This window comes from Streptomyces sp. NPDC048389, assembly GCF_040706335.1.
GTDB lineage: Bacteria > Actinomycetota > Actinomycetes > Streptomycetales > Streptomycetaceae > Streptomyces.
Genome location: NZ_JBEZKP010000040.1, coordinates 1 through 57,671, shown reverse-complemented (window position 1 = coordinate 57,671; position 57,671 = coordinate 1). Strand labels below are relative to the sequence as shown.

The following is a 57,671-nucleotide window of genomic DNA, read 5'->3' as shown; positions in this document are numbered from 1 at the left end:
GACCACACGGGAATCGGCCGAATGGGAGAACCGCGACCGGTACGTCGTGCGGCTCGCGGCCTTCGCACGCAACCGGGACGAATGGCTCGGCAGCTGGCTCGCCGCCTCCCCCCGCGACGCGGACGCCCTCGTCGTCAAGGCCGAGCTCGCGGTCCGCGCGGCCTGGGAGTCGCCCGCCCGCGCCGAAGTGCTGCGAGAGCTGGCCCCGCTGATCAACGCTGCGGCCGAGGCCGAGCCGGGCGACCCCGTGCCCTGGCGGATCGCGCTCGACCACGCACGCGGCACCCACGCCGCGCACACGGTGTTCGAGTCGCTGTGGGAGCAGGCGGTGCGCCGCTCGTCGCACCACTACGGGTGCCATGTGGCGGCACTGAAGTACCTTTCCGCCCAGTGGTACGGCTCGCACCGCGAGTCCTTCGACTTCGCGGAGAAGGCCGCGGAGGACGCCCTGCCCGGCTCACTGGTACAGGCGCTGCCGCTGCGGGCGGCGTGCGCCCAGTTGCTCGGTGGGTCGGCCCGGACGTCCGTGCAGGACGACCGGATCGACGCGGCGGCGGACCTCGGGCTCATGCTGTCCCGCGAGTACGCTTCCGGCGACCCGTGGCCCGCCGAGGTACGGAACCTGCTCGCGTACGTGCTGATGGCGCGGGGGCGCTGGGAGGAGGCGCTGACGCAGTTCCGGCTGATCGGCCCGTACGCGACGTCCTTCCCGTGGTCGTGGGTCACCGATGATCCGCTGGACCGGTTCCTCAGGACACGGGACGGCGCACGGGCGGAGGTCGCGGCGGCGACGCGGCTTCCTCCACGGCCGGCGCGGGCGCCGCACCGGGCGCGGCGGCCGGACCACGGGGGGAGAGGACCGGCCACGGCGACGGGGCGGTAGGCGGGGTGCACCGCCGGGCGCGGTCGGACGCCCCTGCCGGCGCCGGGCGCGGGGTGAGCGAACGGCCCGGCCGTCCGGCCATTACCCTTGACCGCTGTGACCACCGCTCGCCTGCCGCTCTTCCCGCTGAACTCGGTTCTGTTCCCCGGCCTCGTGCTGCCGCTGAACGTTTTCGAGGAGCGTTATCGCGCCATGATGCGCGAGCTGCTGAAGACGGACGAGGAAGAACCGCGGCGCTTCGCCGTGGTCGCCATCCGGGACGGGCGCGAGGTCGCACCCGCCGCGCCCGGCATGCCCGACCAGACGGCCGTCATGGAACGCGGCCCCTCCGCCGGCTTCGGTCCCGACCCGGCCCAGGCCTTCCACCGGGTGGGCTGCATCGCCGACGCGGCGACCATCCGTGAGCGCGGCGACGGCAGCTTCGAGGTGCTCGCCACCGGCACGACCCGCGTCAAGCTGCTGTCCGTCGACGCGAGCGGCCCGTTCCTGACGGCGGAGCTGGAAGAACTCCCCGAGGAACAGGGCGACGGCGCGAGGACTTTGGCGGAAGGCGTGCTGCGGGCCTTCCGCGGCTACCAGAAGCGGCTGGCGGGAGCGCGGGAACGGTCCCTGTCGACGGGCGCGGACCTGCCCGACGACCCGTCGGTCGTCTCCTACCTCGTCGCCGCGGCCGCGGTGCTCGACACCCCCGCCAAGCAGCGCCTGCTCCAGGCTCCGGACACGGCGACGCGGCTGCGCGAGGAGCTGACGCTGCTGCGGGCGGAGACGGCCGTGCTGCGACATCTGCCGTCGCTGCCGGCCGTGGACCTGACATGGCGGCCGACGAGCCCCAACTGACGCGAGGAGCTCCTGCCTTGGCGAAGAACGCGACGAAGAAGGCGAAGAAGCAGCCGGGCGGAACGCCCGCGACGGTCGCCCTGACGGCGGCGGGGACGGCGTTCACCCTGCACGCCTACGACCACGACCCGTCGTCCCCCTCCTACGGTGAGGAGGCCGCGGAGGCACTCGGTGTCTCCCCCGACCGGGTCTTCAAGACCCTCGTCGCTGACGTCGACGGCGCTCTGACGGTCGCGGTCGTCCCCGTCGCGGGCCAGCTCGATCTCAAGGCCCTGGCGGCGGCGGTCGGCGGCAAGCGGGCGGCGATGGCCGACCCCGCGGCGGCGGAGCGGACCACCGGCTACGTCCGCGGCGGCATCTCCCCGCTGGGGCAGCGCAAGCGGCTGCCGACGGTCGTCGACGTGTCGGCGTCGGGGCACGAGACGGTGTGCGTGTCGGCGGGGCGCCGCGGCCTGGAGGTCGAGCTGTCCCCCGCGGACCTGGTCTCCCTGACGTCGGCGACACTCTCCCCCATCGCCCGCGGGTAGCCTCGAACGCCGGCGGGGCTTTGAAGGAGCCCGTCCGGCGGTTGAGGACACCGCGCGAAGCGCGGTACGGGTCCGGGCGGAGCCCGGTACGGGAAGGGCGCGGGCAGGGGACAAGCACCGCGCAGCCAACACGCAGCCCACCGCCGGACCCACACCGCGCCCGCCCATGCGGGGAAACGTCACTGCGTCGGCGGCGCCTCCGGCCAGTCGGAGTCCGGCTCCGGGTCCCGGGGCCCGAACAGCGCCGTCAGCCCCAGATGCACCAGCATCGCCGTCACCGGCCACGCCAGCAGCACCCCCTTCGCCCGCAGCTCCAGATACGCGTAGAAGGTGACCCCCTCGCCGACCTCCCGCGCGTGCGCCACCACATCCCGTGGCGGGCCGAACCACACACCGATGCCCCAGCCCAGCAGAGAGGCGAGCAGCCCGCCGACCGCCAGGGCGACGACCAGCGCGATACCGCCGTTCCTGCGGAAGAGGAAGACCGCCGCCGCGCTCAGCGCGCCGAGACCGACCGCCAGCAGCAGGAACGTGCTGTCCGCCCCGATCGCCTCCTCGCCCTCCGTGTCCTTGAGGAAGACGCCCTCCGCGGTGGAGACCAGCGGCACCCGCGGCGCCAGCCACAGCCACAGCAGACCGAGGGCCACGCCCGCGAGCGTCACGGCCACCAGGACCAGCGCGGAGTCCCTCAGGTCCCTGCGGAGTTCCGCGGCCGCCGCGGCCTCGTCCTCCGCGGTCCGTCGCGCGTACATCGAGGACGGCCCCAGGCCGGCGGGCGGCGCCTGCCAGGGGTTGTTCTGCGAGGAGGGCTCGTGGGGCTGGTGCGGCGGCGTCAGAGGTGCGGTCACCCCGCCATCGTGCCAGGCCCGCCCCGGCGGCGCCTCATCGGACCGCAGCCCGCCGGTAGGCCCACGTCGCGACCGCCAGCGAGACGACCCCGACCACCGCGCAGACCGCGAGATCGAAGCCGACGGCGGCCCAGTCGGGGTGCGCGTCGAAGGTCCGGGCCATGGCCTCGACCCCGTAGGTGGACGGCAGCAGATCACGGAGGTACGGGACGGGCCCGGGCAGCCGGTCGGCGGGCAGGACACCGAGAAGCAGCGCCGCCGACATGCCCAGCTGCCCCAGCAGCGTGGCCAGCTCCTGGCGCGGTGCCAGCAGCCCCAGGGCCGCGCCGAGACCGGCGAGGGCCGCACCGGACAGCGGGATCACCGCGGCCAGCACCCACAGATGCGTGAGCGGCAGCTGGAAGAGCATGCTGCCCGCGACCGCCGTCACCACCGTGCCCGGCACGGTGAAGGAGGCGTACGCGGCCGCCGCGCCGAGAACCACGGCGGCGGGTGGCACGGGGAGCGTCGCGTAGTGGTCGAGGCCGCCGCCGGCGCGCAGCTGCCCGAAGTACTGGGCGAGCAGGTTGAGCGCGACGAACGCGACGACGAGCACGCTCGCTCCCGCGACGACCGCGCGCGCCTCCGTTCCGCCGTCGACGACGCCCCGCATCAGCACCATGATCCCGACGGACTGGAAGGTCGCCACGAACAGCAGCGGGATACGGGCGACCCGCGCCCGCGACAGCTGCGCCCGGTACACGGCGGCCAGCGCCGGCAGCAGCCGCGCCCGGGGGGCGAGCTCCGCGGGCGTTTCCTCCGCCGCCACCGCCGATCGCGCGGCCACCGCCCGGGCGGATCCCGCGGACACGATGCTCACGCCTTGACCAGCCCCTTCGTCGTGTTCCCTCCGAGTGCCAAGTACACGTCCTCCAGGCTCGGCGTGGCCAGTGTGAAGTCGTCGAGCGCCGCGAAGGCCGCTCCGCCGGTCACCGCGGCGACGGCCGCCCGCGCCTCCTCCGGCCCGAGTCTGAGGACCCAGCGCCGCCCGGACTCCTGCGCGAAGCCGCGGAGCGCGGCGACCTCGGGTACGTCGAGCGGGGCGCGGTCGCGCCACACCAGCTCGACGCGCACCTCGCCGGCGACGCTCTCCTTCAGCCCGGACGGGCTGTCGCAGGCGATGACCCGGCCGCGCTCGAGGACGGCGACCCGGTCGAGGACGGTCTCCGCCTCGATGACGTTGTGGGTGACGAGCAGCACGGTCGCGCCGTGGTCGGCACGGCGCCGGTCGACGGCGGCCCAGACGGCGCGCCGTGCGACGGGGTCCATCCCGGTGGTGGGCTCGTCGAGCACCAGCACGGACCGCTTCCCCACGAGGGTCGCGGCGAAGCAGGCGAGCCGTCGCTGGCCGCCGGACAGCTTCTTGAGGGGGCGGCCCGCGAGGCCGGTGAGGCCCAGCTCCTCGAGGACGGCGTCCCGCGCGGCGCGCGCGTCACGTGCGGTCAGTCCTCGCAGCCGCCCGGTGGTCTCCGCGGCGAGCGCGACGGTCAGCTCGTCGAGCGCGGTGGACTCCTGACCGAGGTAGCCGACGAGCCGGGCGGCGCGCTCCGGGTGGCGTACGAGGTCGTGGCCGAGGACGCGGACGCTGCCCGAGTCGGGGCGCATCAGCCCGGTGAGCTGCCGGACCAGGGTCGACTTGCCCGCCCCGTTGGGTCCGAGCAGGCCGAAGATCTCGCCACGCCGCACGTCGAGGCTGATCCCGTCGGTGGCACGCACCTCGGGTGTCCCGGGCGTGCCCCTCCTGCCGCGCGCGGCGGGGTACGTCTTGACCAGGTCCCGCACCACGCACACCGTACTCACGAGGTACGAGCATAGTGGCCGTCCAAGCCGGCCCCCGCACGGCCACCCGGTCCATGGAGTCCAGCTCATAGGGACCTGGGCCGCCGCTTCCCACGCAGTACATGAGACACGTGTGAGACGGCAGTGGGATTCCGCCGCGTGGAGACGGCCCTGCCAGGGTTTCCGGACCACCGTCGGACGGGCGCACAGGTCGATCGGACGACCGGCGCGACTGCTGCCGCTCCGGATCGGTCAGAGGACGGCGCGCCAGCCTCCGCGAGCAAGCCGTGTCTCCCCGTCCGGGGTGATCAGGACATGGGCGCCTCGTAGCGGGAGTTCGCCGTGCTGGAGCCAGTACGACCGGATGCGGTCGAGGACGTCCCACAGTCCTTGCGGGCCGCTCTGGTGCACGAGCGGCGGCTGCCCTCCGTGGCTGGTGGCCCGGGCCCATGAGCCGTCCGGGTGCGCGAGCCACGTCGTGCACTCGTCAGCGTCGGCCTCGTACCCGTAGACGGTGCCGGGGGCGTCGATGTCGAGCATCGAGGCCACATCCCACGCCTCCTGGATGTCCAGGACCGGGTACTCGCCCTGCGTGACCGCCCCACCCGCACCGTTCCGGGCGGCCTCGAGCAGCCCGGCCGGGAGCGTGTCGGCGTAGTCGTCGCCTGCTCGGGCCTGCATGAAACCGGCACGGTCCCACTCGACCTGCCCCACCGCGGAGCCGTCGTCCTGCTTCTCGGCGGTGACGATGAGCGTCGTGCCGCTGAGGGTGGTGACCAGACGGCCGCCGGGCACCAGGGCCTCGAGCCAGCCGGCGGGCACGGGACGTACTCCGACGGTGGCCACGATGCGGTCGTACATGCCGGGCAGGGGGCCGGTCGCGTCGAGGGCCTCGAGCCTCGGTCGAAGGCCGATCTCGTCCAGGCGGTACGCGGCAGCGTCCACGAGGTAGGGGTCGACGTCCATGCTCGTGACGGATTCTTCGCCCAGGCGCAGCGTGGCCAGGGCGGTTCCGTAGCCGGAGCCGGTCCCGACGTCGAGGAGGTGATTCCCGTCGGCGATGCGGGCGTGCTGGAACATGCGCACGATCAGGCTCGGCAGGGTCGCGGACGATGTGGGGCTGCCCTGCGGTTGGTCGCCGCGGGCGGCCAGCTCTGCGTGGAGAGGGCCGACGCGGGTGATGACCGACCGGTCGGCGTAGGCCGCGGCGGCCCACCGGTCGTGGTCGGTGGGCCCGTCGTGGAGCTGCCAGCCGTCGTCGGCGCGCTGCCACCAGCGGGGCACGAACCTGTGACGCGGCACGGCGGCGACCAGCGGTCGCCAGCGGGACGCGGCATGTGTGACGCCGTCGGCCAGGGCAGCGGCGTGAGGCTTCCAGTGCACGTGTCCTCCTCAAGTACTTGGGGTTGCAGGCGGGGGTCCTGGCCGGATTGCAGTCGCTCGAGTCGTCCGGCGTGCAGGCGGCGCCTGCGTCGGGGATCCGCGAACGGGCCTGGACGAACTGCTCGCTGCGGACGATGTCGGCCAGGCATTTGTGGCGGACGTTCCCGGTCGGCAGGAAGCGGGACAGGACGCAGCCGTACACGTCGCCGTCCGGGGAGACGGCGAGACGGTTGTGGAAGCAGCGGCCGCACAGTTCGCTCACGTTCGGGATGGTGTCGGAGCCGGCGGCCGCGCGTCCGACCCCGCGGGCGCGGTCGATGCGGATGTCCGTGATGCCGAGCGAGCGGAGTTCCGCTTCGGCCTGGTCGACGCGCTGCCCGTCGTCGACGTGGACGATGCCGACGCGCAGGCGGATGCCGCGCCCAAGGGCCTCCACGATGTTGCGGCGGGTCCTGGCGTGGCTGCCGCGGCCACGGGTGATCCGGTCGTGCTCCTACGGCCGGTCGCTGTAGTAGCTGGTGGCCAGCCGCACGCCGTACTGCTCGAACGCCGCCCACATCGCGGGCCGGACGTGGGTCAGGTTGGAGTCGACGACCCGCTGCCAGTCGGCGAGGGTCATCGCTCCGTGGGAGACCTTCGGCCCGGACAGGGTGCAGCAGTGCGAGCACTCGAGCCGGCAGTTGCCGGTGAGTTCGCATTCGACCGAGAGGATCCCTGCGGCCGCGGCCTCGAGCGGCGCGGGACGGACGGCTGTGGTCATGGGTGTTGAGCTCCTTTCAGATGGGTTGGTGAGGTGAAGAAGCCCGCCCCGGTCACAGTCCTGGGGGGACTGGACCGGGGGGCCGACGGTCCCGCTGCGGACACGGTCCTGACCGGAACCGGTCCGAGCGGGGAGCTCGCCCCGGCCGGGGTTTCCGGTCCACCGGCCGGGGCGAGCGTCTGGGGGTGCGACCCTTGACCCGATTCGGTCGCCATGGGTGTGGAGCAGTGACTCAGTGAGCCGGCGGGTTGAGCGTCTCGTAGTGGTCGCAGAGCGACTGGACGGACATCGCGAGCTTCCGGGCCCGGCGGTAGGCGGCGTCGGGGCCGAAGCCGGGCGTGGTGTTCAGCCGGCGCCACGCCTCGTCCGCCCCGACCTCCGCGATCTGGGCGGTGACGTCACCGGCCGGCTGCGAGCGGACCAGGGCCCGCAGCTCCGGGACCATGAGCCGCACGTGGCCGCGCAGGGCCTCGGTGATGTCGTCGAGATCCTCGAGCGGGGACGATTCGGTCACGCCGTACGCGTACAGACGGCGCACCGTCTCGCGCATCGTGGCGATGTCAACCGGCCGTGGATCCCGGCCGGTTGTCGCGGCGGGTGTCTGTGGCGTTGTACGTTGCTGCATGTCGACGCTCCTCGTAAGCGTTGGCCATGCCCCGGGACCGTTCGAGCGGTCGCCGGGGTACTGCCGTATCCGGCCTCCTTGCCGGTGGCTGATGACATGCTGCGCCCATGGGAAGGCCCCGACTATCACGGCATGTTGATAGTCGGGGCCAGAGATTGGCAGTCAGTCAGACTCCCAGCCAGGAACCGTACGAGAGGAAGCTGTCGGGCAGTTGGCGCTTCGCCGCCTCCAGCCCTGCGTACGTTTCGCGGACAGTCTGGTGGTACCTCGCCTGCTGGGGTGCCGCCTTGCGAGCGCGCAGCAGATTCGCGAACGCCGTATCCAGCTGGCCCGTCCACATCTGCGCGCGAGCGACCTCCGCGTAGTGGTGGGATCGCCTGGACGCGGGCCAGTCCTTGGGGATGGTCAGCCCGTGACCTGCCCTGGCGGCGTCGTCGTACTGATCGAGCTCTGCCAGCACGCTGACCCTGTGGACCTTGACATTGGTCGGCCCGAAGGCGAGCCAGTGCACGTCAACCGCTTCGCCGGTGACGCCTGCGAACCTCTCCGCCTCTGCGAGGTGGCCCTCGGCGCGGGCCTTGTCCTGCGCACGGCCGGACATCACCGCGGCGCCCAGGTGCAGCTGCCCGGTGAGGACGTCCCGCCGACGGCCGCCGTCCGCCTGCTCGAGGATGTTCAGCCCCATGCGGATGAGACGGTCCCCCGTCCGGTACTGCCCGGCGCGCAGATACGTGAGCGCCCGCATATAGCGATACATGCCTCCGACCACCGCGTCCGACCCGCGCTGCGCCGCCCACTCCATTCGGGACAGGGCGATCGTGGCGAGGTCGGAGAAGCCGAGCTTGGAGGCAACGTCGTAGGCCGTCCGGTACGTGCTGGCCAGGAGCAACCATCCCTCGGTGGTGCCCGCGGTGTGGGCCGCCGTGGTCGCCTCAACGATCAGAGCCGGAAGCTGGCCGGCGGTCTGCTTGATCTCTCCGGCTCGTACGGCGACCAGCATTGCTTCGGCGTCGTCGTGGAGCAGCCGGTACGGACGCGGCTTCACGTCGGGATCCGACCCGAGGTCGTAGACGTCCAGGGACTCGCGGATGGGCTGTATCAGAACATCCAGTTCGTCAGCGCGCAGCTCGGTCACGTACGGCTGGCCGGTGATCGTGGCGACCTCGACTCGCAGCGCCCGGGCCAACTTGGCGATCAGGTGCGGACTGGCCGGGATGACGCCCTGTTCCGTCTTCGTGAGCGTGCTGTACGGGACCTGCGACAGGTCGGCGAGAGCACGCTGCGTGAGATGCCGCTCAAGGCGCAACCTCTTGATGCGCGCGCCGGTGCGGTCATGTGGCAGAGCATGCATACGGACTCCGTTCTGACTCGACACCAGAACCGTACCGCCGCCCGCAGGACCGGTACACGCAGATGACCCCGCCGCACGAGCGGTGGGACCATCTGCATGTGGGTGGGCGCACGCCGAATGTTCCCTCCCGACGTGAACGGGAGTTCGGACTCCTCTCGACAGGCCGACGAAGTTCAGATCACGACCTTTTTGGGCTCATGGTCAGTACCGCCGTGTCGTTTCCGGCCATGAGACGCGTCATGTTCGACACAAACGCGATCGCCCCAGCGGCTTCGACACCTCGTGCTCATGGAACCTCAAAGCGGGCCGTATCGACGGCGAGCAGCTCGAGATCCTGTACACCCACATCACGATCGACGACCTCGTGGCCATCTGCACCTCCGGCGGTGGGTCCCGGGACTCGAGGGCATCCCGTCCACGAGAAGGGCGACGTCGCGGGCAGTCATGTCGACCCGACGCTCCACGGGCTGATCAGTTGAGGTCGAGTCGTTCACGACACCCCCTACAGGGCGAGGCCGCGAAGCCGGACGCGGCGCTCGAGGGCGCTCGTCCTCGCTGCGAGCCTGGCCGTCTCCTTCTCTGCTGCGGACAGTCGCCGCTCGGTGTGGTCGGACCGCTCCACGAGCACGTCGAGCTTGCGTGCAGCTTGGTGAACCCCGCGCATGCGCTCCGAGGCTACGGAGTCCGTCCGCCCCGGATGCCCTCGGGCCCCGGGTGCTCGCTCGTCGGGCCGTGCTCGGCGGCGGTCCGTACGTCGATCTCGCGCCAGAATCCCGCCCGGATCGCGTACCGGTCGTGCTCGTCGATCTGGTCGTCCTTGTGCGCGAGGAGACCGAAACGGGCGGCGTAGCGGAGCAGTTCGCCGTCGATGCGGTGCGGGATGCGCGGGTACAGGGTGGACAGTTTCTGGACATGTCCGTTCTCCGGCAGCCGCTCCATCCAGCGCCGCGCGAAGACCTGGCCGACCTCGAACGGGTCGCCGCCGACGGTGGTGATGTCCTCCTCGCGGTCGGCCCAGCGCTGTTCGGCGCTGGTGAGCTGGGCCAGGGTCGGCAGGGACGCGGTCTCCGGCGGCTCACCGACCGTTCCGCCGCCGGGCCGCTCGATCCACCCCTTGTCGGAGGACCAGCGCAGGGTGGCGTTCGACGGGTGGGCCGCGGTGGGCGCGGTGGGCGGGGCGGGCTGCTGGCCGGGGGCGCGCAGTCCGGCGAGGTCCTTGGGGGTGGGCACGCCCTTGGCGGGGGCGGGCGCGGGCTCCGTGCCGTTGTCCGTGGGGGTGGCCGTGCGGGCGCCGTTGCGCAGGGCGTCCTCGGCGCGCTCGGCGGCCGCGGCGAGGGCGGACTCCGGCAGGGGCGCCGACAGGATGGCCGCGATCTCGGGCCGGGGCACCGGCGGAGGCGGGCAGACGCCGGCGAGTTCCTTGGCCCGTACGGCGCGGGTGATCCACACCCGGTCGAGCACCCGGCGCTCGTCGGCCTCCGCGACGAGGTCCTCGGACTGGTTGTAGTCGCCGTCCGCGGCCTGCACGGCCCACAGGTGCACGGCGACGCCGTGCTCCTTGGCCGACATCAGTCCGGGCAGCAGATCACCGTCGCCGGTCACCAGCACCACGTCGGAGCAGGCACGGTTCCTGGCCAGTTCGGTGAGTTCCGCGTGCATCGCCGCGTCGACGCCCTTCTGCGCCCAGCGGCCGTCGCTGCGGGTCAGAGCACCGAGCCGGACGGTCACCCGGGGCATCACGCGCAGCCGCCGGTGCTCGGGCTGGGGCACGCGGTCGGGAGCGCCGTCGAACCAGTAGATACGGAGCAGGGGCCGCTCGGTGTCGGCTTCCGCGAGTTCGCGCAGGCCCTGGATGAGGGCGGCGTGGTCGACGGTGATCCGCGATCGGGCGGGTTCGCCGGCGAGCAGGCTGGCGGCAGCGCCCAGCAGATAGCCGGCGTCCACCAGGACGACGCAGCGGTCCACGCGTACCACCCTCTTTCGCGAGCTCAACGGTGCTTCGGATCGGGGATTGTTCCGGCTTTCCTTCGAGTCTGCCCGACCCCGGGAGGGTTAACGGCCGGAACTCGATCATCGGCGTGGCGGATCGCGCCCCCGCCCCCGGTATCGAGGGGTGATTACGGTCCGCGATGATCCAAAATGCGCTGGATATATGCTTATGTGAGTCTGGTCGCGGCCCACCTCAGGGCAGGCCCTCGACCCCACAGGAGGCATCCCATGGCCAAGAACAAGAAGCAGGAACGCAGTCAGAACAAGTCATCTGCCGCGGAGCGCGGCACCGAGCAGGCCCGCAGCTCCTCGATGGAAGCGCAGGCCGAGCAGCGTTCGCAGTCGGTCACTCCGTCCGACGTGGCCCACAAGGGCCGTCAGAAGCGCTTCGGCCACAACTGACCGGACTGCCTTGACGCATGACGCGTAACGCCAGAAGGGGCGCTCCCGTGACGACGGGAGCGCCCCTTCTGCGGGCGGGACGGTACGCGGTCCGCGCCGAAAGCTATGGGGATCACAGGGCGCCCCGCCAAGCTACTTTGAGTGATACCTCAAGGTCACCGTTTCGCGCGTCCGGGAGCCGCTTCGGAGATAGGGTGGAGCCTTCCCCTCGATCTACCCCGGAGGTGCTGCCCGGTGGCCGACAGCTTTGTTCACCTGCACAATCACACCGAATACTCGATGCTCGACGGCGCTCAGCGCCTCAAGCCGATGTTCGCGGAGGTCGAGCGCCAGGGCATGCCTGCCATCGCCATGAGCGACCACGGCAACATGTTCGGCGCCTACGAGTTCCAGCAGGTGGCCAAGGGCTTCGGGAGCGTCAAGCCGATCATCGGGATCGAGGCGTACGTCGCTCCGTCCTCGCGCCGGAATCGGAAGCAGGAGTTCTGGGGCCCCGGCGGGCAGCGGGCCATGTCCGACGATGGCGAAGGCTCGAAGGACGTCTCCGGCGGCGGCCGGTTCACGCACATGACGATGTGGGCACAGAACGTCGAGGGACTGCGGAACCTGTTCTATCTGTCGACCGAGGCGAGCTACACGGGTCAGTTCCCGGCCGGCAAGCCACGTATGGACATGGAGCTGATTTCCGAGCACTCCCGCGGGATCATCGCCACGACCGGCTGTCCGTCCGGCGCCATTCAGACGCGGCTGCGTCTGAACCAGTACGACGAGGCCCGGGAGGTCGCGTCCGCCTATCAGGACATCTTCGGGAAGGAGAACTACTTCCTGGAACTGATGGACCACGGCCTGAGCATCGAGCGGGACGTACGCGACGGGCTGCTGCGGCTGGCCAAGGATCTCAGCATCCCGCTGCTGGCCACGAATGACGCCCACTACGTGCTGGAAGAGCACGCCGACGCGCACGACAACCTGCTGTGCATCGGAGTCGGCAAGAACAAGGACGACCCGGGCCGCTTCAGGTTCCAGGGCAGCGGCTACTACCTCAAGACCGCGGAGCAGATGCGGGAGCTGTTCCGTGAGCTGCCGGAGGCCTGCGACAACACCCTATTGATCGCCGAGCGCATCGAGTCCTATGACGAGGTCTTCGATGAGGTCGACGAGATGCCGCAGTTCCCGGACGTGCCCGAGGGTGAGACCCAGGAGTCCTGGCTTCGGCGTGAGGTCATCAAGGGCCTGGAGATGCGCTACGGCTCCCCCATCCCGGACCCGGTGATGGAGCGGTTCGAGACCGAGATGAAGGTCATCGGTCCGATGGGCTTCTCCTCGTACTTCCTCGTCGTCGCTGACATTTGTAAGTACGCCCGCGACAACAAGATCCCGGTCGGGCCGGGCCGTGGGTCGGCGACCGGTTCCATCGTCGCCTACGCCACTCGCATCACGGAGCTGTGCCCGCTGGAGCACGGTCTGCTGTTCGAGCGGTTCCTCAACCCTGAGCGCATCAACCCGCCAGATGTCGACCTTGACTTCGACGACCGCAAGCGCGACCAGATGGTCCGCTACGTCACGGAGAAGTACGGCGATGAGTACACCGCCATGGTGAACACATTCGGCAAGCTCAAGGCCAAGAACGCGATCAAGGACACCTCGCGGCTCCTCGGCTACCCCTTCGCGCATGGCGAGCGCATCACCAAGGCCCTGCCGCCGGACGTGATGGGCAAGTCCATCCCGATCAGCGGCATCTTCGACCCCGAGCATCCTCGCTACGGGGAGGCCGGAGAGATCCGGGCCCTGTACGAGAACGAGCCGGACGTGCGGAAGGTCGTCGACGGCGCGCGGGGCGTCGAGGGCCTGATCCGCAACACTGGCGTGCACGCCGCCGCGGTCATCCTGTCCAAGACCAAACTCACCGACCGCATCCCGCTGCACATGCGGGCCCGCGACGGCGTCAAGATCACCGGCTTCGACTACCCGTCCTGTGAGGCCATGGGCCTGGTCAAGATGGACTTCCTGGGTCTGCGGAACCTGGGCGTCATCGACCAGGCCATCCAGAACGCGCGGGAGAACCGCGGCGTCGACCTGTCGACCGAGACGATCCCGCTCGACGACGCGAAGACCTACCAGCTCCTCGCCCGCGGCGACACCTTCGGTGTCTTCCAGCTCGACGGCGCCGGCATGCGCACCCTGCTCAAGCAGATGGAACCGAGCCGGTTCGAGGACATCGCGGCCGCACTCGCCCTGTACCGGCCCGGCCCGATGGCGGCGAACGCGCACACCAACTACGCGCATCGCAAGACGGGCCGCCAGGAGATCGCCCCGATCCACCCGGAGCTTCAAGATGCTCTGGAACCGATCCTGGGCAACACGTTCCATCTGCTGATCTACCAAGAGCAAATCATGGCCATCGCCCGGCAGCTTGCTGGGTACACCCTTGGCGGCGCCGACCTGCTGCGCCGCGCGATGGGTAAGAAAAAGCCCGAGGTGCTGGCCGCCGAGTGGGAGAAGTTCCACGGCGGCATGAGGGACAACGGATACTCCGAGGAGTCCATCAAGGCCTTGTGGGACGTGATGCTCCCGTTCTCGGGCTACGCGTTCAACAAGTCCCACACGGCCGGCTACGGCCTCGTCTCGTTCTGGACGGCCTACCTCAAGGCCAATTACCCGGCCGAGTACATGGCCGCGCTGCTGACCTCAGTCGGAGACGACAAGGACAAGGCCGCCATCTACCTTGCCGACGCCCGCAAGCAGGGTGTCACAGTGCTCCAGCCGGACGTGAACGAGTCCGTCGCAGAGTTCACCGCCGTCGGCGAAGACGTGCGATTCGGCCTACAGTCCGTGCGCAATGTCGGCGAAGGTGTCATCGAGTCCATCGTCCAGACCCGCAAGTCCAAGGGGAAGTTCACGTCCTTCGCCGACTTCCTCGACAAGGCGGAGATCGGTGCACTGAATAAGAGGGCCGTGGAGTCCCTGGTCAAGGCGGGCGCGTTCGACTCCCTCGGTCACAGCCGCAAGGGTCTCTCGGCCGCTCACGAGCCGGCGATCGACGCGATCATTCCGGTGAAGAAGGCCGAAGCCTACGGCCAGGACGACCTGTTCGCCGGACTGGGCGGCGACGCCGAAGACGACACCCCGGCTTTCGGCCTCGATTTCCCCATCGGCGAAGACGAGTGGCCGCGCAAGCAACTCCTCGCCACCGAGCGCGAGATGCTGGGTCTGTACGTCTCAGCTCACCCGCTCGACGGCACGGAGCACATCCTCACCCGCAACCGCGACACCACCATCACGGACATCCTGGTCTCCGGGCAGGAAGGCCCTGCCAAGATCGCGGGCCTGATCACCAACGTCGACCGGAAGGTGACCAAGCAAGGCAACGCCTGGGCAGCGATTACGCTCGCCGACCGAGATGCGTCGATCGAGGTGTGCTTCTTCCCCGCCACCTACCAGCTCGTGGGGCACGCGCTCATCCCGGACTCAGTTGTCTCCGTCAGCGGCCGTGTCCAGGACCGGGACGGCACGATGAACATCATCGGCAGCGAGGTGCAGGAGCTGGACGTATCGTCCGCTGAGCACGGCGGGAGGCCCCCCGTTCAGCTGCATCTGCGCTCCCACAAGATCAACGAGCCGACCGTGAAGGAGCTCAAGCGCATTCTCAGCGCGCACAAGGGCGAGAGCCCCGTTCGGCTGCGGGTACAGACCCCCGACAAGACCGTGGTGTACGAGCTGGGTTTCCTCGTCGACCCCGCGTCCGTCGCCTCCGACGTCAAGGGGACCTTCGGTGCGGATGCCTGGATCGGTGTGGTGTGAGCAGCCAGGAGGAGCACGGCCTCCGGCTCGCAGCAGGTCGACACAGCTTGACACCGAGTGCGAACACTCGCGCGCGGCACATGTAGACGGCAGCGCGCCGACGGGGCAGCCCGTCGGCGCGCCTCGCGAGTCTGGTCACTCCTCACCAGTGATGCACGCGAGAGCCTGGCTAATCGCCGAGATCTGGTCACTGGGGAAGTGCAGCAGTGCGTCCTCAGCAAGATCCGTTGTGCCCGTCTCGTGGACGAGGGGGACGTTCATGCGCCAGCTCGCCGCCTTCCAGCGCTGCTCGATGAACTCGGTGAGCGCGGGCACGCGCGCCAGCATGTCGACGAGCCGTATGGCGTCGGTACGCGGCATCTTCAGCAGCGCCCAGCCGTAGTGGTAGGCGATGAAGTCATCACCACGATACGGGCCCGTGATGCCTTTCTGGTCGCGCACCGCAATGGTCGCTTGGCCGACGTTCTGACAGCACGCGGTGGTCGCCAGTCCCATCTGCCACAAGCGTTCGATGAGAGGGACCATCGCGATGTCGATATCGACCTGCCGGCCGTCTGGCGCGGTGAGTGTCTTGTGCGGATGGACGGGTGGATCGTCGGTCAAGGGATTCCCTTCTCCGAGCGGGGTGAGGGCGGTCCGGGGGCTGCCGCAGAGGACGGCCCCCGAACCTGTGTGACGGCCCGTTAGAACGGGTTGTCGTTGCCGCAACCGAGCATCACGTCGGTGCCTGCGATCGCGTCCAGGTCCTCGACGACCTCGATCTCGTCGTCTGTGGCCTGCGTGTTGATCTCAACGGTGGCGCTCATGGCGTTGTCACCTCCTTCGGTGCGTGTTGGCAGTAGGACCCCAGAGGAGCGCCGGCCTGGCGGTAGCGCTGGGCGAGGGGCATACAGGTGCCGCACTGCTCGCTGAGCCGGCAGCCACTGCACCCTCCTTGCCTCAGCAGGGCCCTGTCGGCGATTCCTCCGAGCTGAGAGAGCCCGGCGAGTCCCTCCGTGAGAAGGGGGATCTGTTTGTCGCGGGCAACCTTGCAGATGCTGGCCATACCGAGCGGGTCCACATGCAGGGAGGTATGGCCGGCGTCGCAGCCGGTGAAGACACCGCGCCGGCTTCCTCGGGTGAGGGCCTGCGTGGACAGCGTCTCGCCGCTGCCGAAGTAGGTGGGCGTCATGTGGTCGTACTCACGGGTCCGGACACCGTAGGACTTCGCGAGGGCGTACATGGCGTCGATCTCGTGCTCGTTGTCGCGGGTCACGATGACGCTGAACTCGACGGGCAGGTCGACTTCGAGGGCGGCTTCGACGCCGCGACGGAAGGACTTCCAGGCACCACGGCGCTGAGTGAGCCGGTCGTAGCTCGCCTCCGTCGCGCCGTACAGGCTGAGGGTGAGCCGGTAGGGGCGGCGTTCTGTGAGAAGGCTCAGGATGAGCGGATTGTGCAGCCGGGAGCCGTTGGTGAGGACTTCGATCATCATGCCGAGCTCGTAGGCCAGGGAGTACACGGCGGGGAACTGGCGATCGATGGTGGGCTCGCCCCCAGTGATCTGAAGCCACAGAACGCCGGCGTCGCGCAGCAGGTGAAGAACTCTCTCGCGATCGGCCCACGCCATTCCGGCGTCTTCCTTCAGGCCGAGGTAGCAGTGGGGGCATTCCCAGTTACACGCCATGTTGACCTCGTAGGAGGCGCGCCCGTATTCGTACGGCGGTTCATCGCGTACGAGGAGCGCCGTGCCGGCGTTCTGGTCCTGGAGATCGAGACCCCACTGACGATGCACAGGCCCGCACAGCCACGCCGGGACTCGGGCGCCGTCTGCCGCGGCTTGGTGAAGCTCGATGTAGCGGTGCCCCGGCACCTTGAGGCCCTTGGAGTCGCCAGGGCATAAGACAAGGTAGTCGCCAAGGAACGGAGACACGATCAGCCGATGCACGTGATTCCCCTTCAAGTCGGAGTATGGGAAGGATGGGCGGCCCCAGGACGACTGGATGCCCGTAGCTCCTGCGGACCACTGGGACGCTCATCCGCGAGAGCCACGCGGATCGAAGGAAGGCCGGTCACGGCGAGACACCCAAGAGAACGGCAAGTGCTTCGTTCGGTGACAGGTCCGGCTGGACCCCGTTGAGGGCCATGGCCAGGTGATCGGGGCACACCCGTTTGCCGGTACTGAAACGGCGCAGCCAGTGCCGGCCCAGGGGGGACCCTCATGACTCATCGGAGGAAAGGGCATCCGCCAAGGCGCAGTCATACACTGCCCATAGGGATTGCCCCAACGCCGGCTGGTCCGGGGCGGAACGACCCAGTACATCCACGGTCGGCCTTCCTCGGCGATGACGGGCCCGCAGCCACCCGGCCGTTGGTCCATGATGCTGAGCAACCGCGCACCGTCTTCGCCGGCCGCAGTGATCACCACGTCGTAGTGCTTTCCCAACGGTCTGATCGTCGGCAGGAGTGCCACGGCTCGGAACCTGCGCACGAGCTCGGCCAGCTCGCTCCAGTCCTCTGCCGTCTGCGGCATAGACGTCACGATGCTTTCTCCTCGTCCGGAATCGTCACGGTGCACCAGGTGCAGCAGCCGTCGTCGCTGACCCCCCATCGGTCCGCCACGGCAGCCACGATCCACATGCCCCGGCCACTCTCTTCTTCGGCCCCGGCCTGGCGCGGGCATGGCGGCTTGGGCGAGCCGTCGTCCACTTCGATGCGGATGTGGGCGGTCAGCCGTCGGCAGCGAACACCGATCGTTGGCCCTGCGCCGTAGCGAAACGCGTTCGTGACCAGCTCGGTCAGGACGAGTGACACGTCGCCTTCCATATCGGCGAGGCGCCACTTCGCAAGGTGTTCAGCGGCGATGCGGCGAAGCAGAGCCGGCCAGCGGCGCTGTTCCTCCGACAGGCCTACGCAGTCCTCGGAATCGCGCTCGATACATACATCCCATCCGGTGAGCGAGCCGTCCTGGCCGGCCTCCGCGGCCTCACCGCATCGGACAGCCTCGTCCGGCTCGCTCTGTGCGGTGAAAGTCATGAGCCACGCCTCCGCGATCAGGGCGCACGCAGGCGAACCATCTCCACCCTGGGGGCTGGTTCGGAACAACACGTCCGCTTCAGGCTGGTTCAACTACCGTTGCGCATGTGAGAGTTACTGTGCAAGCGCACCGACAAGAGCAACAGAATTGGCACATGCCCAATCACTAACAGGGCTTGTTCCAGAGGTGGCAGTGGGTGGCACACTCGGGTGCACGACCCACGCCGGTACCGGTCACAGTGCTTGTTGAGCACCAACAGAGACAGGGAGAGGACGGGCAGGTGGCAGCGAAGCGCGGAGCGACGTTCCGGCGCAGAGAGCTTGGCAAGGAGCTGCGAAAGCTCCGTGAGAAGAGAGACCTGACGCTCCAGGAAGTCGCCAAGGAGCTGGGGTTCTCGCACACCAAGCTGGCGCGTGTGGAAATAGGCGAGAACGACCTTCCTCGTGTGGGTGACCTTGAAGCGCTCATCGACTTCCTGGACCCGGTCCTCCCGCGGGAGGACCGGGAGACTCTGCTCCAACTGCACCGTGAGTCCCTGAGCAAGGAGCCGTGGACGCCGTACAAGGCGTTCATGCCGTCGAAGATGCCGACGTACCGCGGCTTGGAGCAGGACGCCACAACGATGCGGGCCTTTCAGCCCAACTTCGCCTTCGGCCTGCTTCAGACCGAGGCCTACGCACGGGCCCTGTACCAGATCGCCAAGCCTGTGGATGAAACCACGACCGAGTACATCGACCAGAACGTCCGGCTCCGACTTGAGCGGAAGGAGCTGATCACCCGCTCCAATGACCCTCTGGAACTACGCGTCATCATGGACGAGACGGCAGTCAGGCGCATGGTCGGCGGCCCGGAGGTCATGGATGAGCAGTTCGAGGAGATCGTCGCGCTCGGCGAACTCGAGAACGTGACCATCCAGGTCCTGCCGCATGATGTCGTGACGTACCGCTCGGAGGGCAACTTCGCGATTCTCGACTTCTCCGAAGCCCTCGACCCAGTCGTGCAGGTCGACATGTGGAACACGATCAGCGTCACGGACGAGCGGCGGGAGGTACAGAGGAACATCCGCCGCTTCGACGCCATGCGTGACAGCGCCCTGCCGCCGGCTCGTACAGCCGGGTTCCTGCAACAACTAGCACGAGAATGGAAGTAGCCATCAATACAAACATCATGGCCCCTGATGTGGCCGAAGAGTCCGCCTGGTTCAAGTCCTCTTACAGCAACGACTCCGGCGGGTCGTGCGTCGAGATTGCGGATCTCACCGCTCAGGTCGGCATCCGCGACTCAAAGGACAAGCAGGGCCCCGCCCTCGTCGTCCCGGCTGGCGCCTGGACCTCCTTCGTGGCCTACGCGTCGGCATGATCGACGGCTTAGCCGCCCCATCATGCGGGGTGGTACCTCCCCAGGAATATTGGGGAGGTACCACCCCGCGCTTCGTTCGCTCTGCCCCAAGGCTCTGACAGCCACCCGCCACCTCCGGCCCGGCCCCGACCAGGGGCCCGCACGGAAGGAAATGACGTCCGGCTCGTTCTCGTCCATGGCCCGGATCCCGCCGCCTCGCTTTTGCGCCCGTGTGAGGGCCGTGATGCCATTGTCCCTCGCAACGCCCAGATCGTCTTGTGGGTTTGACGTGCTCCTCGGTCTAGCCTCGCGCTTTCATGAAGTGAGCTGTCCGACGGGTGATCAGGCAAGCGAAAAGTGCCTCTGACCAGCAAGAATAAGGATTGTCGAGGTCCTTGTTCCTGCCACCGTCGGAGGCACTTCCCAGGTGAAGAAGCGTATCGGGTCCTATCCACGCGTCCGCGTCGAGGGCGGTGGCCACGGGATGGTGTCCCAGGCCGGAGCCGTGGTGCTGGTCGAGGCCGTCCGCAAGGCTGGGCTGGACCAGGCGATATCGACGGCGCTTGCGCCGTGGCGACGGCCGCGGGCGGTGCACGATCCGGGGAAGATACTGCTGGACGTGGCCCTCGCGGTCGCGCTGGGCGGGGACTGCCTCGCGGATGTCGGGATGCTGCGGGCCGAGCCGGCCGTGTTCGGGCCGGTGGCCTCCGACCCGACCGTCTCCCGCCTCGTCGATACCCTTGCCGCGGCTGGGCCGAAGGCCCTTCACGCGATACGGGCCGCGCGGGCCGAAGCCCGCGAGCACGTCTGGAACGTGGCCAAGAACGCGGCCCCGGACGCCGCGGGGCAGGTGATCGTGGACCTGGACGGGGTGCTCGTGCTGGCCCACTCCGAGAAGCAGGACGCCACCGCGACATGGAAGAAGACCTTCGGACACCATCCTCTGATGGCGTTCGTCGATCACGGAAGCGACGGGAGCGGGGAACCGGTGGCCGGCCTGCTCAGGCCAGGCAACGCAGGCAGCAACACCGCCGCCGACCACATCACAACCGCACAACTCGCCCTGGCCCAACTGCCGAAGAAGTACCGGCGCGGACGCCGGACGCTGATCCGTACCGACTCCGCAGGCGGCACCCACGAGTTCGTCGCCTGGCTCGCTCAGCGGGGCAGGTGGCTCTCGTACTCGGTCGGCATGACCATCACCGAGCAGATTCACCAGGCCGTGTTCGCAGAGCCGACCAACTGAAGGACATCGCCAGCAGGTTGGAATCAGCTCATTTCTCCGGGCGGATCATTTCACGGACGTGAAAGTGAGAGATTCCCTTCCGTTTCCCACCGTTTGAGGGTTTCTTGAGCTTGCCGCAGCCAGCCGGTACGTGAATCCCCATTCCGAAGTGACCTGCGTCACTTTCGATTGCGGGTGCATGTCCCGCGGTATTAAGAATGCTGTGTGCACGTCATGTGAGCGCAGACCAGCCAAAGTGACGCGCCTTCGGCTCCCTGACCAGGAGCCGTCTCGCAATATTTCATCGAAACGGGGGGCCGATGAGCCGCGCCATAATGCGTACGGGAATTCCTTTCATTGTCGCCGGAGCAGTACTGCTTTCCGGGGTTGGCGCGGGCGCCGCCGCGGAGGTCGAGGAGCCTCGTCCTGCCGAGGGCGCCGAAATCGTCCTGGACGACGGACGTGTCGTGGGCGCCGGCGACACGATCACCTTCGCCTTCGAGGGTGACGAGGAATCCGAAGCCCTGCCCAAGCCGGGGAAGGGGGAGGCGACCGTGATGGCCTGCCCCGAGGTGAACAACAAGCCAACGTACACCGTCAAGGGGTCGCCGTACTTCATGCCCGACAAGGGCAAGCCCCAGTCGACCTGGCTGCTGCCTCGTCAGACAGTGTCCTGGACCGTGACCGGCACCCACACCTTCACCTGGGACATCGGGGCGAGTGCCGAAGCGGAGGCGGGGGCCATCCTCGCCAAGGCCAAAGTCAGCGTCGATACCAAGATCAGCAACTCGTGGACGTGGACCGGCACTCAGACCGTCACCGACACGAACACCACCTCGAAGGGGTATCGGGCCGTGCTGGGACAGGTCGGCTGGAAGCTGACAGCGGTCAAGACGTGGATCGCTCCGCCCTGTAATGTCAAGAAGAAGACCCTCGTCGTCCTGGCTCCGCGGAAGGGCGACTTGTCGATCGGACGGCAGAACTCATGAGGCACGGGCGGGGATCGGACCGGAGAGTGTGGCTGATTCTGCCGGTTGCCGCCCTGCTCCTTGTGGTGGCGTGCAGTTCGGATGAGGGGGACGGTTCGCCCGCCCTGAGCAAGAGCCCGACGGGGTCCGCACCGGCCGCCACGGCCATTTCCGGCGACGGTGAGGCAAAGGCCGTCCTGGACAAGGCATTCACCACCAGGGAGTCCCTCGGGAGCGGGTCCGGCCGGTTGGCGCCGCAATTCGGCAACACGCATCCCGGTGCCCCCGATGAGGTGCTGAGCGTGACTTTCGCGTTCACTTGCACGGGCGGCGCCAAAGTGAGGCTGAAGGTTGCGGCGGGAGGCGAACAGGGCCAGTCGGCTGCCGGTTCCCAGACGTGTGACGGGTCTATCTTCCAGCGGAGCGTGGACGTGTCCGAAGGTCGCGCTCTCAGTTTCGAGGCGAACGTTACCGGTTCGGAGAACGGCGGCTTTGCCTATGCCTATTATGCCGAGAAGAAGCAACTTCCGCCCGGCTCGTAATACGTGCACGCGAAGCCTTGCGCCGGGTAGGGCCCGGTCGCCTGTCCCGGAGCAGTCCTGATCCGACGACAAGCGACCGGGCCCGGCCCGTCCGGAGGCGGACGTGCCGTCGGCGGCCGTTAGCTAACCTCGCCGTCCCGGTTGAGGTGCGGCTGAGGGTTTGGGTAGAAACGCAAAAGTGCCTTCCTGAGCTGGGACGATGGACCTTGTCTAGGGGTTCTGTCGTCGCCAGAGGAAGGCACTTTCTGCGTGAAGGATATCGGTTCGCGGCCCCGGCTTGTGGTGTCCACTGACGGATCGGGGGTGGTCGGGCACGCCGGAGCACGTTTGCTGGCGGACCTCGCCGAAGCGACCGGGCTGACGGCGGCGTATTCCACCGTGCTCCGGCCGCTTCGGCCGCGCGGCACCGGCCATGACCCAGGCCGGATCGCCACCGATCTCGCAGTGATGCTCGCCGACTGCGGCGAGGCGATCGCGGATCTGGCCGTTCTGCGGGACCAGCGCGAGGTGTTCGGCCCGGTGGCCTCCACGCCGACGGCTTGGCGGCTGCCGGCCGCCGTCGACGAACGCATACTGGACCGCCTGCGGTCGGCCCGCGCCGCAGCCCGGGAGGTGGCCTGGCTGCAGGCCGCCGAGACCCGCACCGCGATACCCGCAGTGAAGGCCGGCGGACGCGAACTGCCCGGCCTGGTCCTGGACCTCGACGCCACGCTGGTCACCTGCCACTCCGAGAAAGACCAGGCCGCACCCACCTACAAAGGCGGCTTCGGGTTCCACCCCCTGCTGTGTTTCCTGGCCAACACCGGCGAGGCGATGTCCGGGCTGCTGCGGCCTGGCAACGCCGGAGCCAACACCGCCGCCGATCACATCACCGTGCTCGACCAGGCCCTCGCGCAGATCCCCGACGCCCACCGGCACGGCACCGACATCCTGGTCCGCACCGACAGCGCGGGCAGCGCGAAGGCGTTCCTCACACATCTCCGCGCCTTGCGCGACAACGGCCTTCACCTGCGTTTCTCGGTCGGATACGCGGTCACCGCACCCGTCCGCCGCGCGATCCGCGCCCTGCCCGAACAGGTCTGGCATCCCGCTCTGGACGCCGACGGGACCCTGCGTGAGTCCGCCGAGGTCGCCGAGCTGACCGGCATGGTCGACCTGAACGGCTACCCGGCCGGCACCCGCATCATCGTGCGCCGCGAACGCCCGCACCCCGGCGCCCAGCTCTCCTTGTTCGACAGTGACGAGGGCCTGCGGCACCAGGTCTTCCTCACCGACACCCCGTACTCCGGCGGCGGCTCGGCCCAGTTCCTGGAGGTCCGCCACCGTGGACACGCCACCGTCGAGGACCACATCCGGTGCGGCAAGACCACCGGCTTCGGCCGCTTCCCCTCCCGCCTGTTCTCCGTCAACGCCGCCTGGCTCGAACTCAGCCTCGCGGCCATCGACCTTCTGGCCTGGACCCGCGTCCTGCTGCTGGACGGCGAACTCGCGGCTGCCGAACCCAAGAAACTCCGCTACCGAATCCTGCACGTCGCTGCCCGGATCACCCGCGGCGGCCGTCGCCTCCACCTGCGGATCGCAGCAACCTGGCCCTGGCGACACCAACTCGCCGCCGCCTTCCACCGCCTGGCCGCACTACCCCGCCCCGCCAACTGACCAGCCGCCCCGGCCACCTACGACAAGAAAGACCTTGGAGAACCCGACCAACGCGCCGGGTCCCCACCATGCCCACCGCCCGATACCGCCTCGATCGACCCCACAGCGTCACCTCGTCACCCCAAGCGAAACAGCGAGGCTAGCGGCCGAAGATTCCCGCCACCGTCTGGTGACCGTCTGCGGGGCTTCCTGCTTCAACGCGCTGCGCCGGGACTGTCGTCCTGGTCTTACCTGCGCTCGGCGAGGCGTTTAGCCTGTCCGCCCGTCCGGCCGCCAGGATGTTCTTGGATGCATTGTCGTCGCGGTCGTGGACAGCCCCACACTCCTTGCACATCCATTCGCGGACATGCAGGGGCTTGGGCCCGTCGTTGGCGCCGCAGGCGGAGCACACCTGGGAGGTCGGCTCGAAGCGGCCGATCTTGCCGAAGTGTCGGCCGTGCTTGGCCGCCTTGTACTCCAGGATGTTCACGAATGTGGACCATCCGGCGTCGTGCACGGACTTCGCCAGCCGGGTGCGACCGAGGACGGACACCGCGAGGTCCTCCACATACACCGCTTGATTGTCGCCGATGATGCGTGCCTTGTGGTGCCAGTCCCGACGCCGATCGGCCACTCGGGCATGCTGCCGCGCGACCTTGATGCGGGCCTTGGCCCGGTTCTTCGATCCCTTGGCCGTGCGGGAAAGGTCCTTCTGCAACCGCTTGAGCTTCTTCTCGGCGCGGCGCAGGAACTTCGGGGAGGAGATCTTCGTGCCGTCGGACAGGACGGCGAATATGGACAGGCCGAGGTCGATGCCGACTTCCGTGTCCGACGAGGGGAGGATGTCCGGCTCGGTCTCGACGACGAAACTCATGAAGTAGCGGCCGGACGAGTCCAACGTGACGGTCAGGGAAGTGGGCGCGGTCGGCAGGGGTCGCGACCACTTCACCTTGATGGTGCCGACCTTGGCCACATACACGGTGCCGTCGTCGTGAAGACGGAAGGCATTGGCGTTCAGCCGAATCGACTGCCGAGTGTCCTTCTTCGACTTGTACCGGGGCGGGGAGACCTTCGGCCCCTTGCGCCGGCCCTTGACCGTGTCAAAAAAGTGCTTGTAAGCGGTGTCCAGGTCCCGCAAGGACTGTTGCAGCACGACCGCCGAGACATCTGCCAGCCAGGCGCGTTACTCCGTTCGCTTGGCCTGGGTGATACGAAGGCGGGAGAGTTCGGCCGACGTCACATACGGCAGCCCGGCGGAATGCGCTTCCTTCCGGTCGCGCAGGCAGTCGTTCCACACCACGCGAGCACAGCCGAACGCGCGGGCCGGCGCGGTGCGCTGAGGGACATCCGGATACACACGGTAGTTGTAGCAGAGCTGCATGCAATCAACCGTATGTGGTCTCGGGGGTCCGAGGGTCGGGATTCGGCTCACCGGCCAGATGATTTCGGCTATGCGCCTTCAATTGGTCTTCAGGTGACCAGACACCGGCACGGGGTGTTCACCGGCGAGACAGTGACACTGCGAGGGCACTCCCACGTACCTTCGTACGTTGCACGGGGCGGAGACGCCGTCCCGTCCGCCATGCACCAGGAGGCACCCCGAGATGCCGGTCCCCCAGCCCACCGCCGAGGAGCGCGCCGAGGAGATCCTCGCCGTCTTCGACACCGCCTTCGGCGAGCTCCTGGCCGCCGATCCGGCCGCCTTCCGGGTCAAGTTCCGCAAGATGGCGGCGTCGGCGTTCGCCTTCTACCGGGGCACGGCCTGCCTCTTCTACAAGGACCTCGAGCGGGAGCAGCACGCCGGCCCCTACCTGGACGAGCGGACGGGCCGGGTGTGGATCCACGGCGATCTCCACGCGGAGAACTTCGGCACGTACATGGACGCGGGCGGCCGGCTGGTCTTCAACGTCAACGACTTCGACGAGGCATACGTGGGCCCGTTCACCTGGGACCTCAAGCGGCTGGCCGCCTCTCTCGCCCTGATCGGCTACACCAAGGCGCTCAGTGACGAGCGGATCACCGAGCTGGTGCGGATCTGCGCGGCCGCCTACCGCGAGCGCATCCACGCGCTGGCGACCGGCGCCAAGGACGACGACGTGCCGCCCTTCACCCTGGACACGGCGGACGGACCGCTGCTCGGGGCGCTGCGTATGGCGCGCTCGCTGACCCGGTTCTCGCTGCTGGACTCGATGACGGAGATCCGCGACTTCGAGCGCCGGTTCGCCTCCGGCGGCGGCGCGATCGACCTGGACGCGGCCACCCGGTACAAGGTGCTGGCCGCCTTCGACGGCTATCTGGAGACGCTGCCGGAATCCAGCCTGGCCCGCCCGGACTCGTACCGGGTCAAGGACGTCGTGGGCCGGCGGGGTATCGGCATCGGCTCGGCCGGCCTGCCGTCGTACAACATCCTTCTGGAGGGCAACAGCGACGCTCTGGAGAACGACGTCGTGATCTACATGAAGCAGGCGCAGACCCCCGCGGTCTCCCGGCACATCTCCGACCCGCGGGTGCGCGGCTACTTCCAGCACGAGGGACACCGCACGGTGATCTCGCAGCGCGCCCTCCAGGACCACGCCGACCCGTGGCTCGGCTGGACCGAGCTGAACGGCTCCGGTCAGCTGGTCGCCGAGGTCTCCCCGTACGCGGTGGATCTGGACTGGTCCGACATCGACGAGCTGGACGAGATCGCGGCCGTCGTCGCCGACCTCGGCCGGGCCACGGCGACCATGCACGCCGCCGCCGACGACGAGAACGGCCACTCGCTGGTGCCGTTCTCCACCGAGCGGGCCATCGACGCGGCGATCGCCGCCGACGAGACGGGCTTCGGCGAACTGCTCGTGGAGTTCGCGCACGGCTACGGGGCCAGGGCGCGGGCGGACCACCAGATCTTCGTGGACCTGTTCCGCAACGGCCGGATCCCGGGCCTGTAGGGCCTCGGGTCTCGGCCTGCACCCCTTTAAGAGGCTCTTAAGAAACACCTGGCACACTCGATGGCGATGGACATGTCCGGGACGCGGCTCAGGGGGCTGCGGGCAGCGATCTTCACGGCACTGGTCGTGACGCTGTCCGCCGCCTCCCATGTGCTGCTGTCCGGGGCCCCGCTGCCGCTGACCACCGTCGCCGCCCTCACCGCCGCCGTGTTCGCCGTGGCCTTCGCGCTGTCGGGCAAGGAACGCGGGTTCTGGCGCATCGCCGGGCTGCTGATCCCGCTGGAGCTGGCCGCGGACACGGTCTTCACCACGGGCCAGCACGTCTGCTACGGCCCCTCCGGCGGTCCGGTCTCCGGTTCGCTGCGCGCGGTCGGTCTCGACGTACTCTGCGGCGGTGGCGAGGTCGGCGCGGCGCTGCCGGGTACGGCGCTGCCCGCCGACGATCAGGGGCTCGCCGCCGTGCTGCGCACCGCCGACCCGGCTCAGCCCTGGCTGCTGCTGGCCGCTCATGTCGGTGTCGGTCTGCTCGCCGCGGCCTGGCTGTGGCGCGGCGAGTCCGCGGTGGCCCGGCTGCTGCGGGCGGTGGGCGCGTTCGCCTTCCGGCCGATGCTGCTGGCCGTCGCCGCCACGCACGCCCCCGGCCCCGGGCGCCGCGCGCCGCGCCCGCAGCCGTACGCGCCCCGCCCCGCGCGTACCCGGCCGCCGGTGCACTCCGTGGGACGGAGGGGACCACCGCGTTCCGTCGCGCTCTGCGCCTGAACCGGAATCCCCTTCCCTCGCACATCCCTTATGTGCGCCCCACACGGAGTGAATGATCATGAGCAAGCGCAACAGCCAGGCGAACAAGGCGGCGGCCCGCGAGCGGCTGCGCCAGGAGCGCGAACGCCAGGCGAAGAAGGACAAGATCCGCCGGCAGCTGACGGTCGCGGGTTCGGCTGTCGTCGTGCTGGCCATCGCCGGCGGCATAGGTTACGGCGTCATGCAGGCCAACAAGCCCACCGAGTGGGAGGCGGCCAAGGACAAGGCTCTGGTGAAGCCCGCCAACTCCGGCAAGGACGGGACGACCATCAGCCTCGGCAAGGGCAAGACCGTCGATGTCTACGAGGACCTGCGGTGCCCGGCGTGCGCGGCGTTCGAGCAGACCAGCGGCGAGAAACTGAAGAAGGCCGCCGAGGACGGAAAGCTCACGCTCCGGGTGCACCTCGGCGCCATCATCGACGGCAACATGGGTGGCAGCGGCTCCAAGAACGCCATCAGCGCGCTCGGCGCAGCCCTGAACGTCAGCCCGGAGGCGTTCGCCGACTACCACGGGCTCCTGTACTCCGCGAAGCACCACCCCGCCGAGACCGAGGACAAGTTCGCCGACGACTCGTATCTCCTCGACGTCGCGAACAACGTCGAGGCCCTGAAGGGCAACGAGAAGTTCAGCGAGGCCGTCGACAAGGGCACCTACGACAAGTGGGCGCTGACGATGATCGACGAGTTCAACGATGCGGGGGTCAAGGGCACCCCGACCATCCGCATCGACGGCAAGGACGTCGACCAGAGCGCCCTTCCCGCGGAGCTGCAGAAGCTCGGGGTCGAGTAGCGGCCGGCTGCAACTGAGCGGCTTTCGTGGCGGGGCACCGTGCGGGCGGTGCCCCGCCCGGGGCGTTCACGGGCGGCTCCGGGCCCCTCGGGTCCCGCCTGACCGCTCAGCGCGCGGCTACGGAGCAGTTGCCCGGCTGCCGGTCGACAGGCGGCCGGGCAGTGCCCGGCCACCGGTCGGCAGGCGGTCGGCGGGGCCGGCTCCGGTGGACCGTGCGGAAAGGGCGGGCGAACTTTCTCCGTTCGCCCGCCCTTTCGACGTACTGATCAGTAGTGTGATCGGCCGTGACCAGTCGATCTTCCTCAACTCCCAGTCGCCGCACGGTCGTCAAGGCCGCTGCCGCCACCGCCGTCGCCGCACCCGTCCTCGCGGCCGCCGCCTCCCCCGCCGCAGCCGCGGACCGGGCTCCCGCCTTCCTCCACGGCATCGCGTCCGGTGACCCGCTGCCCGACGGTGTCCTGCTGTGGACCCGTGTCACTCCGAGCCCCGAGGCGCTGCCGGGCTCCGGTCTCGGCGCCGGGACGGAGGTGGTCTGGGAGGTCGCCGAGGACAAGGACTTCGCCCGGACGGTGGCCCGCGGCACCACCACCTCGACGGCCGCCGCCGACCACACCGTGAAGGTCGACGTCCGCGGGCTGCGCCCGGCCACTTCCTACTGGTACCGCTTCACCGCGGGCCCCACCGTCTCGCCGGCCGGGCGCACCCGCACCGCACCCGCCGTCGACGCGGCCACGCCCGGTGTGCGGTTCGGCGTGGTGTCCTGCGCCAACTGGGAGGCCGGCTGGTTCTCCGCGTACCGCCACCTGGCCGCGCGGGGCGACCTCGACGCCGTCCTGCATCTCGGCGACTACATATACGAGTACGCCACCGGCGGCTATCCGGCCGAGCAGTACGGCGTACGGCAGCACGAGCCGAGACACGAGATCGTGACGCTCGCCGACTACCGGCTGCGGCACGCCACCTACAAGACCGACCCGGACCTGCGGGCGCTGCACGCCGCGCACCCGCTGATCGCGATATGGGACGACCACGAGCTGGCCAACGACGCGTGGGCGGGCGGCGCGGAGAACCACACGCCCGGCACCGAGGGCGAGTGGGCGGCCCGCGTCGCGGCGGCCAAGCAGGCGTACTTCGAGTGGATGCCGGTCCGCGCGTCCACGGAGGGCACGGTCTACCGCCGGCTGCGCTTCGGCAAGCTGGCCGATCTGCATCTGCTGGATCTGCGGTCGTTCCGCTCGCAGCAGTCGAGCGTCGGCAGCGGCGACGTGGACGATCCGGAGCGCACGCTCACCGGCAGGGCCCAACTGGACTGGCTGAAGGCGGGACTCGCGGCCTCCGACGCCTCCTGGAAGCTGGTCGGGACCTCGGTGATGATCTCGCCGGTCGCCTTCGGTTCCCTTCCCGCGTATCTGCTGGAGCCGATAGCCGAGCTGATGGGGCTCCCCAAGGAGGGGCTGGCGGTCAACGTCGACCAGTGGGACGGCTACACGGACGATCGCAAGGAGCTGCTGACGCATCTGACGCAGCGCGGCATCCGCAACACCGTCTTCCTCACCGGCGACATCCACATGTCGTGGGCGAACGACGTCCCGGTCAGGGCGGCGACCTACCCCCTCTCCCGCCCGGCGGCGACGGAGTTCGTGGTGACCTCGGTGAGCTCCGACAACCTGGACGACCTCCTCCATGTCGCCCCGGGCACCGTCTCCCTGGTCGCGTCGGCCGCGGTACGTGCCGCCAACCGGCATGTGAAGTGGGTGGACATGGACGCCCACGGCTACGGCGTCCTGGACGTGACCGCCGAGCGCTCCCAGATGGACTACTACACGATCTCCGACCGGACGCGGCAGGACGCGACGTCGTCGTGGTCGCGGTCCTACCGGACCCTCAGCGGAACGCAGAGGGTCGAGCGAGTGAACCAGCCCGTGCGCTAGGACCATTTTCGGCCATACGGTGGCATGTCAGTAGAAGATCACACGGCTACGACGGGTGGCGTGTTCCGCACCAATGCGGACACGTCACCCGTCGTCGTCACTGGATTCGTTGTGTGCGGACCTCAGCCCCCGGACACGGCCAAAGTCTCTCTCCCCGATGTCTCCCATCACGTGTGGACGATTGGGCTTGAACGATCCTCATCGAGATCTGACATGCACCCGCAATCTCCCCGCGGTGGCCAAGAAGGGCCCAACCTTCCGCGAGACGACGCGATGCGCGCGTTCGTCCGCATATCTCCCCGACCGCACCACCGTGCAATCGGTACGGCGATCATGGCCGGAACCCTGGCCCTCGCCCCGTTCCCCGCCCCCGGCGGCGTCACCTCCCCCAAGCCGCTGCCCCGGCCACCGCCCGGCCGGCTCAGAGCGTCTCGAGGAACCCGAGGGCCGCACGCCACGTCTGCTCGGCAGACGGCTCGTCATAGTCCGGCAGATCCGGGTCGGTGAACAGGTGCCCGGCCCCGGGATACCGGTGGACCTCCACATCGGCGCCCGCCCGCTGCATCTGCAGGTACCAGGTGTTCAGCCAGTCCTCGGTCTCGAAGGGATCGGGGCTGGCCACATGCAGCTGTACGGGCAGGCCGTCCACGCTCGCTCCCTCCGCGATGTCGGAGGTCCCGTGCAGAAGCAGCAGCCCCCGCGCCTTCTCGTCCCCGAGCGCCAGGTTCTGCGCGAGCGCCCCGCCGAGCGAGAACCCCGCGTACACCAGCCCCTGGTCGGAGTAGGGGGCGGCAGCTTGGATCGCCCGCCGCAGCAGCTCCTCCGTACCGATGCGCTCCTTGAGCTCCCGTCCCTCCTCGACCGATTCGGCGGTTTGTCCTTCGAACAGGTCGGGCACGCGAACCTCGTGCCCGGCGGCACGCAGCCGTTCCGCGGCCGCGTGGACCGCCGGGCGCCGACCGAAGGCCGAGTGGAAAAGGATGATGTCCATCCGGATATCCTGCCAGCCACCTTCGCCACCGGGAGTCAGGGAGACATGGAGAACGTACTGCGGCCGCTGGCCGTCATCGGCGGAGCCGTTGTGCTGGCACTGGCGCTCGGCTGGGCAGTCGACCGGCTGCTGCGCCGCATCGATGAACGCCACCCGGAGACGCCGCTCTGGGGCATGCTCCGCAGATGCCGTCTGCCGTTCCAGATCGTGCTTCTCGGGGCAGTGCTGCGAGGGGTGTACGACGAGACGCGCTGGTCGCTCGTCGAACGGCACGAAGCGGGCATCGGCCATGTGCTGTCGCTGGTCCTGATCGGCGCGAGCGCCTGGCTGGTGACGCGGATCGTCTCCGCCGTCGTCGAGTCGTCGTACACCCGCTACGCCGCCTCCAACCAGGACGCCGCGCGGGTCCGCCGGGTACGGACCCAGATCACGCTGATCATGCGCATCGTGACGGCGATCGTCGGGGTGGTGGCGGTCGCGGCGATGCTGCTGACGTTCCCGGCCATGGAGAAGTTCGGCGCCTCGATGCTGGCCTCCGCGGGCATCATCGGCATCGTGGCCGGTGTCGCCGCCCAGTCCACTCTCGGCAATCTCTTCGCCGGCTTCCAGATCGCCTTCGGCGACATGGTGCGGATCGGCGACACCGTGGTCGTCGACGGCGAGTGGGGTGTGATCGAGGAGGTCACACTCACGTTCCTCGCGGTGCGGACCTGGGACGAGCGCCGCATCACCATGCCTGTGTCGTACTTCACCAGCAAGCCGTTCGAGAACTGGTCGCGCGGCGGCGCCCAGATGACCGGCACGGTCTTCTTCCAACTGGACCACTCGGCGCCGATCGCCCTGATGCGCGAGCAGCTCCAGGAGATCCTGCACGACTGCAAGTCCTGGGACGGCAGGGACTGGAGCCTGGCCGTGACGGACACCACGCCCAGCACGATCGAGGTGCGGGCGGTCATGACCGCGAAGGACGCCAACGACATCTGGACGGCGCGGTGCGCGGTGCGTGAGCAGATGATCACCTGGCTGAGCGAGAAGCACCCCTATGCACTGCCGCGGATCTCGACGGCCGCGGCGTCGCTGCCGCCTGCGGGCCAGTGGCCGAAGCAGGCGGCACCGCCGCGGGCGGAGGAGATCCACAGCAACAACGCGGGCGACTACGTCCCGGACGTGGACGAGACCCTCCGGACCCGCCGCGGCTGACCTGCCTGCGTCGGGGGATCCGCCCCCGGCGGCCCCCCGCGCCTCGACCGCCGGGGGCCCGCACCTCCGCCCTTCTCGTCGGGGCTCCGCCCCGAGCCCTGCGCCTCGATCGCCGGCGGGGCTCGAATTGCCCGGCACACCGGCCCGGCCGGCGTGTGCAGCCACCGCGCGGAGCGCGGCCCGCCGGCAGGCACGGGCGAAGCGCGTCTCCGGACCCGGGCGGAGCCCGGCTCGCCCCGGCACGGGATCGGGGGCGAAGCCCGGCCGACCGGCCCCAGCGGGCACAGGATCCGGGGCGCAGCCCCGAAATGCGCCGCGCGCAACGCGCTACCGGACCCGGGCGGAGCCCGGTTTCGGGAAGGGGCGGGGAGGGTAACAGCCCGCCGCAGGCGACCGGGGCGACCGGGGCGACCGGGGCGACCGGGGCGACCGGGGCGACCGGGGCGACCGGGGCGACCGGGGCGACCGGGGCGACCGGGGCGACCAGGGCGACCAGGGCGACCAGGGCGACCAGGGCGACCAGGGCGACCAGGGCGACCAGGTTGCGGTCAGGACGCCGCGAGCACCCGCCGCATCGCCAGATGCGGAATGCCGGCGTCCAAGAACTCCGCCCCGTACGCCTCGTACCCCAGCCGCTCGTAGAAGCCCAGCGCATGTGTCTGCGCGTGCAGCTCGACCACCGCGAGACCCCGCCGGCGTGCCGCGTCCTCGAGCGCCCGGACCAGTGCCGCGCCCACTCCGAGCCCGCGCGCCGCCCCTCTCACCGCGAGTCGGCCGAGCGCGCCGACCGTGAGGTCGCCGCCGGTCTTCCCGATCGCCGACGCTCCGTGCAGCAGTCGGCCGGTGCCGAGCGCGAGACCGTCGGCGCCCACCGCGAGGACATGGACCGTGTCCGCGTCCTTGGCGTCGTAGACGTCGTACTCGATGTCCTCCGGCACCTGCTGCTCCGCGACGAAGACGTCCTTGCGGACCGCGAAGCACGCCTCCCGGTCGGCGGCACCGGCCGCGACCCGCACGGTGTACGCCACCGGTCGCACCGTCATGCGCTCTCCGCCTCGATCCGGTCCAGCGCCTGCTGGAGGTCGTCCGGGTAGGTGCTCTCGAACTCCACCCACCGGCCGTCCGACGGGTGCTCGAAACCGAGACGGACCGCGTGCAGCCACTGCCGGGTCAGGCCGAGCCGCTTGGCGATCGTCGGGTCCGCACCGTAGGTCAGATCCCCTACACAGGGGTGGCGGTGCGCCGACATGTGCACCCGGATCTGATGGGTACGGCCGGTCTCCAGCTTGATGTCGAGCAGCGACGCGGCGCGGAACGCCTCGATCAGGTCGTAGTGCGTCACCGACGGCTTGCCCTCCGCCGTGACCGCCCACTTGTAGTCGAGGCTCGGGTGGCGGCCGATGGGCGCGTCGATGGTGCCGCTCATCGGGTCGGGATGGCCCTGCACCAACGCGTGGTAGCGCTTGTCGACCACCCGGTCACGGAACTGCTGCTTCAGCAGGGTGTACGCACGCTCCGACTTGGCGACGACCATCAGCCCGGACGTGCCGACGTCCAGACGGTGCACGATGCCCTGGCGCTCGGAGGCGCCCGACGTGGAGATGCGGTACCCGGCGGCGGCGAGTCCGCCGATGACGGTGGTACCGGTCCAGCCCGGGCTCGGATGCGCGGCCACGCCGACCGGCTTGGCGATCACCACGATGTCGTCGTCGTCGTGGACGATCTCCATACCCTCGACCGGCTCCGCCACGATCTGCACCGGCGCGGGTGCCTGCGGCATCTCGACTTCGAGCCAGGCACCGCCGTGCACCCGCTCCGACTTGCCGACCACCGAGCCGTCGACCTGCACCTTTCCGGCAGCGGCCAACTCGGCCGCCTTCGTGCGGGAAAACCCGAACATCCGGGAGATGGCGGCGTCCACGCGCTCGCCCTCCAGGCCGTCGGGTACGGGCAGGGTGCGGACCTCGGGAATCGTACTCACCCGTCGAGTATGCCTTGTCAGTCCTTGTGGACTGTCCCGTCGGGGTCCAGACCCTTGAAGGAGAGCAGCACGATAAGGACGCCGCCGCACACGATCGCGGAGTCGGCCAGGTTGAACACGGCGAAGTGCGCGGGCGCGATGAAGTCCACGACCGCGCCCTCGAAGACGCCGGGCGACCGGAAGATCCGGTCGGTCAGATTGCCGAGCGCCCCGCCCAGCAGCAGACCGAGGGCGACCGCCCAGGGACCGCTGTAGAGCTTGCGCGCCAGACGCACGATCACGACGATCACGGTCGCCGCGATGAAGGTGAAGATGACGGTGAATGCCTCACCCATGCCGAACGCGGCGCCCGGGTTGCGTACCGCCTCGAACTTCAGCCAGTCGCCGATGATCTCGATCGGCTCGTGGTGCTCCAGCTTGGCCACCACGAGCAGCTTGCTGCCGAGGTCGAGCAGATAGGCGACGAGCGCCACCGCGAACAGCACGGCGATCTTGCGCTTGCCCTTCGGCGGCTCGGCGGGCGCCGCAGCCTCGTCGTCAACATCTGGCGTACCGATGACGCGCTCCGCCTCTGCCACGTGAGTCCCTCAACCTAGGTTCCTGACTGAGGACGAGGGTACGGCACACCCTCGCCGGTCAGCCCCTGCGTTCCTGCTTCTGCTTGCACTCGACACAGAGGGTGGCTCGGGGGAACGCCTGCATCCTTGCCTTGCCGATCGGCTTGCCGCAGCTCTCGCAGAGGCCGTACGTCCCAGTGTCGAGCCGCTGCAGCGCACGCTCGGTCTGCTCCAGCATTTCGCGGCCGTTCGCCGCCAGCGCCATCTCGTGCTCGCGCGTGATGTTCTTTGCGCCGGTGTCGGCCTCGTCGTCCCCGGCGCCGTCGCCGGAGTCACGCATCAGCCCCGCGAGGGCCGCCTCGGAAGAGGTGATCTCAGCGTTCAGCCGCGCCGCCTCGCCCTCGAGCCCGGCGCGCGCCTCGTCGACCTCCTCCTGGGTCCACGGATCCTCACCGGGCCGTACCGCCAGCTCACCCGGCGGCGTCGTGGCCGCCGTACGCGTGGGCACCGCCACCGCACTCCCGCCTGCGCCTGATGCCCTACCCGCGGTCTTCTTCGCTGCCACCGTCCTGGCTCCTGTCTGCTCGGCGGCCTCGGCCGCCTCCTCGGCCGCGGGCGCGGCCTTCTTCGCGGCGGCCGCCTTGTCGACGGCCTCCTTGGTGACCGGCCCGGGTGCCACATCGGCATCCGCACCGGCCTTCTTCGCGGCCCTGCGGGCCGTGGTCCTGCCTGCCACGCGACCGGACGGCTCCCCGGCCGCCGCGGCGGCCGTGCCTCCGGTCCGGGAGCCGGTCCTCCCGGCGGAATCCTCGACCGTGGTCTCCGTGCCGGCCGTCCCTTCGGCACCGTCGGCCGCCGCCCCATGGGCCGCACTCCTGCCGGCGCTCGCCTTCCGGGAGGCCGTGGCCCCGGTCTTCGCCGTGGTCTTCGTGGCCGTGCCCTTCGTGGCCGTGCTCTTCGTGGCCGGGCTCTTCTTCTCCGTCGTCTTCTTCGCCGTGCCCTTCGTGGCCGGGCTCTTCTTCTCCGTCGTCTTCTTCGCCGTGCCCTTCGTGGCCGGGCTCTTCTTCGCCGGGCTCTTTTCGGCGGCCGTGGTCTTCTCTGCGGCCGTGGTCCGCTCGGCGGCGTCCGGCTTCTCGGCTGTCGACTTCTTCGCCACGGTCTTCTGTGGCGTGGTCTCCTTGGGCGCCGTCCTCACGGCCCTGCTCTCCTTGGCCGCCGCCCCACCGGCCGACGCCCTCTTCCCCGCTCCCTTGGCCGCGGTCTTCTTCGCCGCTCCCTTGGCCGCCGTCTTCTTCGCCGCTCCCTTGGCCGCCGTCTTCTTCGCCGCTCCCGCGCTTCCCGTCTTCGCCGCTGCCGCGCCTCCTGCCGTCTTCTTCGCGGCCCGCCCGCCGACGGTCGCCGCCGAGGCGGTCGCCGACCTGGACGCGGGCTTCCCGGGCGGGGTCGTCCTCCCGGAGGGCTCATGGGAGGTGGGCGTCCCCGATTCCGCCCCCGCGGCGGCGGAACGCGCTGACGCCGTCCTGTCGGCGGTCTTCTTCGCCACCATGGCCGCGGCCCCTTCACATATTGTGATCTTGCTCGCGAATCGTTCTGGGACGATAAATCGACACCAGCCCCGCGGCAACGGGGCACGCCGCCGCTTCCGCCCGTCCCGCGCCGCGAGAAGCCAAGCCTGCATCCGTTGTGCCCAGCTCCCCGCCCGGTAATCCGCCCGGCACGACGTGCCGTGGCCCGTCGGCACCCGGGTGGCCATTCGGGTCAACCGCGCCACCGCCGAAATGCGGTCGGCCGGTCCGCGCAGGGGCCCGTACACTGGGCGCAGCGAAAGGCGTGGATGGGGACGAGTAGCGTCGTATGCAGCCATGAGCGACCCGGGGACGGTGAGAGCCCGGGGGCCAGCGCGGCGTGAAGCATCACCCCGGAGCCGCCGGAAGAAAGCCGCGGAGCCTCCCGCGGCCGGTAGAACCGGCTTCGCGACCCCAATGAGGGGGCGGTGACCTTGTGCACCGCCAAGGAGGGTGGTACCGCGGGAGCCGGCCGCACAGCATCGGCGCTCTCGTCCCTCCGACGGAAGAGAAGCTGTCCGCCGGAGGAGTTCGTACATGACACCCCCCCAGTACCGTCAGGTGCCGGCCCAGGTCGATCTGCCCGCGCTCGAGCACGCCGTGCTCGACTTCTGGCGCGAGAGCAAGATCTTCACCAAGAGCCTCGAGCAGTCCGAGGGCCGCCCCGAGTGGGTGTTCTACGAGGGCCCGCCCACGGCGAACGGCATGCCCGGCGCCCACCACATCGAGGCCCGCGTCTTCAAGGACGTCTTCCCCCGCTTCCGCACCATGCGCGGCTACCACGTGGGCCGCAAGGCCGGCTGGGACTGCCACGGCCTGCCGGTCGAGCTGGCCGTCGAGAAGGAGCTCGGCTTCTCCGGCAAGAAGGACATCGAGGCGTACGGCATCGCCGAGTTCAACACCAAGTGCCGTGAGTCGGTGACCCGGCACACGGACGCGTTCGCCGAGCTGACGACCCGCATGGGCTACTGGGTCGACCTCGACGACGCGTACCGCACCATGGACCCGGACTACGTCCAGTCGGTGTGGTGGTCCCTGAAGGAGATCTTCAACAAGGGCCTGCTGGTCCAGGACCACCGCGTCGCCCCCTGGTGCCCGCGCTGCGGCACCGGCCTGTCCGACCACGAGCTGGCGCAGGGCTACGAGACGGTCGTCGACCCCTCCGTCTTCGTGCGCTTCCCGCTGACCTCCGGCCCCCTCGCGGGCGAGGCCGCACTGCTGGTGTGGACGACGACGCCGTGGACGCTGGTCTCCAACACGGCGGTCGCCGCGCACCCCGACGTCACGTACGTCGTGGCGACGAACGGCGAGGAGAAGCTGGTCGTCGCCGAGCCGCTGCTGGAGAAGGCGCTCGGCGAGGGCTGGGAGACCACCGGGGAGACCTTCACGGGCGCGGAGATGGAGCGCTGGACCTACCAGCGTCCCTTCGAGCTCGTCGAGTTCCCGGGCGCCGGCGAGGCAACCGGCGACAGCGGTCCGTCCCCGGCCCATTTCGTCGTCAACGCCGACTACGTGACGACCGAGGACGGTACGGGTCTGGTCCACCAGTCCCCCGCCTTCGGTGAGGACGACCTCAAGGTCTGCCGCGCCTACGGCCTGCCGGTGGTCAACCCGGTCCGCCCGGACGGCACCTTCGAGGAGGACGTGCCACTGGTCGGCGGCGTCTTCTTCAAGAAGGCCGACGAGGCGCTGACGGCGGACCTCCAGACGCGCGGTCTGCTCTTCAGGCACATCCCGTACGAGCACAGCTACCCGCACTGCTGGCGCTGCCACACGGCCCTGCTCTACTACGCGCAGCCGTCGTGGTACATCCGCACCACCGCCATCAAGGACCGGCTGCTCGCGGAGAACGAGGCGACCAACTGGTTCCCCGACTCGGTGAAGCAGGGCCGGTTCGGCGACTGGCTGAACAACAACATCGACTGGGCGCTGTCCCGCAACCGCTACTGGGGCACGCCGCTGCCGATCTGGCGCTGCGAGGACGACCACCTGACCTGCGTCGGCTCGCTCGCCGAACTGTCGCAGCTGACGGGCACCGACCAGTCGGGCCTCGACCCGCACCGTCCGTACATCGACGAAGTCACCTTCGACTGCCCGCACGAGGGCTGCGGGCACGTCGCGGCGCGCGTGCCGGAGGTCATCGACGCCTGGTACGACTCGGGTTCGATGCCGTTCGCGCAGTGGGGCTACCCGTACAAGAACAAGGAGATCTTCGAGAAGCGCTACCCGGCGCAGTTCATCTCGGAGGCGATCGACCAGACCCGCGGCTGGTTCTACACGCTGATGGCCGTCGGCACGCTGGTCTTCGACAAGTCGTCGTACGAGAACGTGGTCTGCCTCGGCCACATCCTCGCCGAGGACGGCCGCAAGATGTCCAAGCACCTGGGCAACATCCTGCAGCCGATCCCGTTGATGGACCAGCACGGCGCGGACGCGGTCCGCTGGTTCATGGCGGCCGGCGGGTCGCCGTGGGCGGCACGGCGCGTGGGTCACGGCACGATCCAGGAGGTCGTGCGCAAGACCCTCCTGACGTACTGGAACACGGTGGCCTTCCAGGCCCTGTACGCCCGTACCTCGGGCTGGTCCCCCTCCGCCGCGGACCCCGCCCCGGCCGAGCGCACGGTCCTGGACCGCTGGCTGCTCTCCGAGCTGCACGCTCTGGTCGACCAGGTCACGCAGGCCATGGAGGCGTACGACACCCAGCGCGCCGGCAAGCTGCTCTCCGCTTTCGTCGACGACCTGTCGAACTGGTACGTGCGCCGCTCGCGCCGCCGGTTCTGGCAGGGCGACGCCGCGGCGCTGCGCACCCTGCACGACGTGGTGGAGACGGTCACCCGGCTGATGGCGCCGCTGACCCCGTTCATCACCGAGCGGGTCTGGCAGGACCTGGTCGTGCCGGTGACGCCGGACGCGCCGGAGTCGGTGCACCTGTCCTCGTGGCCGACCGCCGACCTGGACACGATCGACCCGACACTGTCGTCCCGGATGGCGCTGGTGCGCCGCCTGGTCGAGCTCGGCCGTGCGACGCGTGCCGAGTCGGGGGTCAAGACCCGCCAGCCGCTCTCCCGGGCGCTGGTCGCCGCGACCGGCTTCTCCTCGCTTTCCGAGGAGCTCCGGGCGCAGATCACGGAGGAACTGAACGTCTCCTCCCTGGCGTCCCTGTCGGAGGTCGGCGGCTCGCTGGTGGACACCACGGCCAAGGCCAACTTCCGGGCCCTCGGGAAGCGCTTCGGCAAGGGCGTCCAGGACGTCGCCAAGGCCGTGGCGGCCGCGGACGCCGCCGCGCTCTCCCTGGCCCTGCGCTCCGGCGAGGCGTCGGTGCAGGTCGACGGCGAGACGGTGACCCTCTCCCCGGAGGAGGTCATCATCACGGAGACCCCGCGGGAAGGCTGGTCGGTTGCCTCCGACTCGGGTGCGACGGTCGCCCTCGACCTGGAGATCACGCCGGAACTGCGGCGGGCGGGGCTGGCACGTGACGCGATCCGCCTCATCCAGGAGGCGCGCAAGAACAGCGGACTGGACGTAGCCGACCGCATCGCGCTGCGCTGGTCCTCCGAGGACCCCGAGGTCACCTCGGCCCTGTCGGAGCACGCGTCGCTGATCGCGGACGAGGTGCTGGCGACGGACTTCGCGGGCGGGGTCGCGGATGCGGACGCGTCGTACGGAGTCCCGTTCACGGACGAGGGACTGTCACTGACGTTCCGCCTGCGCAAGGCGTAGCGCTCAAAAGCGTGTCGGGCCCGGCCACGATGTCGATGCCGTTGGGGATCACGATGTCGGCCGGGCCCGCGTCGTTTCCCCGGGACCGCTGCGCGGGGCTTGTCCCCCGCCCCGCCCCGAACCGGGGCTCTGCCCCCGGCCCCCCGCCTCGATCTTCCCTACGTCTGGCGACCGTGGGCGCGGGGGTACCTCCCACGCCCCCAGGCGTAGGGGCGGTACCCCCGGCGAGGCGGATTTCGCGGAGCGAGATCCAGCCCGCCCGGCGATTGAGGGCACGGCCGAAGGCCGTACGGGGCCCGGGGCCTGCCCCGTTTCGGGAAGGGGTGGGGTGGCGTGGGGCCGGGGTGGGGAACAGCACGTTGCAGGCGCACCCGCCCACGCCTGCTCACCCGCACAAAAGGCCGGGCCCGGGACGTGTGGAACGTCCCGGGCCCGGCCCCGCTGTCTGCCGACGGCTAGGCGCGCTGCGCGCGCTGCGCGGTCAGTTGTCGTCCTCGTCGATCAGGAAGCCCCGCATAGGCGACGGCGCCTGCTGCATCGGCTGCGGCCGCACCGGTGACATCGGCTGGGTCATCGCCGGCGACATCTGCTGCTGGCCGCCGTAGGACGGTCCGGACGGCGAGGGGCCGCCGTGGCCGCCCATCGACTGGTTGCCGTAGGACGGAGCGCTCGCGCCGGCCGGTGCCATGGAAGGCGCCGGGGACGGCGGCAGCGACGCGGCCGCCGGGCTGCGCGGCGGGGCCAGGGAGTCGTCCGACTGGGTCTCCAGCTGACGCAGCTGGCTCTCCAGGTAGGACTTCAGCCGGGTCCGGTACTCGCGCTCGAAGCCCCGCAGGTCCTCGACCTTGCGCTCCAGCGTGGCGCGGGCGGACTCGAGGGAGCCCATCGCGACGCGGTGCTTCTCCTGGGCGTCCCGCTCGAGGGCGTCGGCCTTGGCGCGGGCGTCCCGCTCCAGGCCCTCGGCGCGCGAACGCGCCTCACCGACGATCTTGTTGGCCTCGGAACGGGCCTCCGCGATCGCCTGGTCCGCGGTCTGCTGGGCAAGCGACAGGACGCGCGCGGCGCTGTCACCACCGGGTCCTTGCCCCATCGGGCCGGGGCCCTGCGGGCCGCCGTGACCGCCCATGGGGCCGCCCATCGGGCCACCCATGGGTCCGCCCTGCATCTGGCCGCCGGGGCCCATCTGGCCGCCGTGGCCCTGCTGACCGCCGTGGCTGGGACCGGCCGGCAGCTGGGGAGCACCACCGGGCAGCTGGGGGGGACCCATCTGCGGGGGCTGCTGCTGGACCGGGGGTCCGGATATGGCGGCGGGCACCGGAGCGCCCGGTCCTCCCGGACCGCGGCCGTCCTGTGGCTCCGGAGGTTTACGCATTCCCTGCTGTTGCTGCTGTTGCTGCTGCTGATTCTGTGCGGCCGCACGGGTCGCCGCGGCCAGCTTCGCGCGCAGGTCCTCGTTCTCACGGAGCAGACGGGTCAGCTCGGACTCGACCTCGTCGAGGAAGGCATCGACCTCGTCCTCGTCATAGCCTTCTCGGAGGCGGACGGTCGTGAACTGCTTGTTCCGCACGTCCTCGGGAGTCAGCGGCATCTCTTCTTCACCTCTACGTAGTCGTCGGCAGTCGGCAGGACCGTATCGCTCACATCTAGGTCCCCACTCCACGAACGATGGAGATCAGGATGTAGACGATGATCATCAGAACGAAGAAGGACAGGTCGAGTGCCACGCCCCCGAGACGCAACGGCGGGATGAATCGCCGCAGAAGCTTGAGCGGTGGATCGGTGACAGTGTAAGTGGCCTCCAGAAGGACCACCATCGCCTTGCCGGGTTGCCATGAACGCGCGAACTGGAAGACGTAGTCCATGACGAGCCGGAAGATCAGGACGACAAGGAAGCACATCAGCGCGATGTAGACCACCTGTAGTGCGACGCTCATCCCGCGCTTCCCTCTCCCCTGGATCCCATCTCAGCCGGCCCTGCGGCCGGGTCGTTCCCCGGTGTCTTTCTCAGCTCTGGTTGAAGAACCCGCCCTCTGCGATGCGGGCCTTGTCTTCCGCCGTGACATCGACGTTAGCAGGCGACAACAGGAACACCTTCTGCGTCACGCGCTCAATGCTGCCATGCAGACCGAAGACGAGTCCCGCGGCAAAGTCGACAAGTCGCTTCGCGTCCGTGTCGTCCATCTCCGTGAGATTCATGATCACGGGGGTGCCTTCGCGGAAGTGTTCCCCGATGGTACGAGCCTCGTTGTAGGTCCTCGGATGCAGCGTGGTGATGCGGTAGGGCTCCCGCTCGGACACGACCTTGGGCATGATCACCGGTGCGTTCTTCTCCATGCTCGGGCGTTCAGGTGTGATGGATGCCACGGGGGCGATTCGCGCCGGACGACCGCTGTCGACCGGGAGGGCGACGGGCTCGCGCTGGGCGGGAGGTGCCGCCACCCGCACCGGCTCCTCGCGCTCCATCTGGCGGGGGGGCTGATGCCGCCGGTGCTCCCGCTCGGGCTCCGGCTCGGGTTCGAAGTCGTCATCGGGGTCGAAGCCCCGGCCGTCGTACCCATCGTCCTCCACGAGGCCGAGGTAGACCGCCATCTTGCGCATCGCGCCGGCCATTCTCTGAGTCCTCCGCTCTGTGGTGGATCGGCATGCGTCACCAAGTGCCCGCGATCCACTCGGCCTGCCCGCAATGAGCGGGAATGACCATATTTTCTACTGTGGTCCGACTTGCTTCGCGACGTTACCCGAGCCGGGGTCGGACTCCGAGTACCGCCGTACCGACGCGCACATGTGTCGCTCCGGCCGCCACGGCCTGCTCGAGGTCCGCACTCATCCCTGCTGACACCATGTTCGCAGCCGGATGGGCCCCGCGCAGGCCGGATGACAATTCCATCAGCCGCTCGAACGCCGCCTGTTGCCGACTCGCGTACGGTCCGGCGAGCGGAGCGACGGTCATCAGCCCGTCGAGCCGCAGTCCCGGCGAGTCGGCCACGGCCGCGGCCAACTCCTCGATCCCGTCCGGCGCCACCCCGCCCCGGTCCCCCTGCCGCCCGGACTCCGCGTCGAGCGCGACCTGGATCAGGCAGCCGAGCTCCCGCTCCGCGCGCACCGCGGCGGCGGACAGGGCGGAAACGAGCTTGAGCCGGTCGACGGACTGCACCACATCGGCATAACTCGCGACAGAACGGACCTTGTTGGTCTGCAACTGGCCGACGAAATGCCAGTGAAGGCTCAGATCCGTGCACGCTGCGGCCTTGGGAGCCGCGTCCTGATCACGGTTCTCCGCCACATGACGCACACCGAGTTCGTGGAGCATCCGCACATCGCTCGCCGGGTAGGTCTTGGTGACCACGATGAGGGTCACCTCGTCCCGCTCGCGACCCGCTGCCGCGCAGGCGGAGGCGATACGTTCCTTCACTGCCGCCAGATTTCCGGCGAGTTCGGTTCTGCGGTCGATCATGGGGTTTCCCGGTCATCGAGCCAGACGTATCCGGCGAGCCGCCCGGTCGTGCGGTCGCGGCGGTACGAGTAGTGGTCACGCGATTCAAGGGTGCAGACCGCCGACCTCCGCCGGTCGCGCACCCCGAGCGCCTCGAGCTGGGCGTGCACTCCGGCCGTGACGTCGACGGCCGGAGTACCCCAGCCGGTCTCCGACCAGGCGGCGGGCTCCACCACGGCCACCTCGGAACGCATCTGCTCGGGAACCTCATAACAACGACCGCAAACGGCCGGTCCCGTACGGGCGATGATGCGTTCCGGCTCCGCGCCCAGCTCTCTCATCGCCTCGACGACGGCGGGCACCACGCCCGCGACCATCCCGGGGCGACCGGCGTGTGCCGCCCCGACCACCGAGGCGACCGGGTCGGCGAGCAGGACCGGGGTGCAGTCGGCGGTGAGTACGGCGAGGGCGAGACCGCGCCGTGCGGTGACCAGCGCGTCGACCTCCGGCACCGCGCCGTCCCCCCACGGTCCGTCCACCCGGGCGACGCCCCTGCCGTGGACCTGGTTCATCCAGACGACCCGGGCCGGGTCGAGGCCGAGCGACTTGGCGGCGACCGCCCGGTTGGCGAGCACCGCGTCCGGGTCGTCACCGACGGCGCCGCCGAGGTTGAGCTCCTCGTACGGAACGGCGCTCACCCCGCCCCACCTGTCGGTGAAGGCGAAATGCGCGCCGCTCTCGTGTATCGCGTCGGGCTGCACTGTCACTTCAGGAAGTCCGGGACGTCCAGCTCTTCCGCCTGGCTGTCCGGGTACGGGCGGGCCGGCGGGACCTGCGCCGGGCCGGAGGACGAACCGAGGTCGCTCGCGACCGGTGCCGGCTCCGCCGGGGCGGCGGGCTCCTCGCGTACGGGTACGGTTCCGAGGCCGCCGGCGGGGCGGGGGCCGTCGGCGGGACGGGCCGCGCCGGAGGGCTGCTCCTCGCGCTTGGCCGACGTGGAACCGATCACGTTCTCCCGGCGGGCGGGCGGCTGGCCGCCGTCGAAGCCGGCCGCGATGACGGTGACCCGGACCTCGTCGCCGAGCGCGTCGTCGATGACGGCGCCGAAGATGATGTTCGCCTCGGGGTGGGCGGCCTCGCTGACCAGCTGAGCCGCTTCGTTGATCTCGAACAGGCCGAGGTCGCTGCCGCCGGAGATGGAGAGCAGCACGCCGCGGGCGCCGTCGATGGACGCCTCGAGCAGCGGCGAGGAGATCGCCATCTCCGCCGCGGCCACCGCGCGGTCGTCGCCGCGGGCGGACCCGATGCCCATGAGGGCGGAGCCGGCCTCGGACATCACCGACTTGACGTCGGCGAAGTCGAGGTTGATCAGACCGGGGGTGGTGATGAGGTCGGTGATCCCCTGGACGCCCGACAGCAGGACCTGGTCCGCCGACTTGAAGGCGTCCAGGACGCTGACCTGGCGGTCCGAGATGGACAGCAGCCGGTCGTTGGGGATGACGATGAGGGTGTCGACCTCTTCGCGGAGCTCGGCGATGCCGTCCTCCGCCTGGTTCGCACGCCGGCGGCCCTCGAAGGTGAACGGGCGGGTGACCACACCGATCGTCAGGGCTCCCAGCGAGCGGGCGATGTTGGCGACGACGGGTGCGCCGCCGGTGCCGGTGCCGCCGCCTTCACCGGCGGTGACGAAGACCATGTCGGCCCCCTTGAGGACCTCCTCGATCTCCTCGCGGTGGTCCTCTGCCGCCTTGCGACCGACTGCCGGATTCGCTCCGGCTCCGAGACCTCGGGTGAGTTCACGGCCGACGTCGAGTTTGACGTCGGCGTCGCTCATCAACAGCGCCTGAGCGTCCGTGTTGATAGCGATGAACTCGACGCCTTTGAGACCGACCTCGATCATTCGGTTGATGGCATTGACACCACCGCCGCCGACACCGATGACCTTGATGACTGCGAGGTAGTTCTGCGGTGCTGCCACGTCGAAGGCCTCTCGCCTCGAGTTACGTGTCGTCGCCTCGCGGGGCCGCGCTGCGACGACTGATGTCGAATGGGGACGGCCCGACAAGCCGGCTGCCGACCCGAACCCTAACGCTGAAGTTTAGGGTTACCAGTGTGTCTGTTCCCTGGACTCTTCCGAACAGGACACTAAGTCGACACGTGGCGCCCGTTCAACGAACACGCCGAACCTCCCGTTTTTCTTTTCACCCTATGTGATCACGCACAGCGATGACCAACCAGGGTGTTGGCCAGCACAGATGCACGTCAACTCCCTGACGCGGCAGGGGCGCTGGGCGCGCTCACATCGAAGTACGCGGCTTTCGGAGCTGCTTTCATGAGCGCTTCGAGCGCACGGGCCTTCGCCTCACCCCCCTCCGAGCTGCCCCACACCACGGTGCGATTGCCGCTCAACTCCAGGGAGATGTAGTCATACGAGACTACTTTCACACTTTTCAGATCGGCGGCGACTTCCGCGGGAAGTCCACCTCTGACCCGGACCGCCTCCGCGACCAGCCGGTCCGGACCGAATCGCTTCAGGCTCGGCGAACCGTCAACTTCCAGGCGCAGCAGGGGAACACCTTTCGGCGCCTCGGCGACCGTCGCGAACCGGACACCCTCCGCGTCCACTTCGACGAACTTTGCACCCTTCTCGAGCAACAGGACCGGCTTTCGTTCGGTCACGACCAGTTCGATCCCGTGCGGCCAGGAGCGCTCGACCTCCACTGAGTCGATACGGGGCAGCGCCCGCCGCAGCCTGGCCTCGACGGCGTCCGTGTCGACCGAGACGAGCGGCGCGCCGATCGGCACCCGTGCCACGGCCTCCACCTGGGCCGGGGTGAGCACTTCGGTGCCCGTGGTCTCCACATGTTCGGCGCGCAGCCACGAGGAGCCGTAGAGCAGCCAGAGGACACCGGCCGCGAGGAGGAGCGCGCCGATGGCGATCAGCAGGAAGCGGGGGCCGGGCCGCCGGAAGCGGCCGGGGAGAGCGCCCTCGCGAGACGGACGGCCCTTGCCGCCCGCCCCGTTCGGTCCGTCAGAGCGGCCCAGCGCACTGCGCTTCGCGGTGGTCGGTCCGGCCACGCTCCCTGCCTTCTCACGCCTTGCGGCGTGCAGCAATCGCCTCGTACACCATGCCGACGAGCAGGTCGTCGGCGTCCCTGTGACCGAACTCGGCGGCCGCACGCGACATCTCGTACAACCGGTGCGGATCGGCGAGCACCGGAAGGACGTTGCCCTGGACCCACTCGGGGGTCAGTTCGGCGTCGTCGACCAGCAGTCCGCCGCCGGCCTTCACCACCGGCTGGGCGTTGAGCCGCTGTTCACCGTTGCCGATCGGCAGCGGCACGTACGCGGCGGGCAGGCCCACGGCGGAGAGTTCGGCGACGGTCATCGCGCCCGCGCGGCAGAGCATCATGTCGGCCGCGGCGTACGCGAGATCCATCCGGTCCACGTACGGTACCGCCACGTAGGGTGGCATACCGGGCATGTTGTCCACGCGCGGCATTTCATTCTTGGGTCCGACCGCGTGCAGGATCTGGATGCCGGAGCGCTGGAGAACCGGGGCGATCTGCTGGACCACCTCGTTGAGCCGGCGGGCGCCCTGCGAACCGCCGGAGACCAGCAGTGTCGGCAGATTCGGGTCGAGGCCGAAGGCCGCCCGCGCCTCGGGACGGACCCTGGCGCGGTCGAGCGTCGCGATGGAGTGGCGCAGCGGGATGCCGATGTAGCGGGAGTTGCGCAGCTTGCTGTCGGGCGTGGCGACGGCCACGCCCGCGGCGTAGCGGGAGCCGATCTTGTTGGCGAGGCCGGGACGGGCGTTGGCCTCGTGGATGACGATCGGCACGCCGAGGCGCTTGGCGGCGAGGTAGCCGGGCAGCGCGACGTAACCGCCGAAGCCGACGACGCAGTCCGCCTTCGTACGTTCGATGATCTGCTCCGCGGCCTTGATGGTGCCGCGCAGCCGCCCCGGAACGGTGATCAGCTCAGGGGTGGGCTTGCGTGGCAGCGGAACGGCGGGGATGAGCGCCAGTTCGTAGCCGCGCTCCGGCACGAGTCTGGTCTCGAGACCGCGTTCCGTGCCGAGGGCTGTGATGCCCACGGCCGGGTCCTGCCTCCGCAGGGCGTCCGCGAGGGCGAGCGCGGGCTCGATGTGGCCGGCGGTCCCCCCACCGGCGAGTACGACATGCACCGAAATTCACCGCTCTCCGGACGGGCGCTTCTTGACGCGCCGTCTCATCGTCTTCCATCTCACCCCGGGCCTCCGCACGGCCAGGGCCGCCTTCGCCGCGGGTTCCTCTCGCGCGAAGGCGATCAGCAGTCCGACGGCGAACATCGTCGGCAGCAGGGCGGACCCTCCGTAGGAGAACAGCGGCAGCGGGACGCCGGCGATCGGCAGCAGACCGAGCACCGCACCGATGTTGACCACGGCCTGCGCCGTGATCCACGTGGTGACGCCTCCCGCCGCATACCTCACGAAGGGGTCCTCCGTGCGTCCGGCGACGCGGATACCCGCATAGCCTAGAGCCGCGAACAGAGCGAGCACCGACAGCGTCCCCGCCAGCCCCAGTTCCTCCCCGGCGATGGCGAAGATGAAGTCGGTGTGCGGTTCGGGCAGTTGGCCCCATTTTTCCACACTCGCACCGAGACCGGAACCGAACCATCCGCCAGAGGCAAGAGCATAGATGCCGTGCACCGCCTGCCAGCACTCGCCTTCCGGACCGAGGTCGATCGCACCGATGCACTCGAGCCGGGACATGCGGTTCTCGTTGGTCCTGATCAGCGTCAGCCCGACGAAGCCGGCGATGCAGAGCACCCCGGCGAAGAGCCTGGTGGGCGCTCCCACGAGCCACAGCAGGCCCAGCAGGATCGCCGTCAGGATGATCGCCGTGCCCATGTCGCCGCCGAGCATGATCAGACCGAGGAGGAGGAAGGCGACCGGCACGAGCGGGACCAGCAGGTGCTTCCACTGGGTCAGCAGCCGCCGGTCCTGTTTGCGGGCCAGCAGGTCGGCACCCCACAGGATCAGCGCGAGCTTGCCGAACTCACTGGGCTGCAGTTGGAAGGGGCCACCGAGGTAGATCCAGTTCTGGTTGCCGTTGACCGCATGCCCTATCCCGGGGACCTGGACCAGCGCCATCAGGAAGACCGTGACCATCAGCAGCGGATACGACAGGGCCCGGTGCAGTTTGGCGGGCATACGGGATGCGAGCAGCAGGAGCACGGTGCCGATGACGGCGGCGACAAACTGCTTCTGGAAGAAGTAGGAAGCGGGGAGCGAGTACTCCAGCGCCTGGATCATCGACGCGGAGTAGACCATGACGAGGCCGAGGACGGTGATGAGCAGGCTGCTGCCGAGAATCAGGTAGTAGGCGGTCAGCGGCCGGTCCCAGGCCCTGCGTGCCTGCTCGTACAGCCGGCGTGGCCCGCGGGGCCCGCCGGAGCCGGGAGTCCGCGGCGTCCGCGGCCCGCCGCCCCGCACACCGGGCACTCGACTCGCCTCCCCGCCGACCCGGCTCCGCAGCGCGAGGCCGGTGGAGCCGGCGAGCGGCGGTACGCAGGTGCCCGCACCGGCCGGCGCGGGCACCTGCCCCGCGGGGACGAGCCCGGCGATCGACACCCGCGCGGCACGCGCCGCACCACGGGCGAGGCCGGCTGCGCGTCGGGCGGCCGACCGCTGTGCCCCCGAGCCACGCGCCTCCGCCCCGTGAACCCACCTCCGCCCTGCCGAAGTGCCCCGCTCAGGCGGGGCAGCACCGCCGGAGCGCGGCTCCGCCGCCGCAGGAGCCGGGCGCTGCGAGCCGGCGGACGCCGGTCGGGCGGCGCCGCCGGCGTACGGCGTGGTCGCCGCCCGGTCTCGGGCGCGGATCGCCGTGACGTCCGATCCGGCGGGCTCAGAGCCCGCCGCCGAGGGCGGTGGGACGGCGCCGGAGGCCGAGACCGGTGGAACCGAGAGCGGCGGGACGCCACCCGCCGGCCGGAGCGGAGCATCGGCCGGCGCTGCCGGCACTGGAGGGACCGGGCGCTGCGAGCCGGCGGGCTCGGTGCCCGCAGCCGACGGCGGCGGGGCGGACGCCGGGGACGAGGTGGCAGACGGCGCTGACGCCGCAGGAAGGACCGGGCGCTGCGAGCGGGCGGGCTCGGTGCCCACGGCTGACGGCGGCGGCGCTGACGCCGCAGGCGCCGGGCGCTGCGAGCGGGCGGGCTCGGTGCCGGTCATTGAGGACGCAGAGGCAGGGCACTGCGCGGGCGCGGGGGACGGGAGGGCGTCTCCCGGGGGCGGGGGCCCGTCGGTGGGCGGCATGGTCGCTGTCCCCTCCAGTCGTGCCCGGCGCCGGCCGGACCTCGCGGCTGTCAGGCGTGCTCGTCGGCGAGGGCCCGGACCGCTTCCGCGAAGGCCGCGCCCCGCTCGTTGTAGTTGGTGAACATGTCCATCGAGGCGCAGGCCGGCGCCAGGAGAACCGTGTCCGAGGGCCGGGCGAGCGAGGCCGCCTTCCGTACCGCCTCGGACATCGCCCCAGTGTCGGTCCGCTCGAGGTCGACGACGGGCACCTCGGGGGCGTGTCGCGCCAGGGCTTCGCGGATCAGGGCACGGTCGGCCCCGATGAGGACGACGCCCCGCAGCCGCTTCGCCGACGCCGTCACCAGCTCGTCGAAGGTGGCGCCCTTGGCAAGTCCCCCGGCGATCCACACGATCGGCTCGTACGCGGCCAGAGACGCCTGGGCCGCATGCGTGTTGGTGGCCTTGGAGTCGTCGACGTACGCAACGCCCGCCACGTCCGCGATGTGCTGGATGCGGTGTGCGTCCGGCCGGAAGGCGCGCAGTCCGTCCCGTACCGCGGCAGGTTCGACACCGAAGGCACGGGCCAGCGCGGCCGCCGCGAGGGCGTTGGCGATGTTGTGGGGCGCCGGCGGGTCGACGTCCGCCACCTCGGCCAGCTCCTGCGCCTGCTTCTGCCTGTCGGCCACGAACGCCCGGTCGACCAGGAGCCCTTCCACCACCCCGAGTTGGGAGGGCCCCGGTGTGCCCAGGGTGAAGCCGATCGCGCGGCAGCCCTCCTCGACGTCCGCCGCACGGACCAGTTCCTCGGTCGCCGGGTCCGCGGCGTTGTAGACGCAGGCGACCGTATTGCCCTCGTAGACACGGCCCTTGTCGGCGGCGTACGCCTCCATGGAGCCGTGCCAGTCGAGGTGGTCGGGCGCCAGGTTGAGCACGGCCGCGGAGTGGGCGCGCAGCGAGGGCGCCCAGTGCAGCTGGTAGCTGGAGAGTTCCACGGCGAGCACGTCGTACGGCTCGTCGCCGAGGACGACGTCGACGATAGGGGTGCCGATGTTCCCGATCGCCGCCGTCCGCAGGCCCGCGGCCGTCAGGATCGAGGCGAGCATCCGGGTGGTGGTCGTCTTGCCGTTGGTACCGGTGATCGCCAGCCACGGCGCGGCGTCGGGGCCGCGCAGCCGCCAGGCGATCTCGACGTCGCCGACGACGTCGACACCGGCCGCCGCCGCCGCGGCGAACAGCGGGCTGGACGGTTTCCAGCCGGGCGAGGTGACGACCAGGTCGGTGCCGGCGGGCAGGGTCTCGGCGTCACCGAGACGCACCGCGATGCCCAGCGCGGTCATCTCGGCCGCACGCGCCTCGTGCGCGTCGCCCGATCCGCCGTCCACGACGGTGACCTTCGCGCCGAGACCGGCCAGGGCGCGCGCGGCACTGGTGCCGCTGACGCCGAGGCCGGCGACGGTGATGTTCCTGCCCTGCCAGTCGCTCACTTGTCGGCTGCCCATCCCGCGTAGAAGAGACCGAGACCCACGATCACGCACATGCCCTGGATGATCCAGAACCGGACCACCACAAGGACTTCCGACCACCCCTTGAGTTCGAAGTGGTGCTGGAGCGGCGCCATCCGGAAGACCCGCTTGCCGGTCATCTTGAACGAACCGACCTGGATCACCACGGACATGGTGATGAGGACGAACAGTCCGCCGAGGAGCGCGAGCAGAAGCTCCGTACGGGAGCAGATCGCGAGGCCCGCGAGCGCACCGCCGAGTGCGAGGGAGCCGGTGTCGCCCATGAAGATCTTGGCAGGTGAGGTGTTCCACCACAGGAAGCCGAAGCAGGATCCCATCAGCGCGGAGGCGACGACCGCCAGGTCGAGCGGATCTCGTACCTCGAAGCAGGCGTTGGGATTGGTCAGGGTCACCGCGTTGGCGCAGGACTCCTGGAACTGCCACAGCCCGATGAAGGTGTACGCGCCGAAGACCATCACCGACGCGCCGGTGGCGAGGCCGTCCAGACCGTCCGTCAGGTTCACGCCGTTCGACATGGCGAGGATCATGAACAGCGCCCAGACGACGAACAGCACCGGTCCGATGGACCAGCCGAAGTCGGTGATGAACGACAGCTTGGTGGAGGCCGGGGTGTTGCCGCGCTGGTCGGCGAACTGCAGTGACAGTACGGCGAAGGCGATGCCGACGATCAGCTGCCCGGCCATCTTCGCCTTGGCGCGGAGGCCGAGCGAACGCTGCTTGACGATCTTGATGTAGTCGTCGAGGAAGCCGACCAGGCCCATGCCCGCCATCAGGAAGAGCACCAGCACACCCGAGAAGGTCGGGTCCTCACCGGTGATCACCTTGGCGAGCGCGTAGGCGATGAGCGTGGCCAGGATGAAGGAGATGCCGCCCATGGTGGGCGTGCCCTTCTTGCTTCCGTGGGTGCGCGGGCCGTCGTCACGGATGAACTGCCCGTATCCCTTGCGGGCCAGCAGCTTGATCAGCAGTGGTGTCCCGATCAGAGTCAGGAACAGACCGATGGCTCCCGCGAAGAGGATCTGCCTCATCGGACGGCACCCTCACCCTCGAGACCCTCGAGCAGCGCCTGTGCGATCCGCTCCAGACCGACCGACCTGGAAGCCTTCACCAGCACGACGTCTCCCGGGCGCAACTCTTTGCGCAACAGGTCGACCGCCGCCTGCGCGTCGGACACGTGCACCGACTCCTCACCCCACGAACCCTCGTTGTATGCGCCCAGTTGCATCCAGGACGCCTCCCTGCCCCCGACCGCGACGAGCTTGTCGACGCTCAGCCGGACGGCGAGCCGCCCGACCGCGTCGTGCTCGACGAGTGCCTCGTCACCGAGCTCGGCCATCTGACCGAGCACCGCCCACGTGCGCCCCCCCTTCGCCCGTGCGGCTTCGCCCATGGCGGCCAGCGCACGCAGCGCGGCACGCATGGACTCGGGGTTCGCGTTGTAGGCGTCGTTGACGACCGTCACGCCGTCCGGACGCTCGGTGACCTCCATGCGCCAGCGGGAGAGGGTGCCGGCCTCGGAGAGCGCCAGGGCGATCTCGTCGGCGGGCATGTCCAGCTCATGGGCGACGGCGGCCGCGGCGAGCGCGTTCGACACGTGGTGCTCACCGTACAGCCGCATGGTCACGTCACTGCACCCGGTGGGTGTGTGGAGCGTGAAGGTGGGTTGCCCGAGTTCCGTGAGCCGGACATTCTCGGCACGTACGTCGGCCTCGCCGGACTCTCCGAACAGCAGTACCCGGGCCGCGGTGCGCGATGCCATGGCGCGGACCAGGGGGTCGTCGGCGTTGAGCACGGCGACGCCGCCGCCCTCTCCTGCCGGCGGGAGCGACTCGACGAGTTCGCCCTTGGCCTGCGCGATCTGCTCGCGCCCGCCGAACTCGCCGATGTGGGCCGAGCCGACGTTCAGCACGAGACCGATCCTGGGCGGGGTCAGTTCGGTGAGGTAGCGGATATGGCCGATTCCGCGCGCACCCATTTCCAGCACCAGGTGCTCGGTCTCCTCGGTGGCGCGCAGTGCGGTGAGGGGCAGACCGATCTCGTTGTTGAGGGAGCCGGGGGTCCAGACGGTGGGCCCCTTGCGCTGGAGCACCTGTGCGATCAGGTCCTTGGTGCTGGTCTTCCCGGCCGAGCCGGTGAGCGCGACGACCTGAGTTCCGAGGCGTGCGACCACCGCACGGGCCAGGCGCCCCAAGGCGCTCTGCACGTCGTCGACGACGATGGCGGGTACGCCGAGCGGGCGGGTGGCCAGCACGGCCACCGCGCCCCGGGCCATCGCGCGCTCCGCGTAGTCGTGGCCGTCGACGTTCTCGCCCCGGAAGGCGGCGAAGAGGCTGCCGGGCTCCACGGCGCGGGAGTCGATGACGACGGGCCCGGTGACCGGCGTGGCCGGATCCGGTATGTCGTGCGACTGCCCGCCGACGATTTCGGCGATCTCGGCGAGGGAGAGGGCGATCACTGGGTCATCCCTGACTGTTCTTGACGGCGGCGTCGCTGAGCGAGCGTTCGATGGCCGCCCGCAGCTCCCGGCGGTCGTCGAACGGGCGGATCACTCCCGCGATGTCCTGGCCCTGTTCGTGGCCCTTGCCCGCGACCAGCACGGTGTCGCCCTCCTGCGCGCGGGCGACGGCGGCGGCGATGGCGGCGGCCCGGTCCTCGTGGACCATGACGTCGCCGCGTTCGTGGATCGGCACCTCGGCCGCGCCCGCGAGCATCGTGGCGAGGATCGCGAGGGGGTCCTCACCGCGCGGGTTGTCGGAGGTCAGTACGGCGGTGTCGGCCAGTCGGGCGGCCGCGGCGCCCATGGGGCCGCGCTTGGTCCGGTCGCGGTCGCCGCCGCAGCCGAGCACGATGTGGATCTTTCCCTCCGTCACCTTGCGCAGCGAGCGCAGGACCGATTCGACGGCGTCGGTCTTGTGCGCGTAGTCCACCACCGCGAGGTACGGCTGGCCGGCGTCGACGCGCTCCAGCCGGCCCGGCACTCCCGGCACGGCGGCGATCCCGTCGGCGGCGGTCTGCGGGTCGAGACCGGCGACGGCGAGAGTGACGACGGCGGCCAGGGTGTTGGCGACGTTGAAGGGGCCGGGCAGCGGCGCCTCGGCACGCACCCGCTCGCCGGCCGGGCCCACCGCGGTGAAGGTGGAGCCGACCGCGGTGACTTCGGCGTTCTCGGCGCGCCAGTCGGCGTCGGGGTGGCCCTCGGCGGAGAACGTGGTGACGGGCACCGTGGCCTCGTCGACGAGCCTGCGGCCGTACTCGTCGTCCAGGTTGACGACGGCCTTCCGGCTGCGGCGCGGGGTGAACAGCTGCGCCTTCGCCTGGAAGTAGTCCTCCATGTCGGAGTGGAATTCCATGTGCTCGGGGCTGAGGTTGTTGAAGACGGCGACGTCGAAGACGCAGCCGTCGACCCGGCCGAGTACCAGGGCGTGGCTGGAGACCTCCATGGCGACCGAGTCGGCGCCGCGTTCGCGCATGACCGCGAAGAGCGCCTGCAGGTCGGTGGCCTCGGGGGTGGTGCGCTCCGACTTGATGCGCTCGTCGCCGATGCGCATCTCGACCGTGCCGATCAGTCCGGTGGAACGCCCGGCCGCCTGGAGGCCGCCCTCGACGAGGTAGGCGGTCGTGGTCTTGCCCGAGGTGCCGGTGATGCCGATCTGCAGCAGGCCGTTCCCGGGGTGGCCGTAGATCTCCGCGGCCAGTTCGCCCATCCGGCCGCGCGGGTCGTCGACGACGAGGACCGGAAGGCCGGTGGCGGCGGCGCGTTCGGCGCCGGTGGGGTCGGTGAGGACGGCGGCGGCTCCGAGGTCGGCGGCCTGGTCCACGAAGTCGGCCCCGTGGAGGCGGGCACCGGGCAGGGCGGCGTACAGATCGCCGGGGCGCACCGCCCGCGAGTCGTGGGTGATGCCGGTGATCTCCGCGGCGCCCTGGGTCTCCACCCCCAGTCCGGCTGCCAGCTCCGCGAGCTTCGTCGGGCGGGGCCGTTCGGGACGGGGCGCTCCCGGGTGTGGCGGGGCGGCGTCCTGCTGGGGCGTTCGGTACTGATCAGCGTGTGGCACGGCGGTGAGCGTACCGGGCGTACCGGGTGCGGGCGAAAATGAGGGGCGCTCCCCTGGTCGGTTCCCGGAATCGGGGGTGATCGTCGTCACTGGTGGTACCTCCGGTCACTCACCGGGTTCGAAGGTCAGGGGCAGCCGTGCGGGTCCCTTGCCGGTCGGGGCGACCTGCAGGGTCTTGAGCGCGAAGGCCATGACCTTTTGGTAGATGGGTCCGCAGATCTGGCCGCCGAAGTAGCTGCCCCTGGTGGGGTTCTGGATGGCGCAGTAGACGGTGATCTGCGGGTCGTCGGCCGGTGCGAAGCCGGCGAACGAGGCGGTGTAGCCCTTGTAGACGCCCAGTTCGGGATCGACCCGGTTGGCCGTTCCCGTCTTTCCCGCGACACGGTAGCCGGGGATGCGGGCCTTGGTTCCGGTGCCCTCCTCGTCGTCGACGACCGACTCCAGCATGGTGGCGAGGGTCCTGGCGGTCTTCTCGCTGACGACGCGGGTCTTCTCGGGCTCCTCGGCCGGCGTGAAGCGTCCGTCCGGGCCCCTGGTCCCGCGGACCAGGGTGGGCTCGATGCGTACGCCGCCGTTGGCGATGGTCGAGTACACGGAGGCGGCCTGCATGGCGTTGACGGACAGGCCCTGTCCGAAGGGGATCGTGTACTGCTGCGAGGTGGACCAGTCCTGCGGCTGGGCGAGGATGCCCCGGGTCTCGCCCGGGTAGTCGAGCCCGGTCGGGCGGCCGATGCCGAACTTGCGCAAATAGGAGTGGAGCACCTTGTTGGCCTCCGGCTGGGTCTTGCCGAGCTGCCCGGTGGCCAGGATGGTGCCGATGTTGCTGGACTTGGCGAGGACGCCGTTGAGGGTGAGGTACCAGGTGGGGTGGTCGATGTCGTCCTTGAAGAGGCGGTCGCCGCGGTGCAGCCGGTTGGGGACGACGACATGGGTGCCCGGGGTGGCCTTCTTCTCCTCGAGGACGGCGGCCATCGACATCACCTTGGCGGTGGAGCCGGGTTCGTACGCGTCCTGCAGGGCGGGGTTGCCGAGCGTGCCGGGGGTGACGGTGCCGAGATCGTTCGGGTCGTAGCCGGGGGCGTTGGCCATGGCGAGGACCTCGCCGGTGCGGGTGTTCTGCACGATGACGTACCCGCGGTCGGCCTTCGACTTCTCGACCTGCTCCTCCATGGCCTGCTGCGCGGCCCACTGGATGTCGCGGTCGATGGTCAGTTCGATGTCGGAGCCGGGGACGGCGGGCACCTCGTGCGACGTGGCGGTGGGTACGCGACGGCCGCCGGACTGGGCGTAGGTGATGGTGCCGTCCTTGCCGGCGAGCGTCTTGTCGAGCATGGACTCGATGCCGGCGCCGCCCCGGTTCGCCGCGTTGACGAAGCCCAGTATTCCGGCGGCGAGATCGCCGTTGGGGTAGACGCGCGTGCTGCTGGGCTCCTGGAAGACACCCGCGAGCACATTGGCCCCCGGGCCGCCCCTGCGCTTGTCGGCGGCTGCCTTCTCCGCGTAGACGCCCTTGAGGTCCTTGATCTGGTTCCACACCTGCGGGGTCTGGCGGCGGGCCAGTACGGCGTAGCGGGAGCCGCGCTTCTTCAGCTTCTTGGCGAGATCGGCGGGATCCTTGCCGAGGATGGGGGCGAGGAGCTGCGCCGCCTGTTCGGGCGCGTTGGGGGAGTTGCTGTCCTCGGGCGTGAACATCTTCGGGTCGGCGGTGATGTCGTGCGCGTCGACGCTGGTGGCCAGCGCGATCCCGGCGCGGTCGGTGATCCTGCCGCGTTCGGCCGCGAGTTCGTGGCTGAGGTAGCGGTTCTTCTCCGCCTTGGCCGCGTAGGCGCTGGCGTCGACGGCCTGCACCTGCAGCAGCCTGACCACGAACGCGAGCATGACCAGGGTGAGACCGAGGCTGACCAGCCTCAGCCGGGGGCGCGGGCTGCCGAGCCGGACGCGGCGGGGGGCCGGGCGCTGTCCGGCGCGCGGCCGG

At 69.9% G+C, this 57,671-nt stretch carries 49 protein-coding genes and 3 pseudogenes (1 of these 52 running past the window's edge); 18 read left to right on the top strand and 34 right to left on the bottom strand.

All coding sequences use genetic code 11. The annotated features are described in order from the left end of the window. The 3 genes from AB0903_RS24375 to ybaK all read left to right on the top strand — a co-directional run. On the top strand, positions 1-883 hold the 3' portion of the coding sequence (locus AB0903_RS24375; RefSeq protein ID WP_366706116.1) for a hypothetical protein. It extends 188 nt beyond the left edge of the window; 883 of the gene's 1,071 nt are visible here — the last part of the coding sequence; its start codon lies off the left edge, out of view; the stop codon is at positions 881-883. A gap of 96 nt (positions 884-979) precedes the next feature. After that, entirely contained in the window at positions 980-1,720 is a 741-nt protein-coding gene (locus AB0903_RS24370) for an LON peptidase substrate-binding domain-containing protein (protein WP_366706114.1), read from the top strand. A 17-nt stretch (positions 1,721-1,737) separates the two neighbouring features. Beyond that, complete coding sequence (gene ybaK, locus AB0903_RS24365; RefSeq protein WP_366706112.1) at positions 1,738-2,247, top strand: Cys-tRNA(Pro) deacylase; 510 nt, start codon at positions 1,738-1,740, stop codon at positions 2,245-2,247. Between the two features lie 179 nt (positions 2,248-2,426). Here the strand turns inward: ybaK and AB0903_RS24360 are convergent, their stop codons facing one another. From AB0903_RS24360 to AB0903_RS24315, 10 genes and pseudogenes are all read right to left on the bottom strand, one after another. Continuing rightward, positions 2,427-3,095 carry an ABC transporter permease gene (locus AB0903_RS24360; protein WP_366706110.1) on the bottom strand — a complete coding sequence of 223 codons (669 nt, stop codon included), beginning with the start codon at positions 3,093-3,095 and terminating at the stop codon, positions 2,427-2,429. Positions 3,096-3,129: 34 nt separating this feature from the next. After that, positions 3,130-3,921, bottom strand: a complete 792-nt coding sequence (locus AB0903_RS24355) for an ABC transporter permease (protein WP_366706144.1) — start codon at positions 3,919-3,921, stop codon at positions 3,130-3,132. A 29-nt stretch (positions 3,922-3,950) separates the two neighbouring features. Next, positions 3,951-4,925: an ABC transporter ATP-binding protein gene (locus AB0903_RS24350; RefSeq protein WP_366706142.1), complete on the bottom strand. Its 975-nt coding sequence runs from the start codon at positions 4,923-4,925 to the stop codon at positions 3,951-3,953. A 240-nt stretch (positions 4,926-5,165) separates the two neighbouring features. Further along, positions 5,166-6,296 (bottom strand): 50S ribosomal protein L11 methyltransferase, encoded by a 1,131-nt coding sequence (locus tag AB0903_RS24345; RefSeq protein ID WP_366706108.1) that lies wholly within the window; start codon positions 6,294-6,296, stop codon positions 5,166-5,168. An 85-nt stretch (positions 6,297-6,381) separates the two neighbouring features. Continuing rightward, positions 6,382-6,558: pseudogene (locus tag AB0903_RS24340) on the bottom strand (SPASM domain-containing protein); the annotation flags it as partial. 231 nt (positions 6,559-6,789) lie between these two features. Continuing rightward, complete coding sequence (locus AB0903_RS24335; RefSeq protein ID WP_366706106.1) at positions 6,790-7,056, bottom strand: hypothetical protein; 267 nt, start codon at positions 7,054-7,056, stop codon at positions 6,790-6,792. 232 nt (positions 7,057-7,288) lie between these two features. Continuing rightward, positions 7,289-7,681 (bottom strand): DUF6415 family natural product biosynthesis protein, encoded by a 393-nt coding sequence (locus AB0903_RS24330; protein ID WP_366706104.1) that lies wholly within the window; start codon positions 7,679-7,681, stop codon positions 7,289-7,291. 166 nt (positions 7,682-7,847) lie between these two features. Continuing rightward, positions 7,848-9,032 carry a helix-turn-helix transcriptional regulator gene (locus AB0903_RS24325; RefSeq protein ID WP_366706102.1) on the bottom strand — a complete coding sequence of 395 codons (1,185 nt, stop codon included), beginning with the start codon at positions 9,030-9,032 and terminating at the stop codon, positions 7,848-7,850. A 502-nt stretch (positions 9,033-9,534) separates the two neighbouring features. After that, complete coding sequence (locus tag AB0903_RS24320) at positions 9,535-9,696, bottom strand: hypothetical protein (protein WP_366706100.1); 162 nt, start codon at positions 9,694-9,696, stop codon at positions 9,535-9,537. Positions 9,697-9,707: 11 nt separating this feature from the next. Next, on the bottom strand, positions 9,708-11,006 hold the full coding sequence (locus AB0903_RS24315; RefSeq protein WP_366706140.1) for an NYN domain-containing protein: 1,299 nt from the start codon (positions 11,004-11,006) through the stop codon (positions 9,708-9,710). 243 nt (positions 11,007-11,249) lie between these two features. On the opposite strand from AB0903_RS24315, the gene AB0903_RS24310 reads away from it, so the two are divergent. Beyond that, positions 11,250-11,423, top strand: a complete 174-nt coding sequence (locus AB0903_RS24310; protein WP_366706098.1) for a hypothetical protein — start codon at positions 11,250-11,252, stop codon at positions 11,421-11,423. A 234-nt stretch (positions 11,424-11,657) separates the two neighbouring features. After that, on the top strand, positions 11,658-15,224 hold the full coding sequence (gene dnaE / locus AB0903_RS24305; RefSeq protein ID WP_366706096.1) for a DNA polymerase III subunit alpha: 3,567 nt from the start codon (positions 11,658-11,660) through the stop codon (positions 15,222-15,224). Positions 15,225-15,359: 135 nt separating this feature from the next. On the opposite strand, the gene AB0903_RS24300 is transcribed toward dnaE, so the two are convergent. From AB0903_RS24300 to AB0903_RS24285, 4 genes are all read right to left on the bottom strand, one after another. Continuing rightward, positions 15,360-15,827 carry a hypothetical protein gene (locus AB0903_RS24300; protein ID WP_366706094.1) on the bottom strand — a complete coding sequence of 156 codons (468 nt, stop codon included), beginning with the start codon at positions 15,825-15,827 and terminating at the stop codon, positions 15,360-15,362. Between the two features lie 80 nt (positions 15,828-15,907). Next, complete coding sequence (locus tag AB0903_RS24295) at positions 15,908-16,030, bottom strand: hypothetical protein (RefSeq protein ID WP_366706092.1); 123 nt, start codon at positions 16,028-16,030, stop codon at positions 15,908-15,910. Then, entirely contained in the window at positions 16,027-17,151 is a 1,125-nt protein-coding gene (locus AB0903_RS24290) for a radical SAM protein (protein ID WP_366706090.1), read from the bottom strand. The genes AB0903_RS24295 and AB0903_RS24290 overlap by 4 nt, the downstream gene beginning before the upstream one ends. A 590-nt stretch (positions 17,152-17,741) precedes the next feature. After that, positions 17,742-18,239 carry an ATP-binding protein gene (locus AB0903_RS24285; protein WP_366706088.1) on the bottom strand — a complete coding sequence of 166 codons (498 nt, stop codon included), beginning with the start codon at positions 18,237-18,239 and terminating at the stop codon, positions 17,742-17,744. 281 nt (positions 18,240-18,520) lie between these two features. On the opposite strand from AB0903_RS24285, the gene AB0903_RS24280 reads away from it, so the two are divergent. The 6 genes and pseudogenes from AB0903_RS24280 (at position 18,521) to AB0903_RS24255 (ending at position 23,969) form a co-directional block, all read left to right on the top strand. After that, on the top strand, positions 18,521-19,390 hold the full coding sequence (locus AB0903_RS24280; protein ID WP_366706086.1) for a helix-turn-helix transcriptional regulator: 870 nt from the start codon (positions 18,521-18,523) through the stop codon (positions 19,388-19,390). A gap of 17 nt (positions 19,391-19,407) precedes the next feature. After that, positions 19,408-19,599 carry a DUF397 domain-containing protein gene (locus AB0903_RS24275; RefSeq protein WP_366706084.1) on the top strand — a complete coding sequence of 64 codons (192 nt, stop codon included), beginning with the start codon at positions 19,408-19,410 and terminating at the stop codon, positions 19,597-19,599. A gap of 406 nt (positions 19,600-20,005) precedes the next feature. Then, positions 20,006-20,797, top strand: a pseudogene (locus tag AB0903_RS24270) (transposase); the annotation flags it as partial. Positions 20,798-21,123: 326 nt separating this feature from the next. Next, positions 21,124-21,792 carry a hypothetical protein gene (locus tag AB0903_RS24265; protein ID WP_366706082.1) on the top strand — a complete coding sequence of 223 codons (669 nt, stop codon included), beginning with the start codon at positions 21,124-21,126 and terminating at the stop codon, positions 21,790-21,792. Between the two features lie 26 nt (positions 21,793-21,818). Beyond that, positions 21,819-22,313 (top strand): hypothetical protein, encoded by a 495-nt coding sequence (locus AB0903_RS24260; RefSeq protein WP_366706080.1) that lies wholly within the window; start codon positions 21,819-21,821, stop codon positions 22,311-22,313. Positions 22,314-22,562: 249 nt separating this feature from the next. After that, the gene (locus tag AB0903_RS24255; RefSeq protein WP_366706078.1) at positions 22,563-23,969 is read left to right on the top strand and encodes an IS1380 family transposase; all 1,407 of its coding nucleotides are present in this window, start codon (positions 22,563-22,565) and stop codon (positions 23,967-23,969) included. A gap of 139 nt (positions 23,970-24,108) precedes the next feature. On the opposite strand, the pseudogene AB0903_RS24250 reads toward AB0903_RS24255, so the two are convergent. Beyond that, positions 24,109-25,329, bottom strand: a pseudogene (locus AB0903_RS24250) (RNA-guided endonuclease TnpB family protein). A gap of 223 nt (positions 25,330-25,552) precedes the next feature. Here AB0903_RS24250 and AB0903_RS24245 point away from each other — a divergent pair. From AB0903_RS24245 to AB0903_RS24230, 4 genes are all read left to right on the top strand, one after another. Then, positions 25,553-26,878, top strand: a complete 1,326-nt coding sequence (locus AB0903_RS24245; RefSeq protein WP_366706076.1) for a DUF2252 domain-containing protein — start codon at positions 25,553-25,555, stop codon at positions 26,876-26,878. 66 nt (positions 26,879-26,944) lie between these two features. Then, the gene (locus AB0903_RS24240) at positions 26,945-27,637 is read left to right on the top strand and encodes a hypothetical protein (protein WP_366706074.1); all 693 of its coding nucleotides are present in this window, start codon (positions 26,945-26,947) and stop codon (positions 27,635-27,637) included. Positions 27,638-27,695: 58 nt separating this feature from the next. Further along, entirely contained in the window at positions 27,696-28,466 is a 771-nt protein-coding gene (locus AB0903_RS24235; protein ID WP_366706072.1) for a thioredoxin domain-containing protein, read from the top strand. 284 nt (positions 28,467-28,750) lie between these two features. Beyond that, positions 28,751-30,397 (top strand): alkaline phosphatase D family protein, encoded by a 1,647-nt coding sequence (locus tag AB0903_RS24230; protein WP_366706070.1) that lies wholly within the window; start codon positions 28,751-28,753, stop codon positions 30,395-30,397. A 421-nt stretch (positions 30,398-30,818) separates the two neighbouring features. Here AB0903_RS24230 and AB0903_RS24225 read toward each other — a convergent pair whose 3' ends face one another. Beyond that, positions 30,819-31,388, bottom strand: a complete 570-nt coding sequence (locus tag AB0903_RS24225; protein ID WP_366706068.1) for a dienelactone hydrolase family protein — start codon at positions 31,386-31,388, stop codon at positions 30,819-30,821. Positions 31,389-31,433: 45 nt separating this feature from the next. Here AB0903_RS24225 and AB0903_RS24220 point away from each other — a divergent pair, with 45 nt between their 5' ends. Next, positions 31,434-32,588: a mechanosensitive ion channel domain-containing protein gene (locus tag AB0903_RS24220; RefSeq protein ID WP_366706066.1), complete on the top strand. Its 1,155-nt coding sequence runs from the start codon at positions 31,434-31,436 to the stop codon at positions 32,586-32,588. 548 nt (positions 32,589-33,136) lie between these two features. On the opposite strand, the gene AB0903_RS24215 is transcribed toward AB0903_RS24220, so the two are convergent. The 4 genes from AB0903_RS24215 to AB0903_RS24200 are packed head-to-tail and all read right to left on the bottom strand — an operon-like array spanning position 33,137 to position 35,862. After that, positions 33,137-33,631, bottom strand: a complete 495-nt coding sequence (locus AB0903_RS24215) for a GNAT family N-acetyltransferase (protein ID WP_366706064.1) — start codon at positions 33,629-33,631, stop codon at positions 33,137-33,139. Next, on the bottom strand, positions 33,628-34,569 hold the full coding sequence (locus AB0903_RS24210; RefSeq protein WP_366706062.1) for an RluA family pseudouridine synthase: 942 nt from the start codon (positions 34,567-34,569) through the stop codon (positions 33,628-33,630). Before AB0903_RS24210 ends, AB0903_RS24215 begins: the two co-directional genes overlap by 4 nt. Before the next feature lie 17 nt (positions 34,570-34,586). Further along, the gene (lspA, locus tag AB0903_RS24205) at positions 34,587-35,147 is read right to left on the bottom strand and encodes a signal peptidase II (protein WP_366706060.1); all 561 of its coding nucleotides are present in this window, start codon (positions 35,145-35,147) and stop codon (positions 34,587-34,589) included. Positions 35,148-35,205: 58 nt separating this feature from the next. Then, entirely contained in the window at positions 35,206-35,862 is a 657-nt protein-coding gene (locus AB0903_RS24200) for a TraR/DksA C4-type zinc finger protein (RefSeq protein WP_366706058.1), read from the bottom strand. An 88-nt stretch (positions 35,863-35,950) separates the two neighbouring features. Here AB0903_RS24200 and AB0903_RS24195 point away from each other — a divergent pair, with 88 nt between their 5' ends. Then, on the top strand, positions 35,951-36,832 hold the full coding sequence (locus tag AB0903_RS24195) for a hypothetical protein (RefSeq protein ID WP_366706056.1): 882 nt from the start codon (positions 35,951-35,953) through the stop codon (positions 36,830-36,832). 396 nt (positions 36,833-37,228) lie between these two features. Then, positions 37,229-40,411 carry an isoleucine--tRNA ligase gene (gene ileS / locus AB0903_RS24190; RefSeq protein ID WP_366706054.1) on the top strand — a complete coding sequence of 1,061 codons (3,183 nt, stop codon included), beginning with the start codon at positions 37,229-37,231 and terminating at the stop codon, positions 40,409-40,411. A gap of 481 nt (positions 40,412-40,892) precedes the next feature. Here ileS and AB0903_RS24185 read toward each other — a convergent pair whose 3' ends face one another. From AB0903_RS24185 to AB0903_RS24120, 14 genes are all read right to left on the bottom strand, one after another. Then, positions 40,893-41,999, bottom strand: coding sequence for a DivIVA domain-containing protein (locus AB0903_RS24185; RefSeq protein WP_366706052.1), 1,107 nt, complete (start codon positions 41,997-41,999; stop codon positions 40,893-40,895). A 55-nt stretch (positions 42,000-42,054) separates the two neighbouring features. Further along, positions 42,055-42,345, bottom strand: coding sequence for a YggT family protein (locus tag AB0903_RS24180; RefSeq protein ID WP_366706050.1), 291 nt, complete (start codon positions 42,343-42,345; stop codon positions 42,055-42,057). Between the two features lie 70 nt (positions 42,346-42,415). Next, a complete protein-coding gene (sepF, locus tag AB0903_RS24175; RefSeq protein WP_366706048.1) occupies positions 42,416-43,021 on the bottom strand; it encodes a cell division protein SepF in 606 nt (201 codons plus the stop codon). A 124-nt stretch (positions 43,022-43,145) separates the two neighbouring features. After that, positions 43,146-43,865 carry a YggS family pyridoxal phosphate-dependent enzyme gene (locus AB0903_RS24170; RefSeq protein ID WP_366706046.1) on the bottom strand — a complete coding sequence of 240 codons (720 nt, stop codon included), beginning with the start codon at positions 43,863-43,865 and terminating at the stop codon, positions 43,146-43,148. Next, complete coding sequence (gene pgeF, locus AB0903_RS24165) at positions 43,862-44,611, bottom strand: peptidoglycan editing factor PgeF (RefSeq protein ID WP_366706044.1); 750 nt, start codon at positions 44,609-44,611, stop codon at positions 43,862-43,864. Before pgeF ends, AB0903_RS24170 begins: the two co-directional genes overlap by 4 nt. Beyond that, entirely contained in the window at positions 44,608-45,822 is a 1,215-nt protein-coding gene (ftsZ, locus tag AB0903_RS24160; protein WP_366706042.1) for a cell division protein FtsZ, read from the bottom strand. The genes pgeF and ftsZ overlap by 4 nt, the downstream gene beginning before the upstream one ends. A 284-nt stretch (positions 45,823-46,106) precedes the next feature. Continuing rightward, the gene (locus AB0903_RS24155) at positions 46,107-46,922 is read right to left on the bottom strand and encodes an FtsQ-type POTRA domain-containing protein (RefSeq protein ID WP_366706040.1); all 816 of its coding nucleotides are present in this window, start codon (positions 46,920-46,922) and stop codon (positions 46,107-46,109) included. 13 nt (positions 46,923-46,935) lie between these two features. Continuing rightward, positions 46,936-48,030: an undecaprenyldiphospho-muramoylpentapeptide beta-N-acetylglucosaminyltransferase gene (gene murG, locus AB0903_RS24150; protein WP_366706038.1), complete on the bottom strand. Its 1,095-nt coding sequence runs from the start codon at positions 48,028-48,030 to the stop codon at positions 46,936-46,938. A 6-nt stretch (positions 48,031-48,036) separates the two neighbouring features. Beyond that, the gene (ftsW, locus tag AB0903_RS24145; RefSeq protein WP_366706138.1) at positions 48,037-49,320 is read right to left on the bottom strand and encodes a putative lipid II flippase FtsW; all 1,284 of its coding nucleotides are present in this window, start codon (positions 49,318-49,320) and stop codon (positions 48,037-48,039) included. A gap of 872 nt (positions 49,321-50,192) precedes the next feature. Further along, positions 50,193-51,620, bottom strand: coding sequence for a UDP-N-acetylmuramoyl-L-alanine--D-glutamate ligase (gene murD / locus AB0903_RS24140; protein ID WP_366706036.1), 1,428 nt, complete (start codon positions 51,618-51,620; stop codon positions 50,193-50,195). Continuing rightward, positions 51,602-52,672, bottom strand: coding sequence for a phospho-N-acetylmuramoyl-pentapeptide-transferase (gene mraY, locus AB0903_RS24135; protein WP_366706034.1), 1,071 nt, complete (start codon positions 52,670-52,672; stop codon positions 51,602-51,604). Before mraY ends, murD begins: the two co-directional genes overlap by 19 nt. Then, complete coding sequence (gene murF, locus AB0903_RS24130; protein WP_366706032.1) at positions 52,669-54,099, bottom strand: UDP-N-acetylmuramoyl-tripeptide--D-alanyl-D-alanine ligase; 1,431 nt, start codon at positions 54,097-54,099, stop codon at positions 52,669-52,671. Before murF ends, mraY begins: the two co-directional genes overlap by 4 nt. Before the next feature lie 4 nt (positions 54,100-54,103). Next, positions 54,104-55,786: a UDP-N-acetylmuramoyl-L-alanyl-D-glutamate--2,6-diaminopimelate ligase gene (locus AB0903_RS24125; protein WP_366706030.1), complete on the bottom strand. Its 1,683-nt coding sequence runs from the start codon at positions 55,784-55,786 to the stop codon at positions 54,104-54,106. Between the two features lie 15 nt (positions 55,787-55,801). Then, positions 55,802-57,671 (bottom strand): penicillin-binding protein 2 (locus AB0903_RS24120; protein WP_366706028.1); only part of this gene is annotated, 1,870 nt, incomplete at its 5' end.

Coding starts and splice junctions, on each gene's coding strand:
- AB0903_RS24335 (WP_366706106.1), bottom strand. CDS start 7,056: ATGACCACAGCCGTCCGTCCCGCGCCGCTCGAGGCCGCGGCCGCAGGG.
- AB0903_RS24330 (WP_366706104.1), bottom strand. CDS start 7,681: ATGCAGCAACGTACAACGCCACAGACACCCGCCGCGACAACCGGCCGG.
- AB0903_RS24325 (WP_366706102.1), bottom strand. CDS start 9,032: ATGCATGCTCTGCCACATGACCGCACCGGCGCGCGCATCAAGAGGTTG.
- AB0903_RS24320 (WP_366706100.1), bottom strand. CDS start 9,696: ATGCGCGGGGTTCACCAAGCTGCACGCAAGCTCGACGTGCTCGTGGAG.
- AB0903_RS24310 (WP_366706098.1), top strand. CDS start 11,250: ATGGCCAAGAACAAGAAGCAGGAACGCAGTCAGAACAAGTCATCTGCC.
- AB0903_RS24295 (WP_366706092.1), bottom strand. CDS start 16,030: ATGAGCGCCACCGTTGAGATCAACACGCAGGCCACAGACGACGAGATC.
- AB0903_RS24285 (WP_366706088.1), bottom strand. CDS start 18,239: ATGACTTTCACCGCACAGAGCGAGCCGGACGAGGCTGTCCGATGCGGT.
- AB0903_RS24275 (WP_366706084.1), top strand. CDS start 19,408: ATGGCCCCTGATGTGGCCGAAGAGTCCGCCTGGTTCAAGTCCTCTTAC.
- AB0903_RS24265 (WP_366706082.1), top strand. CDS start 21,124: ATGAGCCGCGCCATAATGCGTACGGGAATTCCTTTCATTGTCGCCGGA.
- AB0903_RS24245 (WP_366706076.1), top strand. CDS start 25,553: ATGCCGGTCCCCCAGCCCACCGCCGAGGAGCGCGCCGAGGAGATCCTC.
- AB0903_RS24240 (WP_366706074.1), top strand. CDS start 26,945: ATGGACATGTCCGGGACGCGGCTCAGGGGGCTGCGGGCAGCGATCTTC.
- AB0903_RS24235 (WP_366706072.1), top strand. CDS start 27,696: ATGAGCAAGCGCAACAGCCAGGCGAACAAGGCGGCGGCCCGCGAGCGG.
- AB0903_RS24225 (WP_366706068.1), bottom strand. CDS start 31,388: ATGGACATCATCCTTTTCCACTCGGCCTTCGGTCGGCGCCCGGCGGTC.
- AB0903_RS24220 (WP_366706066.1), top strand. CDS start 31,434: ATGGAGAACGTACTGCGGCCGCTGGCCGTCATCGGCGGAGCCGTTGTG.
- AB0903_RS24215 (WP_366706064.1), bottom strand. CDS start 33,631: ATGACGGTGCGACCGGTGGCGTACACCGTGCGGGTCGCGGCCGGTGCC.
- ileS (WP_366706054.1), top strand. CDS start 37,229: ATGACACCCCCCCAGTACCGTCAGGTGCCGGCCCAGGTCGATCTGCCC.
- AB0903_RS24185 (WP_366706052.1), bottom strand. CDS start 41,999: ATGCCGCTGACTCCCGAGGACGTGCGGAACAAGCAGTTCACGACCGTC.
- AB0903_RS24180 (WP_366706050.1), bottom strand. CDS start 42,345: ATGAGCGTCGCACTACAGGTGGTCTACATCGCGCTGATGTGCTTCCTT.
- sepF (WP_366706048.1), bottom strand. CDS start 43,021: ATGGCCGGCGCGATGCGCAAGATGGCGGTCTACCTCGGCCTCGTGGAG.
- AB0903_RS24170 (WP_366706046.1), bottom strand. CDS start 43,865: ATGATCGACCGCAGAACCGAACTCGCCGGAAATCTGGCGGCAGTGAAG.
- murD (WP_366706036.1), bottom strand. CDS start 51,620: ATGGGCAGCCGACAAGTGAGCGACTGGCAGGGCAGGAACATCACCGTC.
- mraY (WP_366706034.1), bottom strand. CDS start 52,672: ATGAGGCAGATCCTCTTCGCGGGAGCCATCGGTCTGTTCCTGACTCTG.